At 36.3% G+C, this 48844-nt stretch carries 52 protein-coding genes and 2 pseudogenes; 23 read left to right on the forward strand and 31 right to left on the reverse strand.

The window, feature by feature from the left end; genetic code table 11:
* Positions 1-772: 772 nt before the first annotated feature.
* The 5 genes from AC5KOD_RS09230 (at position 773) to AC5KOD_RS09250 (ending at position 5985) form a co-directional block, all read left to right on the forward strand.
* Positions 773-1150, forward strand: a complete 378-nt coding sequence (locus AC5KOD_RS09230; RefSeq protein ID WP_496914262.1) for a DUF6608 family protein — start codon at positions 773-775, stop codon at positions 1148-1150.
* Positions 1151-1527: 377 nt separating this feature from the next.
* On the forward strand, positions 1528-1725 hold the full coding sequence (gene tnpB / locus AC5KOD_RS09235; RefSeq protein ID WP_496914312.1) for an IS66 family insertion sequence element accessory protein TnpB: 198 nt from the start codon (positions 1528-1530) through the stop codon (positions 1723-1725).
* Positions 1726-2406: 681 nt separating this feature from the next.
* Positions 2407-3735 carry a WxLIP family cell surface protein gene (locus tag AC5KOD_RS09240; protein WP_496914263.1) on the forward strand — a complete coding sequence of 443 codons (1329 nt, stop codon included), beginning with the start codon at positions 2407-2409 and terminating at the stop codon, positions 3733-3735.
* Positions 3725-4318: a hypothetical protein gene (locus AC5KOD_RS09245; RefSeq protein ID WP_496914264.1), complete on the forward strand. Its 594-nt coding sequence runs from the start codon at positions 3725-3727 to the stop codon at positions 4316-4318. The genes AC5KOD_RS09240 and AC5KOD_RS09245 overlap by 11 nt, the downstream gene beginning before the upstream one ends.
* A 17-nt stretch (positions 4319-4335) precedes the next feature.
* Entirely contained in the window at positions 4336-5985 is a 1650-nt protein-coding gene (locus AC5KOD_RS09250) for a leucine-rich repeat domain-containing protein (RefSeq protein ID WP_496914265.1), read from the forward strand.
* 338 nt (positions 5986-6323) lie between these two features.
* Here the strand turns inward: AC5KOD_RS09250 and AC5KOD_RS09255 are convergent, their stop codons facing one another.
* The 5 genes from AC5KOD_RS09255 to AC5KOD_RS09275 all read right to left on the reverse strand — a co-directional run bounded on the left by AC5KOD_RS09255 (position 6324) and on the right by AC5KOD_RS09275 (position 10532).
* Positions 6324-7892: an L-serine ammonia-lyase, iron-sulfur-dependent, subunit alpha gene (locus tag AC5KOD_RS09255; RefSeq protein WP_496914266.1), complete on the reverse strand. Its 1569-nt coding sequence runs from the start codon at positions 7890-7892 to the stop codon at positions 6324-6326.
* 18 nt (positions 7893-7910) lie between these two features.
* Positions 7911-8123, reverse strand: a complete 213-nt coding sequence (locus AC5KOD_RS09260) for a tautomerase family protein (protein WP_496914267.1) — start codon at positions 8121-8123, stop codon at positions 7911-7913.
* Positions 8124-8139: 16 nt separating this feature from the next.
* The gene (locus AC5KOD_RS09265; RefSeq protein ID WP_496914268.1) at positions 8140-9126 is read right to left on the reverse strand and encodes an ornithine cyclodeaminase family protein; all 987 of its coding nucleotides are present in this window, start codon (positions 9124-9126) and stop codon (positions 8140-8142) included.
* Positions 9127-9282: 156 nt separating this feature from the next.
* The gene (locus AC5KOD_RS09270) at positions 9283-9834 is read right to left on the reverse strand and encodes a helix-turn-helix domain-containing protein (protein WP_496914269.1); all 552 of its coding nucleotides are present in this window, start codon (positions 9832-9834) and stop codon (positions 9283-9285) included.
* Positions 9835-10322: 488 nt separating this feature from the next.
* Positions 10323-10532, reverse strand: a complete 210-nt coding sequence (locus AC5KOD_RS09275) for a hypothetical protein (RefSeq protein ID WP_496914270.1) — start codon at positions 10530-10532, stop codon at positions 10323-10325.
* A 546-nt stretch (positions 10533-11078) separates the two neighbouring features.
* Here AC5KOD_RS09275 and AC5KOD_RS09280 point away from each other — a divergent pair.
* Both AC5KOD_RS09280 and AC5KOD_RS09285 read left to right on the forward strand, forming a co-directional pair.
* Positions 11079-12686, forward strand: coding sequence for a DUF3239 domain-containing protein (locus AC5KOD_RS09280; RefSeq protein WP_496914271.1), 1608 nt, complete (start codon positions 11079-11081; stop codon positions 12684-12686).
* A 952-nt stretch (positions 12687-13638) separates the two neighbouring features.
* The gene (locus AC5KOD_RS09285) at positions 13639-14058 is read left to right on the forward strand and encodes a DJ-1/PfpI family protein (RefSeq protein ID WP_496914313.1); all 420 of its coding nucleotides are present in this window, start codon (positions 13639-13641) and stop codon (positions 14056-14058) included.
* Between the two features lie 249 nt (positions 14059-14307).
* Here the strand turns inward: AC5KOD_RS09285 and AC5KOD_RS09290 are convergent, their stop codons facing one another.
* The 3 genes and pseudogenes from AC5KOD_RS09290 to AC5KOD_RS09300 form a co-directional block, all read right to left on the reverse strand.
* The gene (locus AC5KOD_RS09290; RefSeq protein WP_496914272.1) at positions 14308-14520 is read right to left on the reverse strand and encodes a hypothetical protein; all 213 of its coding nucleotides are present in this window, start codon (positions 14518-14520) and stop codon (positions 14308-14310) included.
* Between the two features lie 38 nt (positions 14521-14558).
* Positions 14559-14894 (reverse strand): GNAT family N-acetyltransferase, encoded by a 336-nt coding sequence (locus AC5KOD_RS09295; protein WP_496914273.1) that lies wholly within the window; start codon positions 14892-14894, stop codon positions 14559-14561.
* A gap of 130 nt (positions 14895-15024) precedes the next feature.
* Positions 15025-15409 (reverse strand): annotated as a pseudogene (locus AC5KOD_RS09300) (transposase); the annotation flags it as partial.
* Positions 15410-16544: 1135 nt separating this feature from the next.
* Between AC5KOD_RS09300 and AC5KOD_RS09305 the strand changes: the two are divergent.
* Both AC5KOD_RS09305 and AC5KOD_RS09310 read left to right on the forward strand, forming a co-directional pair.
* The gene (locus AC5KOD_RS09305; RefSeq protein WP_496914274.1) at positions 16545-17009 is read left to right on the forward strand and encodes a GNAT family N-acetyltransferase; all 465 of its coding nucleotides are present in this window, start codon (positions 16545-16547) and stop codon (positions 17007-17009) included.
* A 108-nt stretch (positions 17010-17117) separates the two neighbouring features.
* Positions 17118-17297 carry a hypothetical protein gene (locus AC5KOD_RS09310; RefSeq protein ID WP_496914275.1) on the forward strand — a complete coding sequence of 60 codons (180 nt, stop codon included), beginning with the start codon at positions 17118-17120 and terminating at the stop codon, positions 17295-17297.
* A gap of 744 nt (positions 17298-18041) precedes the next feature.
* Here AC5KOD_RS09310 and AC5KOD_RS09315 read toward each other — a convergent pair.
* Positions 18042-18524: a DMP19 family protein gene (locus AC5KOD_RS09315; RefSeq protein WP_496914276.1), complete on the reverse strand. Its 483-nt coding sequence runs from the start codon at positions 18522-18524 to the stop codon at positions 18042-18044.
* Between the two features lie 143 nt (positions 18525-18667).
* Here AC5KOD_RS09315 and AC5KOD_RS09320 point away from each other — a divergent pair, with 143 nt between their 5' ends.
* On the forward strand, positions 18668-18952 hold the full coding sequence (locus AC5KOD_RS09320) for a hypothetical protein (protein ID WP_496914277.1): 285 nt from the start codon (positions 18668-18670) through the stop codon (positions 18950-18952).
* Positions 18953-19314: 362 nt separating this feature from the next.
* On the forward strand, positions 19315-19770 hold the full coding sequence (tnpA, locus tag AC5KOD_RS09325) for an IS200/IS605 family transposase (RefSeq protein ID WP_496914278.1): 456 nt from the start codon (positions 19315-19317) through the stop codon (positions 19768-19770).
* A gap of 184 nt (positions 19771-19954) precedes the next feature.
* Here the strand turns inward: tnpA and AC5KOD_RS09330 are convergent, their stop codons facing one another.
* The gene (locus AC5KOD_RS09330) at positions 19955-20602 is read right to left on the reverse strand and encodes an FMN-dependent NADH-azoreductase (protein ID WP_496914279.1); all 648 of its coding nucleotides are present in this window, start codon (positions 20600-20602) and stop codon (positions 19955-19957) included.
* Between the two features lie 80 nt (positions 20603-20682).
* Here AC5KOD_RS09330 and AC5KOD_RS09335 point away from each other — a divergent pair, with 80 nt between their 5' ends.
* From AC5KOD_RS09335 to AC5KOD_RS09345, 3 genes are all read left to right on the forward strand, one after another.
* Positions 20683-21618 carry a helix-turn-helix transcriptional regulator gene (locus tag AC5KOD_RS09335; RefSeq protein ID WP_496914280.1) on the forward strand — a complete coding sequence of 312 codons (936 nt, stop codon included), beginning with the start codon at positions 20683-20685 and terminating at the stop codon, positions 21616-21618.
* 125 nt (positions 21619-21743) lie between these two features.
* Positions 21744-21947, forward strand: coding sequence for a hypothetical protein (locus AC5KOD_RS09340; RefSeq protein WP_496914281.1), 204 nt, complete (start codon positions 21744-21746; stop codon positions 21945-21947).
* Positions 21948-22508: 561 nt separating this feature from the next.
* Positions 22509-23558, forward strand: coding sequence for a bifunctional transcriptional activator/DNA repair enzyme AdaA (locus tag AC5KOD_RS09345; protein ID WP_496914282.1), 1050 nt, complete (start codon positions 22509-22511; stop codon positions 23556-23558).
* A 95-nt stretch (positions 23559-23653) separates the two neighbouring features.
* On the opposite strand, the gene AC5KOD_RS09350 is transcribed toward AC5KOD_RS09345, so the two are convergent.
* The 10 genes from AC5KOD_RS09350 to AC5KOD_RS09395 form a co-directional block, all read right to left on the reverse strand.
* Positions 23654-24334 carry a fructose-6-phosphate aldolase gene (locus AC5KOD_RS09350; RefSeq protein WP_496914283.1) on the reverse strand — a complete coding sequence of 227 codons (681 nt, stop codon included), beginning with the start codon at positions 24332-24334 and terminating at the stop codon, positions 23654-23656.
* Between the two features lie 231 nt (positions 24335-24565).
* Entirely contained in the window at positions 24566-25519 is a 954-nt protein-coding gene (locus AC5KOD_RS09355) for a sugar-binding transcriptional regulator (RefSeq protein WP_496914284.1), read from the reverse strand.
* Positions 25520-25644: 125 nt separating this feature from the next.
* The gene (locus AC5KOD_RS09360) at positions 25645-26871 is read right to left on the reverse strand and encodes a zinc-binding dehydrogenase (RefSeq protein ID WP_496914285.1); all 1227 of its coding nucleotides are present in this window, start codon (positions 26869-26871) and stop codon (positions 25645-25647) included.
* Between the two features lie 31 nt (positions 26872-26902).
* Positions 26903-27751, reverse strand: a complete 849-nt coding sequence (locus AC5KOD_RS09365; protein WP_496914286.1) for a PTS system mannose/fructose/sorbose family transporter subunit IID — start codon at positions 27749-27751, stop codon at positions 26903-26905.
* Positions 27752-27761: 10 nt separating this feature from the next.
* Positions 27762-28571, reverse strand: a complete 810-nt coding sequence (locus AC5KOD_RS09370; protein ID WP_496914287.1) for a PTS mannose/fructose/sorbose transporter subunit IIC — start codon at positions 28569-28571, stop codon at positions 27762-27764.
* Between the two features lie 26 nt (positions 28572-28597).
* Positions 28598-29086, reverse strand: coding sequence for a PTS sugar transporter subunit IIB (locus AC5KOD_RS09375; RefSeq protein WP_496914288.1), 489 nt, complete (start codon positions 29084-29086; stop codon positions 28598-28600).
* Between the two features lies 1 nt (position 29087).
* Entirely contained in the window at positions 29088-29504 is a 417-nt protein-coding gene (locus AC5KOD_RS09380; RefSeq protein WP_496914289.1) for a PTS sugar transporter subunit IIA, read from the reverse strand.
* A 37-nt stretch (positions 29505-29541) separates the two neighbouring features.
* Positions 29542-30336 carry an SDR family oxidoreductase gene (locus AC5KOD_RS09385; protein ID WP_496914290.1) on the reverse strand — a complete coding sequence of 265 codons (795 nt, stop codon included), beginning with the start codon at positions 30334-30336 and terminating at the stop codon, positions 29542-29544.
* A 164-nt stretch (positions 30337-30500) separates the two neighbouring features.
* Positions 30501-31451, reverse strand: coding sequence for a sugar-binding transcriptional regulator (locus AC5KOD_RS09390; RefSeq protein ID WP_496914291.1), 951 nt, complete (start codon positions 31449-31451; stop codon positions 30501-30503).
* A gap of 117 nt (positions 31452-31568) precedes the next feature.
* On the reverse strand, positions 31569-32792 hold the full coding sequence (locus AC5KOD_RS09395) for a chloride channel protein (RefSeq protein ID WP_496914292.1): 1224 nt from the start codon (positions 32790-32792) through the stop codon (positions 31569-31571).
* 760 nt (positions 32793-33552) lie between these two features.
* Here AC5KOD_RS09395 and AC5KOD_RS09400 point away from each other — a divergent pair.
* From AC5KOD_RS09400 to AC5KOD_RS09410, 3 genes are all read left to right on the forward strand, one after another.
* Positions 33553-34155, forward strand: coding sequence for a TetR/AcrR family transcriptional regulator (locus tag AC5KOD_RS09400; protein ID WP_496914293.1), 603 nt, complete (start codon positions 33553-33555; stop codon positions 34153-34155).
* A gap of 36 nt (positions 34156-34191) precedes the next feature.
* A complete protein-coding gene (locus AC5KOD_RS09405; protein WP_496914294.1) occupies positions 34192-34599 on the forward strand; it encodes a DUF2871 domain-containing protein in 408 nt (135 codons plus the stop codon).
* Between the two features lie 99 nt (positions 34600-34698).
* Entirely contained in the window at positions 34699-35085 is a 387-nt protein-coding gene (locus tag AC5KOD_RS09410; RefSeq protein WP_496914295.1) for an HsmA family protein, read from the forward strand.
* Positions 35086-35146: 61 nt separating this feature from the next.
* On the opposite strand, the gene AC5KOD_RS09415 is transcribed toward AC5KOD_RS09410, so the two are convergent.
* Positions 35147-36031 carry a LysR family transcriptional regulator gene (locus AC5KOD_RS09415; protein ID WP_496914296.1) on the reverse strand — a complete coding sequence of 295 codons (885 nt, stop codon included), beginning with the start codon at positions 36029-36031 and terminating at the stop codon, positions 35147-35149.
* Between the two features lie 148 nt (positions 36032-36179).
* On the opposite strand from AC5KOD_RS09415, the pseudogene AC5KOD_RS09420 reads away from it, so the two are divergent.
* The 4 genes and pseudogenes from AC5KOD_RS09420 to AC5KOD_RS09435 form a co-directional block, all read left to right on the forward strand.
* Positions 36180-36566 (forward strand): annotated as a pseudogene (locus AC5KOD_RS09420) (DapH/DapD/GlmU-related protein); the annotation flags it as partial.
* Positions 36567-36728: 162 nt separating this feature from the next.
* Complete coding sequence (locus AC5KOD_RS09425) at positions 36729-37307, forward strand: recombinase family protein (RefSeq protein WP_496914297.1); 579 nt, start codon at positions 36729-36731, stop codon at positions 37305-37307.
* Between the two features lie 80 nt (positions 37308-37387).
* Positions 37388-38890 carry a helix-turn-helix domain-containing protein gene (locus AC5KOD_RS09430; protein WP_496914298.1) on the forward strand — a complete coding sequence of 501 codons (1503 nt, stop codon included), beginning with the start codon at positions 37388-37390 and terminating at the stop codon, positions 38888-38890.
* 194 nt (positions 38891-39084) lie between these two features.
* Positions 39085-39444, forward strand: a complete 360-nt coding sequence (locus tag AC5KOD_RS09435) for a hypothetical protein (RefSeq protein WP_496914299.1) — start codon at positions 39085-39087, stop codon at positions 39442-39444.
* A gap of 90 nt (positions 39445-39534) precedes the next feature.
* Here AC5KOD_RS09435 and AC5KOD_RS09440 read toward each other — a convergent pair whose 3' ends face one another.
* The 9 genes from AC5KOD_RS09440 to AC5KOD_RS09480 all read right to left on the reverse strand — a co-directional run bounded on the left by AC5KOD_RS09440 (position 39535) and on the right by AC5KOD_RS09480 (position 46400).
* Complete coding sequence (locus tag AC5KOD_RS09440) at positions 39535-39972, reverse strand: cupin domain-containing protein (protein ID WP_496914300.1); 438 nt, start codon at positions 39970-39972, stop codon at positions 39535-39537.
* A 149-nt stretch (positions 39973-40121) separates the two neighbouring features.
* A complete protein-coding gene (gene hxlB / locus AC5KOD_RS09445) occupies positions 40122-40682 on the reverse strand; it encodes a 6-phospho-3-hexuloisomerase (protein WP_496914301.1) in 561 nt (186 codons plus the stop codon).
* An 11-nt stretch (positions 40683-40693) separates the two neighbouring features.
* A complete protein-coding gene (locus tag AC5KOD_RS09450) occupies positions 40694-41446 on the reverse strand; it encodes an SDR family NAD(P)-dependent oxidoreductase (protein ID WP_496914302.1) in 753 nt (250 codons plus the stop codon).
* Positions 41447-41464: 18 nt separating this feature from the next.
* A complete protein-coding gene (gene rpe / locus AC5KOD_RS09455) occupies positions 41465-42109 on the reverse strand; it encodes a ribulose-phosphate 3-epimerase (protein ID WP_496914303.1) in 645 nt (214 codons plus the stop codon).
* Between the two features lie 15 nt (positions 42110-42124).
* A complete protein-coding gene (locus tag AC5KOD_RS09460; RefSeq protein ID WP_496914304.1) occupies positions 42125-43375 on the reverse strand; it encodes a PTS transporter subunit IIC in 1251 nt (416 codons plus the stop codon).
* A gap of 20 nt (positions 43376-43395) precedes the next feature.
* Entirely contained in the window at positions 43396-43692 is a 297-nt protein-coding gene (locus AC5KOD_RS09465) for a PTS sugar transporter subunit IIB (protein ID WP_496914305.1), read from the reverse strand.
* A gap of 15 nt (positions 43693-43707) precedes the next feature.
* Positions 43708-44169 carry a PTS sugar transporter subunit IIA gene (locus tag AC5KOD_RS09470; RefSeq protein ID WP_496914306.1) on the reverse strand — a complete coding sequence of 154 codons (462 nt, stop codon included), beginning with the start codon at positions 44167-44169 and terminating at the stop codon, positions 43708-43710.
* Between the two features lie 177 nt (positions 44170-44346).
* On the reverse strand, positions 44347-44874 hold the full coding sequence (locus AC5KOD_RS09475; protein ID WP_496914307.1) for a PTS sugar transporter subunit IIA: 528 nt from the start codon (positions 44872-44874) through the stop codon (positions 44347-44349).
* Positions 44871-46400, reverse strand: a complete 1530-nt coding sequence (locus tag AC5KOD_RS09480) for a BglG family transcription antiterminator (RefSeq protein ID WP_496914308.1) — start codon at positions 46398-46400, stop codon at positions 44871-44873. The genes AC5KOD_RS09475 and AC5KOD_RS09480 overlap by 4 nt, the downstream gene beginning before the upstream one ends.
* Before the next feature lie 272 nt (positions 46401-46672).
* On the opposite strand from AC5KOD_RS09480, the gene AC5KOD_RS09485 reads away from it, so the two are divergent.
* A complete protein-coding gene (locus AC5KOD_RS09485) occupies positions 46673-47503 on the forward strand; it encodes a MerR family transcriptional regulator (RefSeq protein ID WP_496914309.1) in 831 nt (276 codons plus the stop codon).
* 2 nt (positions 47504-47505) lie between these two features.
* Positions 47506-48474, forward strand: a complete 969-nt coding sequence (locus AC5KOD_RS09490) for a serine hydrolase domain-containing protein (RefSeq protein WP_496914310.1) — start codon at positions 47506-47508, stop codon at positions 48472-48474.
* A 128-nt stretch (positions 48475-48602) separates the two neighbouring features.
* Here the strand turns inward: AC5KOD_RS09490 and AC5KOD_RS09495 are convergent.
* A partial coding sequence (locus AC5KOD_RS09495) for a transketolase-like TK C-terminal-containing protein (RefSeq protein ID WP_496914311.1) occupies positions 48603-48844 on the reverse strand: 242 nt, incomplete at its 5' end.

Here is a 48844-nt window from a genome sequence, read left to right on the forward strand (position 1 = left end):
AGGCTTCATACTGCCTCTGGGGCGCCAACCCCGGAGATAGTAGCCAATGGTTTGTATGTAATTGTCTGGGTCGTTCCTAACGCCCACAGTGTACAATTAAACGAAAACGCTGTCAATACTTTTATTTATTAAATAACATCATTAATCCCCATCTTATTCGCTAGACTATGCTAATAGGATGGGGATTAAGAGCAACTATACAACTAAAGTCTTTCTCTGCTTCACTCAATCCTCTTGTCTCATACTGATCGATTAAACATTGCTAGCGCCTCTTTATAAATCACTTATCTAATGCACATCATTTACAACAATTTCTCTGTGTTATCTTATAGCTATATCAAGCACGTATCAATTATAAGAGTTCCTTATATTTTAGTAAATAATTAAACAAACACTAGTAATTATATAACACGCTCAGTTATCCCTGCTTGTTATAATAGCCATAGCTCTATTTTCTTATCACTATAATTGATCCTCTCTAATTATTTCTTATTCCTAGGTAGGGAAGCTAGTTGAATCAATTTCATAATTTCAATACCTTGTGTCATAAGGGCTTAAATTAGCCAAAAAATGAGAAGCTCCCCATTTTTGATACAATGTAAGTAATAACCTTGATGAAGGTACTGAATCAACTATTATATTTTCTCTAATACTTGCTATGACCTTCAACTATATCATTGAAGCGCAATAATATAGTTGAAGGTCATATTGTCGATTACAGATATCATATGTTACAATAAACTAAAAATAAATTATAAGGATATACATTCATATGACAAAAATTTATAGTACATTAAGTGTTTATTGTATCATTTTTACTTTTATCACATTGATAAGTAGTATTTGGCAGCTGTATCGAGGGGTTATTGAGGATACAAACTATCACATTTTGAACAGAGCTGTCATAACAGGGGTGGGAGTCTCCTTAATATATATTGAAAAATATGTGAAACTTGACTCTAAGATATTAAGTTTTTTTGTACAATATATTATTTCGTTATTAATTGTATTATTGTATGTTTGGTCAACTAGTTTTATTGAACCACTGCATCCTACAGCTTATCGAGATATTACATTAAATTATACTGCGTTGTATATCATCTTCACATTAATTATGACTATAAAAAAGAAAAAAAATAATACTAACTAAATGAATAAATTTCAATGCCTTGTGGCGTAAAGATATTAACTAAACAAGAAATTCTCCTCATTCATATCAAACAGAAATATAGGCGTATAATGAAAGACTGCCTATCACCGAAGACCATCTCCAATTTACTTAGACTATCAAGTAAATTGGTGGTGGTTTTAGTGACTAAACAAACATCAATCGTCCCAGTCCTCCTTTCAGATAAACTGACACATTATTCTTCAAATTCCCTGCAAAAACCAAACCTGACTCGTTAGTTAAAAATTGGTGAAACAGGAGTTCGTGTCTACAATGTTCGAACCAATACTTTCTAACCGCCATTCTGTAGGAGATTCAACACTATACTTGTTAATTACATTCATGCCAAGTACATTCTTATCGTCTGTGGCAAAACGGACATGTGTTATGGAATTAACAGTTTAGCGCTAATTGTTAAAGATACTTATGAGTTGAATGTCTTTGGTAATACTGTTTTTCTATTTTATGGCAATCGAAATGATCGCTATAAAGCTCTTTACTGGATCCAAGTTGGTTTTCTATTATTAACTAAGCGACTTGAGCCCACCGTTCGATAAACACCGTAAAAAAAATTGATTGTAGCTATACTTAATTTGAGCTGAATCAAGAACGTATCATAATTAACACTAGTAAAAAAATCGCTAAGGTAAAAATCAGTACTGGTTTAGCTATAAAATCCATTTAGTTGCTTCGGCTGGTAGTCAGTCTATTATGAGCAGCCTTCTTTCGTCCACCTATATTTCTGATTTATCCACAACTGTTCCACTACTAAAAAAATTATCAAACTTGGCAGTAAACTTACCATTTATTATGATGGATAAAAACTACGAGCTAGCAGGCATTTATTAAGAATATCATCGATTGTTCATTGCAATCAGCACCGTAAAAGATTAGGTAAAAAAATAGGCTACTTGTCTCCTAGAATATCCCTGCACTTTATAATAGTAAGAATAACTATTAAGAAAAATAGCTGTGCAAATTGAGATAGACAATTAAAAATGAGGATGTTACAATAGTTCGAGAGGGGTGGTATTTTTATACAATATAGAATAATGAAATGTCTATTATTGTTGATTCTTTTTTATTTAATATTACCCAACCAGGCTTATGAAGATGAGAGTTTTTAAGAAAAATGGACTGTTCGAATTAAGACAGATAATTTAAAATAAGCATGTTACATTCGTTCGAGAAAGGGGTGATTATTTATTCGTATTAAAAGAATAAAAAAGCTATTGTTGTTGGTTATTTTTTATTTCGTTCTGCCTAACCATGCTTATGCAGAGAATAACCAGGCTTCTTATTTCGTAAAATCACTCTTAACTGAAAACCAACGAAAAGAGGTGACAGACTATTTTGATGTTCAACTAATTCCAAGTGGAACACAAACATTGCAAATTGAAATTCACAATAACACAGATGATAAGATGACTTTTACAACGGTTATGGAGAACGCTATTACAAATGATCATGGTGTTATTGAGTATCAGCATAAGGTAAAGACATATGATAAGACCTTAAAACATAAGCTAACAGATGTGGCTAAGGTGGAACCGACAATCAAGGTGGATGCGGGTAGTATTGGGAAAGTTGAAGTAGCAATTACGATGCCGGAAGAAGCATTTGACGGTATTATCCTCGGTGGTATTCGGGTTTCAGAAAAGTTATCTGAGGAAAATCAAAAGCAGTCCGGGATTAGCAATGTCTTTTCATACGTGATTCCAATTAAACTTTGGCAGAATGATACCCCTATTCCAAATAAATTGAATTTTAAAGGTGTGACAATTGGTCAGCAAAGCTTTGAAAATGTCATTAAGACACGCCTACAAAATCCTCAAGCAATTATTTTGCGGGAGTTAACGCTTGAAGCAAAAGTATTTAAACCAAATGGCGAAACTGTTTATGAGGAAAAGCAAGACGCGATGAAGCTAGCGCCAAACTCGAGTTTTAACTATTCAATTTCATTAGGTACCAAGGAATTTAGGGCAGGTAAGTATCGATTAGAGATGACTGCTAAGGCTGAGGGTCTTGATGAAAAGTGGCAAGAAGAATTCGAGATTACAAGGAAAGAAGCAAAAGAATTAAATAATGACATGGTCTTTAAGAAACAATCCAATTGGGGTCTATATGCTCTCTTGGCGGCCTTTATAGCCGCTTTGTTCGTTATAGGAGGGTTGTTGTTCAGGCAAAAAAAATGGCAAGAAAAGTCAAAAGACACAATGGAGACGAAAAAAATGAAGAAAAGAAAACGAACTAAAAAAAAGTCAAGTAAGGTAATACTCTTTTTATTGGTTGCCTCTGGTCTTACTTTAGGACATCAGGTATCGGCTGAAACAAAAGCTAACAATGGTGTCAGTGACGCAACTATCCTCATTAAGCCAAAAGAATCTGATACAACGAAAACACAGGCATCATCATCTGAGGCTAAAACACTTAGTACGACCAAAAAAGTATTACCCTTAACGAATGAAAAGACGAACACACAGCTGGTATCACTTGGAAGTGTCATTTTATTAGGTGCCACAACCGTATTCATAAAAATAGAAAGAGGGAAAAAAGATGAAAAGTAGCAAAATAATTACAAGTTTAATAGTAGCAAGTACAGGCATGGTGCTAACTGCACCATTAGCTGTTAATGCAGCAGAATCAGGAACATCTGATGCATCAGTCATGATTAAAGAAGGCGAAGCTCCTGGACCGACTGGCGCCATTAGTTTTGTGGATGTAACAGCTAGTGCTAAAATCAACTTTGCGGATACAACATTGACTGGAGCGCTTCTAACGGCAGGGGAAAAAACACCAGGTGCCGCTAAAATTATGTTGAATGATACTCGCGAAAATTTAGGAGCAGGCAAAGAAGGCAAGTATACAGTGCAAGTAAAAGATGTGACACCAACAACTACTGCAAATGGTTTTCTGAAAAATGGCTTAAGTTTGAAATTGGCAAGTGCCAATGTTTCTGGTAAAGGAACTCATACTCATAATAGTCCAACTGTTGGTACTGGAAGTCAATTAGTGTTTAGTGGTAAATATGAAGCAGGTGTTAAAGAAAAAGAGGTTACTCTAAACCCTACCTTAGCAATCCCTGCAACATTGACGACAAGTGGCGAGTATTCAGCAAAACTAGAATGGACATTGACACCAGAAATTTAAGAATAAAGGAGAGCCTGATGAAAAGACAGATTAGTTTATTTAGTAGTATATTAGTTCTTGGTGTGGCTGGTTTAACGATTAATAGCTCTAAGGTCTGGGCTGAGGAAGCGATAGAAATAAAAACAGAATCTATCGCTGCTGTAGATGCTGATCCAGTTAAATTTAGTGTTGATGGTGTTGTATATACTATTTCAGATGAGATGGGCAAAAATGACGTTACCATTACCAGTCATTTTAAAGACACATTACCAGAAATTGTTACAATTAATGAAAAAGTAACCGATCCAGCGACTAACATCCAATATACAGTTACTGGGATTGGAACAGGTGCTTTAGGATTACAAGCTACTGAAACAGATACTGTAAAAGAAATTAATATCCCTAAGACAGTGAAGGAAATCGGTCAAACTGCATTTTACAAGCGTAAAAAATTAGAACGTGTCACACTTAGTGAAGGACTAGTTACTATTGGGCCTGGTGCATTCAGGGAAACTGGTATTCAATCAATTAATTTACCTAATACGTTAACCACACTCGGCAACCGTGCCTTTATGGATTGTACGTCTCTCGTCAGTATCAATATTCCTAAAACTATTAAAGTAATTGGGGATGTTACTTTCCAGGGATGTACCTCTTTAACACAAGTCGCAATTGCTGAAGGCGTTGAAACAATTGGTCAATTCGCGTTTAACAATGCAACGGCCTTAAAAACAATCGTTATACCAAATAGTGTGAAAACAATAGGTGATGCCAGCTTTATGGGGGCAACTTCTTTAAATAATGTGACACTGCCTAATGGTTTGACAGCACTAGCTAACTCTTTATTCAAAGATTGTCTCTCATTAAAGGATGTCAACATTCCCAATACAGTGAGTTCAATCTCATCCCATGTTTTTACTGGTTCGGGCTTAACAGCCCTTACGATGCCAACCTCTTTAGTTAGTAATGGGGAGCTTAAAGGACAAGCTTTCTATGGAGATTTTATCGAAAAGATTACCTTTACTTCACCTATTAAAGGCATTAGTACTATAACCGCAACAAGTTATTTTAAAGAACCGATTAAAGACAATGCTGAATTTTTAGAGTGGACTGATGGTGATGGTAACTCATATCAGCATAGTGAGCTAGGGGTATTGGGAGAAAAAGGCAACATCACCCTAACAGCAAAATGGAAGCAAGGATCTGTGACACCAAAGCCTTCTACTGGGACATCTGATGCCACGATCAAATTATTAGAAAAGCAAGAAGTAGGAGCCGTTAGCTTTGGTGCAATAGCGACAGATGCTAAGATGGTCTTTAAAGAAATCGTTTTAGATGGAACAAGTAAAACGACTGTTGAGGATGAAACAAAATCCAGCTCCACAGTAAAAGTAACTGATACGCGTACAAATAAAACGACTGGTTGGAAAGTTGGAGTCAATTACAAGGATGCTAATTATCTGGATAAAAAGATGAATGTAACCTTAAAAGGAACGTCAACTAATGCTTCTGTTGTTAACAATGTGTCACTAGACCAAACAAAGAAAAATCTGTTTACTGATGGAACAGCTAAAGCTGATACTTATGACGTAAAATTAAATCCAACGTTGACAATCCCTGCTAATTTTAATGCAACGGGAAATCAAACAACTCAAATCGAGTGGACATTGGAAATGGATGTAAATTAATTAGGCGATTGGGAGAGTAGCGCAAAAGAGACTCGGACTTAATTAACAACTCTCTCGCTTTTTAAAGAAATAGGAAAATAGAAATACCACCAAACCAAGGTTTTTATTACCGTGATTTGGTGGTATTTAACTTATTTACGCGTGTGTCCAAGCACTTATTTATTCGCCATTCAAGAAGTATGGCAGACTAACGCTTACCATTCATGTTTAAGCTATCATTATCCCGCTCACCTATTCTTAAGCTTCTTCAATGCTAGTAGAGTCGCTCTCTTTAATCATTTCTCTAACGTTTTTAGTATGTGTTGAGCTATTTCTAAAAAATAAACGTGACTTGGTCACTAGCAACATCCTAAGGAACAGCCTAAACTGTCTGCTATTTTTAACCCAGTTTTTGTTTGAGCAACTCCCGCTAATCCTGTGCACCTTAATTCTGGTGGAATCATTCTACCAACCTTATTAAAGCTATCAATCGTTTCATCCAACGGAATCACCGCATCGTACCCCGCTAACGCCATATTGGCCGCTCCCAGAGCGTTAAGTCCGCACATCACATTTTTCCCTAAGCAAGGCACTTCTACACGCATTGCGATTGGGTCGCATACCATTCCAAAAACATTTTGCAACGACATTGAAGCAGCATTGACAGCCTCTTCAATAGTACCACCCATTAATTGCACTAAAGCTCCGGCTGTCATTCCTGATCCAGCCCCACATTCAGCTTGACAACCAGCTACCTCAGCTGCAAAGGTAGCATATTCTGCTATGAATACGCCAATCATTCCAGCAGCCAAAAATGCTCGTACCAACTCATCTTTTGATTTATTATAAAAACTAGAAACAGCTATTGTCGTTCCTGGTAATGTTCCGCAAGAGCCCGCAGTTGGAGCGGCAACAAATACGTTCATCGAACTTTTTACTTCCATCATAGCGGAAATATAGCCGATGATCCGCGCTGTGATATCACCACCAATTAGTTTGTTATTGGCTTCAAACATTTTGTACGATTGATAGCCTAATATTCGGTCATCGTAGCTCGTTCCTTTGAGGCCAATCTCGATACCATTTGACATGATATCAACAATTTGAACAGCTTTGTTATACACTTCCTCTTCTTCAATATTGCCTCGAATACTTTCGTATCTTAGCGCCATATCCGCTAAATCCAATTGCTCTTTTTTGGCTTGTTCCAACATTTCTTCCGCTGTACTAAAAGGAATGTGTGGCGTTTTTTGTGACATGACTGGCAAGACTGGATCAAATGCAATCACATTTTCAATGGTTAGTTTATTGTTAAGCCTATTTAATTCCTCTTGATTGATTGGTTCAAGTGATTGAATGCTAATAACATGATAATTGCCGGTTTCTTGAATAGACAATGAACACGCCTCTGCTACTTCATTCACTAATTCATCTTCTTTAGCTTTTAAATTTTTGCCAAATATCAAGGTTTCATAGAAACCACCTTTTATAGACACTTTAGCCCCATTAATTTCTGTGAATTCAATCATTCCTCCACCAACAGATAAAGCGGTTGCTTTTACTAGCTCATTTAAGTCACTCTTGATTACCATTTTATAGGTATTTGGATGTGTCGCCTCATAAGGAACGATTCTAAAGTTTATATCCATGCCATCACTTTCTGCAATTTCAATAGAACGAAGTAAATCATTGTCTGTTGGCTCCATTCCAAGCAAGCCTGCTACAAGTCCGACATCAGAACATTGACCTATATAACTAGCAGCTAATGACCCTTCTGGATCAAAATCGGCTTGAAAATAGGTGATTTTCCCTTTAACCATTTGAGACAACGCTTTCCCAATTCGCACAGACGCTGCCGTATGTGAACTACTCGGCCCCACCATAATGGGGCCTAAAACATCATTAAAAATACTTGGATAATCATGCATATACATTCTCCTTTTTATTTAAAAGTCAGCTTCAATAATCATCTCTTCATGCCTTAATTCCGATTCTATTTCTTTCTTCCACTTATCTGCTTCTATTTCTTTGAATGAAACAGAGACAAAATTTGGTTCACAGCCTAATTCTTTCACAGTGAATTCTTGTAACTTTTTGGCAAACTCTTGCTTCATTCCAGAATTTTTTCCTGGATATAGCTTTACAGAAATATGTGGCATCATTTCTCTCCTTCTCTTAGGACCATGTTGTTCCAACATTTTGTTCACAAGCCTTGTCATATATTTGTTTGGCCGTTACTAAGTCTTGAGCGCCGATTCCGACTGTTTTAAAGACGATAATTTCTTGATCATTTTCTCGCCCAACCAAGTCTCCAAGCAACACTTCTCCAATATCACCAGTAAATTTTTCTTTCGTAATTATTCCTTTTTCAAGAGGAATTAAAATATCTCCCGCCTCAGATAGAACCGCCTCTTCAGAATCAAAATAGAGTTTAGATGCTCGCTCCAAAATAACTGGATCCATTTCCTGCATATGAGGTTGATAAGACCCTACACAACTAACCGTGGCACCTGCCTTTACCTTTGAGCCATCAAAAACAGGGGTCGTAGAAGGAGTGACTGTTATAATTAAATCTGCGTTAGCAATGGCTTCATCAGATGACTTAGACGGAATAATTTTAGTCCCATATTCAGCTAACTCTAGTGCCATTTGCTCTGAAAAAGCTTTTGTTCGTTCAAAATTCATGTCATAGACACGCACGACATCTAAATTTCTGGCACATATCATTGCTTCAAGCTGACTAGCTGCTTGTCCACCTGTTCCAATTAATGCGCCTTCTTTAGCATCTTCTCTTCCTAATACATCAAAGGCCACGCCAGATGCAGCACCTGTCCTAAGCTGTGTCACTGTATTTCCATCTAAAACGGAACTTACAATTCCTGTTTTACCATCCACTAACAATACTTGTGCAGGTGCAGAAGGCAATCCTTTATCAATGTTATTAGGAAAAATATTGATAATTTTGAGCGATGCCGCATTTAGTTCAGGCGCATAGGCAGGCATAAATAGAAATGTCCCACCCTCTTTTTCCGATACTATTTGCGTTCTTAACGGAACCTCTGTCCCTCCTTGAGTAAACATTTTAAAAGCGATTTTGTCAGCTTCAATCGCTTCTTTCATTGAAAATACTTTTTTGATGTCTTCTCTTGATAAAAGTAACATTTTCATCCTCCTAATGTGATTTTTTTAACAAATGAATCGATAAAAAAACGTTCCATTAAAATGAATTATACATCACTATAACGGGTTTTTCAATTAAAAAACCAACCTAAAACCGTTTCCTGATTCATTCTAGAGATTTTTTTTCATTATAATGAATTAAGAATAATCGTTAACTACTAGGAATTTAACTCTATTAGTAGTTTTATTAACCCAATTGTGAATTTTTTCCGAAGAGTAATACACAGAATCACCAGGATATAAACTATACTCTTCACTTTCTAAATACAGGTCTAATACCCCCTCTAAAACAAAAATAAATTCTTTTCCTTTATGTGAAAACAATTCTACCTCTTCAATAATCTCCTTATTAGGAAGTATTTCAATTAATCTTGGAAGAAAGGATTCTTGATCACTTGTTCGAGCTAGCATCTGAGATATAAATTGCTCATTAGTAATCTGAAGATTAACTTGTTCATAGCTTCTAATCACTGGGGATGTCGTTTCTTTGGCCTTTTCAAAAAAGTAAGACAATTCAACATTAAAAAAATTAGCAAGTTGCTCTAAGCTGTCAATTGCGATTGTTGTTTGCCCTCGTTCAAACTGAGATAAATAACCACTAGATAATCCGGTTTTTTTTCCTAATTCTTTCAAGGTTAAGTTTTGCTGCTGTCTTAGCTCTTTTACTTTTTTTCCTATCGTCCTATTCATAATCAACCTCACATTTTCTATCGTTTTAAACTAATTAAAGTATAGTGAACTATTGCCTATATATCAATAGAGGAGTCACAATCACTTTCAATTTAGCCTATGATTGTGGCATTATCAATTACCTTTTTCACCTATCCTTCCTCAAAAAGGTGATTTCTGTGTGGAAAGTCTCTAACTTCCTTCAGGGAAATTTTTTATTTCACTAACAATTAAACACTGATCGTTCAATTCTAGCCCTTTTTTGAGATTGAATTTTAATATTACTACCTTTAAAATTAACTCTTGTCATACATGAAAGTGACTTTTCTTTTGCTTTTAGAATTTCTAATTGAATTTATTTGTACATCTATTATTTGGAGGAAAAATCAGTTCTGTGGCAAAATTTCCTTTAAATGTCAATTTTGGGGGAGTCGGAAAAACAGCAGATGAGAATAAGATTCACGGTATTTTAAAGATAATTTTTAGTTACTTAAATGAGAAATAATTGTCTAGCTTAATTTAACAAAATAAATATATTTAGGATGGTGGGCAAATGGAGATTCAAATTTAACATCAAAAAAAGAAAGATATTCTTTTCTGTCAGTTGTCGTTTTCCAATTTTTAGGATTTGTTTTGATGCTTTGTATGCAAAAATTTTTATACCCTGCTCCTGATAGAGGTTTTACAACCCAAATAACAAATCTTGCCTTTCGTGCCATGATGGATTCCCAGGAAGTAATTAATTATAATGCTCAAATAACAATACAAAAAAACGTTAAGATTTTTTTTGTTTTATTAGTTCTAGTATATTCTATTTTTGTCGCTATAAAGAATATACGACTTAGGAGAGTCGGTACTACGCTATTTGTATATTTTTTTAAATTTTTTTTACTAGTTATTCTTTCTAGTTTTTACATTTTCATTTTGAGTCCATTTATAGCTTGGAATTGAATTAAGCTCATAAACGATATCTTAAGAAAAGAAAAATTATTTTACATATATTAACTCTAAGACCTAACTAAATTTACTATCGATTATCTAGATACTGACATAGTCGGCTATTTTAGTCTAACATTAGAAATTAATTAACAGACAATCCGGTCTAAGCAAGTACTACAATTGATTCTTTAAAACCATTGGAATGTCCCTTAGCTATATTTTTAGTTGTCACAATAATAATAATTCCTATAATTGATTATAGCGAACAATTTGTCCGTAATCATATTATAGAGACCAAAATGAAATGAAGAGGAGCCTATATCATAATGATTAAAAATAAGTATATGTTGTTGGAAAGTATCTATAAATTTTATAACAATGAAGTCTTTCTAACAGAGCCTTCAGAAGAAATTAACACGAAACTTACAACAACTAAGCCAATTACTGGGGCAATCAAGTCAGTGTTAAAGAAGTCTATCAAACAAAACTACGGTATCAAAGATGAAAATAGTTTGATTGAGATGCTTAAATACTACGATTCATGTATTTACGATCAAGTCGTACAAAGTTTGTTATTTGATTTATTTAGAGAAAATCAAGAAAAATTTCTTCACGTTACAGATAGAGAGATTAGTGAATTTTATTCAGATGATCGTTTACAAGAAAAAGTAAGAAAATTTACAATTATTTCTCAACAGGCAGACGATGCCGAACTCATTACAGAATTATATTACGCTACAAAAGAGTTATATTTTGAACAAAAAAGCTTTTTATATGATTTTTTTTTAGAAAACCAACAGTTAATAGTACTTAGTTCAAATCATATGGGCGTAGGGTTTAATTATCTAAGACAAATATCAATTATCCAAAACGCGTATGAATTGAACTATATTGAAGATAATCGTGCACTAGAACTTTTACAAAAAATCGGAACTGAGACAAAACATGCTTTTAATAACTGGCAAGAATATCTTGCGAGTGTGATGGTGGGAAAGATTTTTAGATCAGATTTTAATGGCATGGTAGGAACATTTGTTACGACAACAGAAGATTTTGCCAAATCAGTTTACCAAGTCATTGAATGTTTTCAACTGACAGATAGTTTCTCTAATATTTGGGCAGATACTGATTGTAATGAAATAGTGTGTTTCTTAAATGAAACATATCAATTTAATGAGGAAAACGATCAAAAAGACTCTTCTGAACCTGCTATTTTTCACTACAAGGATCAAGAAATTCCGGTTCAATATCCAGGTAACTATGCAAAATTGATTGAAGGAAAGAATGCGGAAGAAATTTTGCCAATTGATAGAACGCCAAAAAAGAAGAGAATATACCGCTATGATAAAGAGTTAAAGTCTTTTATAAACTGGAAAAAAATTCTTTTATTGGTTTTTTTTACAATTAATACGGTACGCTTTTTCATGACGGATTCAAAAATTTTAGGCTGGATAATGCTAATTATTACACTCGTTTATTGCTTTTACTTATTTGTAATCGGTACACCAAGTAACTTGTATAAAAAAGGAACGCTAACTCCAGCTGTAGTGATTAATTTAACACCAGTTGAAGTTGTGGTTCTTGCTCCGCTCTCTATGGGGGTTGAAAGAAAACAACGCTGGGGCTTGCGAACAGTTTTGCTGAATCAAATGACTGATTCAGTTAAATTGGGAGACAAATTAATTTGTGTTGCGAGCTATGGTGATTATCATGATTGGTATTATGATAGTTTCTATCCACGTCCTTTATCCTATGGATTTGATGATGAAACGATTATAAAAGAAGCCTATGAATTGTTAAATCGTTCAAAAGTATACCCTGAAAATGTTTGGGAATTATTGCCCATGATTTATGAGAGATATTCCAGCTATGCACTACAAGAAACAGTCGTCTTGGATGAATCTTTTGAGGTAATTGAATCAGATAAAGGTTGATCCGTAACTAGTTAATAGATGCATGACTTGTTAACAGAGATACTTTTACATTGAATATGGAAAGTTCAAAATTTAGATCTAGGCCAATATCTTGAACACCTTTTAATAGAAACAATTAAGCTGATTTTACTTTTTTCTAATTTTTAAACTCTTTCGATGTGAGTAAACACAGCATGATGCGGTTCATCAAAATCTGCCTATGAAGTCGTATCCCCTCTTCTTTTATTTACAGTGTAAGACGTTCCTTTTCATCTCTAGGAATGTCTTATTCTATTTGTATGTGCACAAATGTCTCACCTTCCAATTGTTTCACTAATATATATGATAAACTTGCTCCAAAATTCTGCTAACTTCTAAATACTAAAGCTTTAAGAGTTGAAAGCTCGGAACAAAATGACTTTACATCCTCGTATATTTTGAATCCTAATATAATCACCTTTGCTAGTGTCTCTATGACTTATTACAAAATATTGTGATTTGTCTATGGTATAATAAGAAAATAGAAAGTTAAGTAGAGATGGCTGTCTTTTAGAAATGGTGGTGCTTATGGTCGTCGTAAGTACTAAAACCTTACGAAAGGAAATTCCCTTTTGTCTGCATATGAAACAATTCAACTTGTATTAAATTTTTCTACCATCTTAAGCAGCTCTAAGGTGTATTGACAGCATGTCTTTTACATTTTTATTCTAGCTTAAAAATACCTACATTCTTTTGTTTTCCTATTAACCGAATCAAATTTGAGCAAGACAACGGGTACAATGCCTAAGTAACTACTATTTCGATCCACCTTTCATAAAATAGAGTTGCAAACGGTTCACGAATTCACATTCCAAACATTATCATGACAGTTAGAATATTTGGAAAAATCAAAAAAAGCTTACCTGTCTCTGCTTAAAATATATCCAAGATAATAACTTAGAGCCAGTTTCAGAATACAAGAAGGAGAATTCCTATAAAGAGTTGTAAAGTATTATTATTTGATGACTTTGAAACATTAGACGTTTTTGGAGCCGTGGAAATTTTGGGCCATGTAAATGATATAAAAATTGAATTGTGTTCTGTAAAAGACGGATTAATTTCTTCACGGCAAGGATACAAAGTTAATACCTCCAAGTTCGAAAGTCAACCGATAGATATCTTATTAATCCCTGGAGGTAAAGGAACGAGAGACCTTACTAAAGATGAACTATTTATAAACAAGTTAGAAGAAATGCTTAGACAAAGTTCAGTAATTTTAAGTGTTTGTACAGGTTCTGCTTTATTACCAAAAACGAACTATCTGAATAATATAAAGGCAACCACTAATAAGCGCGCTTTCAACTGGGTAGTCTCACTTAACCAAAACGTTGATTGGCAAAAAAGCGCACGTTGAGTTTCAAGCGGTTTAATCTATACTTCCTCAGGAGTCTCTGCTGGAATTGATATGACTTTAAGTTTTATCTCTGACCAATATAGCCAAGTAATTGCGGAAGAAATAGCTAATAAAATAGAATATAATTGGAACAAAAATCCATATAACGACCCCTTTTCTATTGAGTAGAATTTATATTCATCATTTGCCAACCAATCATAATTTTGTAATAAATGCTATAACAACATTCGGGGATTTATTCACCTTCCGTTATAACTCATTGTTAAAATTGATTTCTGTGCTCCATCGATAGCTATCGACTAGGAAATGTTTTAAATAAGCAAATGACACACCTTTAAATGATCTGTCAGCCAGTTCTTCCCATATCAATGATTGATCAATAAGCTGATTTCCTTCAATCTTCTTTATTTCAAAATCTGGGCAAACACTTAACCACTCTCTAATCGTCAGTTCATTACTCACGAATTAACCCCCTTTCTGATCATTTTTGAAAATAAGCTTTAGTCAATTGTTTGGCTCAAAACAACCAACTCTCCATAGTCAGTTTTAATTCTTCTCTTAGTATCTATAAATCCACTTTTATTGTATAGGCCTATAGCAGAAATATTAACTGAATTGACAGCTAGTACGAGTTCATTTATCTCGTCAAAATGATTTTTTATATATTCAAGAAGTAATTTTAATGCCCGTTTGCCGTACTCTTTTCCCTGATATCTCAAATCTGTGGAGAAACTTCTTAGTAAAATTGCTTGCTCATTATCAGAATATGCTCTTACACCAATCTTTTCATGCAAAATAAAAAAAGTTACCAAAATGTTATCTTCTGTTAGTAACATTATCGGGTATCTATTTTTATCTTTAGAGTCTTCCATGATAGATTCTTTAGGAAAACCCGAGAATATTGCTTGATCTTTCGGCAAGTGATAGAGCTCGATCTGTTCTTTCCATTTATTTTGTCCCTTGTATTCAAATGACCATACATTTTTTCAATTAGATCAGAGATTTCGGACATAGTAATTCCTTTTTGAAATAGCTGAATAATAGTCGTTTCCAAAGAGTCATTCGTTCTTTTGTAAGCAGGTAAGGTTTGTTGAGAAAAGTCTCCATTCCTATCTCTAGGTATTACTAAATTCAATTCACCGTACTCTGTTCTAAAAGAACGCGAATAATTCCCATTACGGGAATTACCTGAATTAAATCCAGCTCTATCATACTTTTCGTAGTCAAGAAATGCCGTTAATTCAGCTTGTAATAAAGCGTTAATAGCCAATTCTAGATGACGACGAAATAAATCATCCAAATTACCTTTATTGATTAGTGTTTCCATTATTTCTGTAGTAAAATTAGTCATGAGAAAGTCCTCCTATAAAATTTCGGTTGTGGTAACTTTAATTTTACAGAATGGACTTTCTTTTTTTCTATCCTAAACTTCTATTTACACAAAATATTTTACGCTATCGACTATTTTCTTAATGCTTATTTGTAATTTGATTAACTATATAATTCTTTTTAAAATGAACGTTAGGATTAAATTTATAATTTTACCTATGGTGATTTTAATTCCTTTATCTTTTATTTGGGCTATAACTTTGGGCGTTTTAGGTGTTGAATCAACGCGTGCTCTGTGAGAAATGGGCATTTCACTAATGATGTCCTTTGGGGTATTTCCAGCTACGCTACTAGTCAAATTTTTCTTAAAGAGGCTATTAAATGGTCTTCTTAATTTCCATAATACATTCAACCCAAAAAACAAAGACCGTTTTCCTTTATCTTTCTTTTTTAGATATAGAATACAAAAAATTGATGTCTGTTATATTCTTTACTTTTTAATCGGAGCAATGATCTATATGGGATTTTTTGGGGACGATTCAACTAATTTTTCTCTCAGCTAGTCTTTCTTTTCCATATGCCCATACCACTAACTATTTTAATAGTATCGCCAATAAATCATCAATAGGCAGTTACCTTCTCCTGGTATATTTCCCAATATAATGATAAGAATTACATTATTCTCGATTCATTTAATGTGCTTTTTATAATGATACATGTTACTATGAATTAAAGGGAAGGACTGAGGTAGATATGGAACAAGCTAAATTAAAGCACGCATCTGCAACTGTATATCTCAACCCATATAATTTTATGCCTAAGTCAATGAGCAAGGATTGGCGTAACTACAGAAATACCCAATAATAACCATTTAACACTAGCACCTATTAACTTAGGTGCTTTTTGTTTTCTGTGAGATTACAACTTATTCATTAAATATGCAGCATTTTACAATGAAATTGTGATACGCTTATAGTGGTTATCAAACTTTCCCACAATGTGCTGTGGTTTTATTGATAACCGCTAGCCAAGTAGTTCAATCTGCTTGGCTAGTTTAATCTCGTAAAGAATCACACTGTTCATACTAATTTAGAAAGAATTGTACTTGCTTCACCAATTTTGATAAAATTAATCTGTTATGTCTAAGGAGTGATTAAATGGAACTACTACTGGCAACTAAAGAACATATTCCTCAAATAGAGTCTCTTTACGCTTCATTATTTACTGCGCTTTCTAGCTTGGAGCCCTATTTTTTAAGAGCTACCAAACAAGATGTTACTTTTTTAGAAACGACTATCGAAAGTGATGAATCAGATATCATAATCGCCTTAATCAATAACGAGATAGTTGGCTTTGCACTTATACAATTGCAAGAAACGCCCCCTTACAATGTGTTGGAGAAACACAAATTTGCATATTTAATTGATATAATCACTAAATCAGAGCACAGAGGTCAAGGCATTGCTTCGGCTATAATAACAGAATGCGAAAACTGGTCTAAGCTCAAAGAAGCTGACTATTTAGAATTAAGCGTTCTGAACAAAAATTCTAATGCCTATGAATTATATTTAAAGAAAGGCTTCGCCGAGAAAGCGACCACTCTTTATAAACTTATTGACTAATTTAATGGATGCTTATAACAGATTATTTTGAAGCATTAACAAAGTAGTCTGTTTTCGATTATTCTACTATCAAATGTGTTAAAATATTTTTATATAGGAGGGATATTCATGAAAAAACTTGATTTTGGTCATCGCTTTATGTTTATCGCAATTTCGTTAATGCTAATTAATACCGTCCTTGATTTTTTCAAAGGCTCGTTAACTCTAATATCTTTTATTGGAACAGCAGCCATACTATTTCTGCTATATCTGTCATGGCCGAAAACTGATAACTCAGGTAACAACTAACAATTGTTAGTTGTTTTTATTTTAAGAAATAATAACTATGCTATAATACGTTTTAAACTTCCTATGAAACGGAGCAATCCCATTGCCAAATATACTTGCTGATATTATTCTTTTTATTCTCCCTCTTATTATTCTTTTCCCATGTTTAGCATTCATTATAAAAGGGATTAAACATAGACGCCTTTCTTTTTTTATTACTGGAATAATTTTATTAATTCCTACGACTTTCGCTGCATATATAGTGTTCGTTTTGACCCTACTTGCAACACGTAACTTTAGCAATTAAGTACTTGTTAATTCAATTACTATCCGGGGCTTATCTCCGATTCGCTCTATACCATGTGAACTTCAAGTGAAAAAGTCCAAGATACCTAGCTCCTTAATCCATAGTAACTTTCTTTCGAGTCTATTTAATAGTTCGTTATTTGCAACTCAAATCAATGGTTAAATGCTCATAAAGTCTTTGCAATTTCATTTGCTGTCATCATATCTTCAAGAATTTAGTGATTTATGATTGAGTCACCATCATAATTAGTAGTAAAAGTTTATTTAAGCAAAGCCCATACTGACTAACTTCATTTTATATCACCATTTCAACCGTTAAGGTTTGTTTTGCCTCTTTAAAATTTGTCAGCGTCGTAAAGTCTTCGCAATCTAATCCTCCCCGCTCTTCTCTGGTATGTAGCTCACGTATTAGCTCTGTGCTATTGCTGCTGTAGTGTGGATAAAACCATGCAATTTCTTTTATTTTATAAAGTAAAATGAAGTGCGATTTCTATTAATAAAATTCACTATTTTTTCATCCAATTGAACCTCTTCATAAAAACGATTATCCAGTTCTTCAAAGTCAAAATCTTTTTCTGCGATTTTATCCAGTTGTCTATGCCTCTCTTGTTCAATGAGACTAGGAGAACTGTTCTCAAATAATTTCAAGGCTTCTAGAAAAATAGAAGCTGCTTCTTTGTCACCTAACAATCTCAAAGCTTCTAAGGTCTCTTTCCAAACTATGCCTGTAGAATTAAAAAAAAATTGATCATGCCCACCATTATAAACTTCAGCTTGATAACAATCTAGCGCGAACATAAGCTGTTGCTCTTTTGTAAAACCGTTCATTGTACTTTGGTAAATTGATTCTGAATCAAAAGAAACATGCTTGTATAGTGGCGCTAGTATTTCAATAATATTTCCTGAATCAATAACACTATCATTAATAATTAATTGTTCCATAAGACAATCCCTCTTTCATGTTAGCTATAATTTAATTGCTTGTAAACGTTATTCTGACACATAGAAGTTGAAAGAGAGCGTTAGATTATTATTATCTTATTTTCAGGCGTATACTGATGGTGCACCTGAAAGGAGCAATTTCTATGAATGAATTAAGCAAAGCAATCCGTTTACTATTATCAAATGTAAAAGTTTCTAACTCATTTACCTCTTTTCCTTTTGACGGAAAAATTCATAATACGCTTAATAATCAAAGCGTTGTAACAGAAGCAAAAGAATTTATTTTCAAGTATAATTTAATCAAATTTAAAACTGGCTATGTTGAAGGAAAACCAACAGAAGAAGTCTCAATAACAAATGCTGGATTAAGATTATTAAGTTGGTTGAATGACGGATTTAATAGCTCCACCTCACAAAACAGCTTATAAAAATTTTTTTAATTTATTAGTCACCAATAGTGACCTAAGTTCAATGAGATGTTGTTCGACACACGCTTACGTTCATTGCAAGCAGTTGAGTCAGGTAACCCACTCTCTTCCGAAATCCGGTACATAGCTAACGTTAAATTGACAGTAAGTCGTCAATTATTTCACAACAACCTATAAGACATAGACGGTCTTATAGGTTGTTGTAATTCTTAATGACTTTAGTCGGTTGAGCACGAAAAGTGCGAAATAAAAAACCACGCGTACTGCGCGTGGAGAAAATAGCTTTAGCGTTAAGAAACTCCTTTCGATATACTAAATAGTGGCTACCAACCGCTATAAAGAGAATCGAAAGGAGTTTCTTTATGTCTAATGATGATAAAAGTTTAGCACATACAAGATGGAATTGTAAGTATCATTTGGTGTTTACTCCCAAATATAGAAGAAAGGTTATCTATGGTCAACTTAGGAAAGATATTGGAAAGATCTTAAGGAAATTGTGTGAGATGAAAGAAGTAGAAATAATTGAGGCTCATGCTATGCCAGATCATATCCATATGTTAGTGAGAATTCCGCCCAAAGAATCAGTTTCTGGATTTATGGGATTTTTGAAAGGAAGAAGTGCCGTTCTTATCCACGATCAGCATGCTAATTTAAAGTATAAGTATGGGAATAGAAGTTTTTGGTCTAAAGGTTACTATGTCAGTACGGTTGGATTAAATCAGAAGACTATTCAAAAATATATTCGAGAACAAGAGACAGATGATCGATTAAGGGATAGTATCAGTAAACGAGAGTATTTGGATCCATTTAAAAAATAGAAAGTATCTCGAATAGCGAGTGGTAGTCTTTTAAAAGCCCTCTTTAGGGGGCCTGCCAGTAATGAGCCCTTCTAGGGCTGTTAAAAAGCCACCCGTTTTACGGGTGGATATTTACTCGGAGCAAAACAACTTTATGTTCCAACTTCTCTAATTTTTATGTGATTCCCTTCAATCCCCTTTTCTTTTAATACTCTGAGGAATAAAACTGCTCAAGGATTTGAGCCATCTCATCTGGAATGGTTCGCCAGACCTCTTCCGGTGTTAAAACAGAAGTACCCTGAGCTCTCAAAATGTAAAATTTATTGAAGCCCATTATTTCTTCGAACATTTCTTTTAAGAAAAAATGAGAAAATTCGAGCGGCGTATAGCGGTCGTCATTGGTATATATTGTGCCACTTGCCTGTAACAATAAAACCTTATAATCATCAATCATAAGACCAATCGATCCATCCTCAGTGTATCTAAAGGTTTCTCGAGCAACGAGAACATTGTCAATGTAATCTTTCAAGCGAGAGGTCACATTAAAATTATGAAGCGGTGAGACAATAACAATCCGATGATGCTTTTTAAACTGGGCTAATAAATTTGCCGACACTTGGGCAATTTTTTCTTCTGACTTTGATAATGTTTCTCCCGCCTCTTGTTTGTCCCACATAGTTAACAGCCCATTAGTTTCAATTCGCGGAATGTTACTATCATACAAGTTTAATAGTGTCGGCTGTTCGTTTGGAAAAACCTCTTTAAATTGTGTCAGAAATAATTCTTGTAATTTTGCAGAAAAATGAGTTGGATTTGAGAAATCTGGGTGGGCATTGATGATTAATGTTTGCATATACATACTCCTTCGTTTTTGATAAGATTAGTATATAATGGAAAGGTGCCAAAATACGGCACCTTTTGAAGGAGATATCGATGAAAAAATCAGAACGATTAAATCAGGAACTTATTTTTCTTAGGGATAAGTTTTCTTTTCAACTAAAAGATCTTATGGAGGCCTTTTCTATCTCTAAACGAACGGCTCTTAGAGACATAAAAGAATTGGAATCGATGGGGTTAGCAGTCTATGTAGAGAATGGCAGACATGGTGGCTATAAATTAATCAATCAAACGCCATTAATTCCCCTCTACTTCAATAATGAGGAGATTCAGGCTATTTTTTTTGCCTTAAAGGCTTTGAAGCTGGTTTCAAGCACACCATTCAACAAGTCTTATTCAAACATTCAACAAAAGTTATTTTCAACCCTATCTTCTCGTCATCAAGAGAGCATTGCCAACATGTTGGCTGCTGTTGATTATTATAATGTCACACCAGTTACTCAATTAGACAACCTTGAACTAATTTTATCCGCCATACTCGATGAGAAGTTCGTTAACGTTACCTACACTCAATACGACGACATAAAAACTCAGCTACAAATTTACGAATTATTCTACAGAAACGGAATTTGGTTTGTGAGCGCCTATGATATCAAGGCTCAACAATGGGGAACTTACCGTTGTGACTACATGAATGACGTGACTATTAGTGAGGAAAACGTGGAGACGTTTACAAAAAAAGAATTAGCTGTCTTACAACTGGAGCATGAGCGCTCTTATCATAACATTCCTTTCAGATGCCGCTTAACTACTTTTGGTAAAGAACTGTTCCTTAAAAATAATTACCCAAATATGTCCTTGGAAATCATTGAGGATGTTCCTTATATAACTGGTGGCTATAATCAAGAAGAGTTAGCTTACATGACTCATTATCTGATTTCACTTGGAAAACACGTTACAATCGAGTTTCCTGATCAACTAAAAGAGAATTATTTACGCCAATTGGAGGAAATGAAAGGTTTCTATTCTTAGAGACTGCATACTGAGCTGCGATCACTTGATCTCCTCACCTTACAAAAGCGTTAGTCGCCGTCACTTGAATCTATGGTTAAATTAGCAATTCAATTCTATACTGATGTAAGAAAGGTGGTTTTATTATGACTAATCAACTATTATTATCTATTTCACTTATCGTTTTATTTGTCGGCTTTCTTTTTCTGGGTCTATCAGGCGCTAGTTTTCGTTGGAGAGCATTTACTAATAAACCCGCTTGGAATGGGTTAACCAAACCCTTTTTATTCATTGGCTTGTTGGCATTTATTATCGGATTAATCCTCGTTTACATTTTTTATCCTAAATAGCCTTACAGAATAAACGAAAGTTCTACTCATACAACACTCAAAAATTATCTGCTCTATTTTACTACATGTAAAGAGGATAATTTTTGAGTTTTTTTATTCCTACCTCATGACTCATATAAAGCGTCTATCCGCCTTACATCCCAGTAGAAAAGCTTTCTTTTAGAATGTATTTCGTGAAACTCGCTTAAAACTATCACAATAATAAAATTGATGTTCATTTTTCGGCAGAACCTTCTAAAAAATAGCAGTAAATTAAAGATAGAACTGAAGGGATTGGTGACAAATAAATCAAAAGAACAAAGAAATATTCCGACACGCGCATAAACAAAGCTACTCCCTCGTATTATTAAATAGTTGGCAGCCTATAAATACACATGCCTCACTAACCTCACTTGAACTAGTAGCTATATTCTGTCAGATTTTTATGGGCCGCAAAATGGGGAAAAGAGGCCATGTGATGATATACTGAAAGTCATCACAGAGCTATTAGCAACATTCACACCATATCACGAACGTAACCAACTTGAATTAGGCAAAATAACCTAGAAAGGACTACCCCCAATGATTAGTGAAAAAGAGAAGAAAAATTATTATAAGGCTCTAATAGCAAAAGATTCAACCTATGACGGTATTTTTTTTGTTGGCATCAAATCAACAGGTGTTTTCTGCCACGCGACTTGTCCTGCTAGAAAACCAAAATACGAAAATTGCACCTTCTACGAAACGGCAGAAGAGGCTCTTTTATCTGGTTATCGTCCTTGTAAACGATGTAAACCACTGTCTTTCCCAAGAGAAATTCCCCTCTTAGTACAACAAATGGTGGAGCTTGTGGAGGAAAATCCCGAAAAACGTTGGAAAGATCGAGATTTTGCCGAGTTAGGGATTCACTCGATCACTGCTAGAAGGCAATTTAAAAAAGTTTATGGCATGACGTTTGTCCAATATGCACGTTCAAGACGAATGGGAATGGCACTCAAATCAATTAAAAATGGGGAAAAGCGGATCGATACACAATTGGATGTTGGCTATGATTCTGCTAGTGGCTTTTATGATGCTTTTTCTAAAATAATGGGTAGAAATCCGAAGCAATCAAAAGAAATTAAGGTGCTCTCTTCCGATTGGATCGACACCATTCTTGGACCAATGATCAGCATTGCAGACGATGACTTTTTATACTTGCTAGAGTTTGTTGATCGTCGCGGGTTAGAAAGAGAAATTGAGCGATTACGCAATCGGTTGAACGCCTCCATCGTTCCAGGTAAAACAGTGATCACGGAACAAATTAAAGAAGAATTAGCGTTATATTTTGATAAAAAATTAGACACATTTAACACGCCTTATAACTGTCTGGGGTCTGAATTTCAGCAACGGGTTTGGCAGGCCTTAACCCAAATTAAGCGAGGCGAGACCTCTTCTTATAAAGAGCTGGCAGCAGCGATTGGCAATCCTAAAGGCATGCGTGCGGTTGGTAACGCCAATGGTGCTAATCAACTTGCCATTATCATTCCTTGCCATCGCGTGATTCAGATAGATGGTAGCTTAGGTGGCTATGGTGGTGGGCTTGAGCGGAAAAAATGGTTACTGAAACATGAGCAGGAATATGAGAAGTAGGATTAGAAATGAGAAAATAATAAAAAAAAGCTGAGTGAGGTCAACTAATGACGCTCACTCAGCTTTTTCCGTAATTATCCCTCCAGAATTTTTAATTAAAGTGAGGCGATCGTCGTTCCTTCACCAAACACCGCTTCCCAATCAGCAGTGAAATCTACTACTGCCTTTTCAATAGACGGCATAGAAAAGGCCTGCTTGATGATGTCTACTCCCATCGTTGCCGCTTGTGCGCCACTTTCAAGTGCACCATTGACTTGGCCAACATTTTTAAAACTAGCTGCCAAAATTTTAGTATTGCTTTGTGTCCGTGAGATTTCCTTAGCCATCTCATCAATCGCTTCTCTTGGATCTATGTTAAGGTTTTCCATCCGATTAAAGTATGGTGCAATATAATCCGCTCCCGCTGCGATTGCTAAATAAGCTTGGAATTTAGTATAAATAGCTGTTGCTGTTACATTGACTCCTCTGCGCTTCAACTCTTTAATGACTTTCATGCCTTCTTCACTGACCGGCACCTTGATATATACTTCTTTATCAATTTTTTGTAAAATAGTCTCGGCATCTTTAAGCATTCCCTCATAAGTTGTCGCTACAACCTGAACATGTAAGCTCGCATCCATGCCAATAATCGCTCTGATTTTTTTCATGTGATCGAAAAAATCAATCGCTCCTTCGTTTTTTACTATCGAGGGATTTGATGTTACCCCCGCCACAGGAATACTCTCATTAAATTGTTTGATTTCCTCAATATTAGCTGTATCAAGCATAAACTCCATCAGTCATTCTCCCTCTATCCTTTAGTAGTCACTCTTCTACCATAAGAATACCACCCTTTTAAAAGGCTTTCTGCCATTCAATTTAGGTATTTTGAAAAACGCTGTCATACCACCAAATCTTCTATTAAACAATGAAGCAAAAGCACATATGTGCAGGATAATTAATTACGCAACATTAAAAGACTAGAAAATGGATTGCTGTCTCCATTTTCTAGCCATCTAATTACTAACTCAGTTCCCCCTATCAATTCGCAAAAGCTCTAACACTGTTTCTTGATCCGTCATCAAGGTATTGATGTAGCCCTTTTTCAAAACAGCCAAAATCGATCGAGCCTTCACTTTTCCTCTAGCAATACCAATTGAGCAAGGTATTGTTGGCAATTCTTCTAAAGACAAACCAATACGCCTCTCATAAAGTTTTCCTTTTGAGATTTTGCCTTCTCGATCAAAAAAACAGCAACAACAATCACCGATTGCCTCTCTAAGCTTTAAATCTTCAAAATCCTCGTCAGTCAATAAATCACGCCATTTACTTTTTTTGTAGCTTAATGGCCCGCCTATCCCAACAATCACTGTATCTAGACGCTTCCAGTAGCTTTTCAATTCTTCAAAATAATTAGAATTTAGAATTCCCTCAGCCAACGCTTTAGATTCTTGAATGACTGACGCATTGACAAAAATACTTTCACCATGAAATTTTTTAGCGAGCTCGTAGACCAATGTATTGACGTGATACTTAGAATTGATATGACTTGGTCCCCCTACAATAGGCAAAAAAGTCGTATGTTCCAAATGTTTTTTTTCGATTTTATTAACAGCATCGCCAACACTCGTTCCCCAAGACACCCCCACTATACTGTCATTTTCTATTTGCTTTCTAATGAAGTTAGCGGCTGTTTTTGACAGCTTTTCTTCTTTTTCATAAATAGAATCTGTCTCGTCCGTCGGAACAATTTCAATTTTCTTCAGGCCATATTTCTCTTTCATTTTTGTTTCTAACTCATAAATTTCAGAATCAAAGCTGTTTATTTTGATCTCTACAATATTCTCTTCCTTAGCTTGCGTCAGCATACGGCTCACTGATGTCCGGTAAATTCCCAATTCCTTTGAAATTTCTGATTGGTTCATGCCTTCTACATAATACATATACGCCACTTTAGCTAATAATTTCTTTTTTTCGTCCACTTATCCCCCTCCTACCGTTTTCACTATATGACTATAAGTCTATCATAAAAGTTGACTGGATAGTTATAGTCTTGCGCTAAAGGTAGAGGGGAATTTCATGACTATTCTTCCACGTTCACTAACCTTTAGATTTCTGGCATTGTCGCTAATAAAAAGTCTTCGGCTTCTTTGCTCCAGATACCATTCGTCTTATTCAAGATATCTGACAACTCGCTCGACAACTTGCCAACAGAGTCTAAAGCAGTCAGTGGAATATTTTTATGCGTGTAAACCAGTTTTTTCCCACCGCCAATTTCGGGTTGATGCAAGGTTGTTTCAGCTACATCATTCAAACCTAAAATATGTGTTACTATATTTGCCACGCTAACTTTTCCTGCTTCAATCAATTCAACTGCTTTACGCATATCTTCTGTGTTACCGCCAGAGGTTCCCACATAATGAGTAAAGGCATAGTGAACGTCATAAAAGTTGATGGCTGCTGAGAATTCTTTATCCTGTGGACCTGCAAAAAAGTTCAAACAACCGTCTGCATTTAATAACTTCGATGCGTCGGTCACTACATCTGCGACTGGTACAAAGACAAAGATATCGTCAAAGCCTGATGCTTGTTCCTTTAACAAGGAGACTTGATCCTCCGTCTGAGCAACGTTCACATAACTTACTTCAATGCCGTTTTTACTCTGATACAAACTAGCCGCTCGCGCTATTTTTTCAGCACTACGATCTGTCACGACAATTCGTTTAGGGTTAATCGGCCCATTAAGAGCGTAATCAATAGCCAACAACCCCATTGGCCCCGTTCCTCCCATAATCAGCAAGTCCCCATCTTTTTTTATGCCCATCTGATGTTCATAGGACCCCTCCACTAAATGATAATTCGCCTCAAATGCGCCAATAACACAAGAAAGAGGTTCAATCAAAGAGCCTTCAAAATATGTATCACCTTGATATGGTAATAAACAATCTTGATTCATCACATCCTCTGAAAGAATGATGTATGTCGCGTCTCCTCCTGTATAAGGATAAGAATAACCTGGACAATCTGGTCTATCAGGTAACTGTAAATTGGCTTGTACCACATATTTTTGCCCCTTTTGATACTTTCCTTGCCATTTACTACCAATTTCTAACAATTCACCACAAAACTCATGTCCAACAATAATCGGATTTTCTGCCAAATCGACGGGTGCCTTTTTATGCTTAGCCCCTTGATTAGCTAGCTTCCATGTAGACATGCAAATACTATCAGTCACCACTGAAGCCAAGATTTCATTCTCTTTAATTGCTGGTAATTCAACTTCCTCTAATCGTAAATCCTTCTCTCCATATAATCGAACTGCTTTTGTTAACATCTCATCGTCTCCTTTAACTAGTCACTCAAATTTAAGCTAAAATCCCTAACCCGTATCCAATAATGCCGACTGCAAATAGAATAAAAATCAACATGATTGGGCTTACTTTTTTCTTTAATAGACGCATCATTAATAATGTTAAACCAAGAGCTAATAACCCTGGTACTAAGTCATCTAAAATAGTTTGTACAGTTGTTACCACTGTCTCCCCATCGACACCTGGCGTTTCTGACACAACTATCGGTACATTGATGGTCGTCCATTTTGTAACCAGCACTCCCATGATAAATAACCCTAAGATACTGGCTCCTTCTGTTAGCTTTTGCAGCAAATTTCCGGACAAATCTTTGACAATATCCAACCCTTTTCTCAGTCCGTAAGTCAACCCAAACCACTTCATTGCAAGTCGAGCAAGATTGAAAGCAAAAAAGAACACCACAGGGCCCAAGATACTGCCCGTCAAAGCAAGCGAAGCACCTATTGCTGCGACAATCGGACGCAACGTTCCCCACACCAAAGGATCTCCAACACCAGCTAAAGGTCCCATCAACCCCACTTTTAAACTATTAATAGTTCCGTCATCAATATCTGCCCCATTAGCTTTCGCTTCCTCCATGGCAATTGTCACCCCAAGAACAGGCCCAACAACTGCTGGTGTGGTATTAAAAAAAGTCAGATGGCGTTTTAATGCTTCTGCTTGCTCTTCCTTCGTATGATAGACTCGCTTAATAGTCGGAATCATATCAACACAGAAGGCTAAGGCATGAATTCGCTCATAATTGAAAGAAGCTTGTTGAAAATTAGAAAATAAAAAAGTAGTCACTAAATCTTTTCGTGTTAAACTCGTTGTCATTTCGTTACTTGCATTATTTTTACTCATCATACTCCTCCTAGTCTTCTAACTCATCGTCAGCTATATCAGTCCTTGATGCTAATACACCAGCTCCCGCTAGCGATCGATTAGCAAAATTAGGGTTGAGCTGAACGTATACTAACGCGATGATCAATCCTACGATCCCAAAGGATAATAAACTAAAATCTAAGTAACCACCTAGAATAAATCCTAAGAAAAAGAAGGGCATCAAATACTTAACACTCATCATATTAAGAACCATTGCATACCCCACTACAACGATAAATCCTCCAGCAACAGCCAATCCTCCTGTTACCACATCAGGGATGAAATCCAACATGTTATTAACCATTTCCGCGTTAACAAAGGTTGCGACAACCGTTGCGGGAATTGCGACTCTCATAGCTTGAACAAGTAACGCGCTAAAATGTAGCAAGATTATTTTATTAAAGTTTGCTTGCTCTGCTTCTTTATCCGCCGCATGTTGAAACGCAACTGTGATTGTTCGAGCAATCACGGTCAAAACCTGTCCCGCCGCGGCCACTGGTAAGGCAATAGCTATTCCTGCTTGAATATCCTGTTTGCCTACAACAACAAGAATAGTCGCAATAATACTTGCCAATGCCGAATCTGGTGATTGAGCGGCCCCGATATTCATCCAGCCTAAAGCGATTAATTCCAGCGTACCGCCTAAAATAATTCCTGTTGTCATATCCCCTAAAATCAATCCCACTACCGTACATGCTATCAGTGGTCGATGGGTCTGAAATTCATCCAAAACACTGCCCATACCTGCAATACATGAAAATAAAAAGATTAGTATTAATTGAATCATTGATACATCCATTTTACGTCCTCCTTAATCTCTAATAACTAACTGACGGCTTCTTTTAGCTTGGCTTCAAAGTCTACCTTGGGATCACTTACAACTACTCGATAATCCAACTTAACATTGAGCGCTTTCAATTCCTCAAACGCCTTTATATCCTTTTGACTAACTGACACAGCTTTTGTAATTTGAGTACGACCCTCTTTAAATTGCATCCCGCCAATATTAATTGTCTCCAACGGAACACCACCCTTAACTAGCTCTAAAACCTCTGTAGGATTGGTAAATAGATAAAAAACAGTTTCCTTTTCATACTTAGGGTTGTTAAATACTTTGATGGCTTTTTCAACTGTCACGATGTTAACTTTTATGCCAGGAGGCGCCGCCTGCTTTACCAAAGTTTTACGAATCTCATCTTGATAAACCTCTTCACTTACCACAATAATCCGCTGAGCTCCTGCTTCTTTCGCCCAAACCGTTGACACTTGCCCATGAATTAATCTATCGTCGATTCTTGCTAAATTAATCTTCATCTCAAAAATCCTCCTCCTCTTCAACTTGCTGTTCTCTAAACGAACGACACGCCTCGCTTGCGGCCTGCTTCATCACCGCCACTAACTCCAATATAGGGCGCTCACAACTACCAAGTCCTTCCAATAACATCGGTAAGGACATTCCCGATAGTACTTCAATTTGTCTATTCTCTTCCTCCATCGCAACTTTACAACTTGCATTGTACGGAGTACCACAAAATAAATCGGTGAGAATAAGTAACTCTTCATTGAGGTACCGATCAGAGACCTCTTTGATCTTAACAGATAGACTATCAAGCCCCTCTTCTTTTAAAAATTCAACAGCTGACACCCCTGGTAGCTGACCATAAATCATCTCTCCTGAGCGTTTCATTTCAGGTCCTAAGCTACCATGAGCTACTAATAAAATATGCGTCACTTTTTTCCCTCCTCATATTGAGGATATGGCAAATGCCTTATCCTCTTGTTTTACCGCCAGCTACATTTAGCGTGACACCGCTCACATAACTTGCCCGATCTGACATGAAGTAGGCTACTACATCAGCCACCTCAACTAATTTTCCACTACGGCCTAATGGGATTGTACTTGTTTGGCTGTATCCCTGACGTAATTCTTCGACAGTTTTATCCCGCGTATACGCCAGAGCTGTCTCGTACTCAATTGTCCTTAACCCTGTTTCTTCCATAATACCCGGGGCAATTCCGACAACCCTAATGCCTTGTTTGCCAAGCTCTTTCGCCCACGAACGGGTAAAGCTGTTCACAGCTGCTTTGGTTGCCGCATAACAACTTTGTCCTTCTGAACCTTCTAAGCCGCTTTCGGATGACATATTAATAATGACCCCTTCGCCTTGTGCAACCATAATCCGCCCGCACAACTGACTCATCAGATAAACACCTTTCTGATTAACATCAATCATCTTGTCAAAAATACGATCGCTTAATTCATAATGGCTATTTCCCTTTTTATCTGTTAATAAAGCAGGAATATTAATACCAGCATTGTTGACTAAACAATCAATTTTGCCATAAACTCCCTTAACTCGATTAACAGTCTCCTCTACAGACTCCCGAAGCGAAACATTGGTTTCTAAGAACAATAAATTCTCATGACGAAAATGCCCCTCATTCAAATCTGCATTAATCACCTTCACCCCTAATTGACAGAGCTCTTTGATGACTGTCTCTCCAATCCCCGATGAGCCACCTGTGACGATGGCAACCTTATCTTTTATGTTTAACCATTCCAAATTAATCTCTCCTTAACTTTTGTGATTTAACCACAACATTTGTGATAACTACATAATATACTGCTTATATTAGATTGTCAATCATTTTTCACATTTTATACATTTTTTCACATTTGTGATAAAAAATAAAACTACCGTTAACTTTTTCAAGTTAACGGTAGTGTCTATTCATCTATTAAGGCTAAGATAGCTTTAGCCGTTTCCTCCGTTGTAACCAGTGTTGTTAGATAACCACCGTTTAAAGCACCTAGTATTCCTCGCGCTTTTTCAGCAGATTCAGCAATACCAATTCTAATACTAGCATTTTTTAATTGAGCCAGTTCAATACCAATAATCTTCTGATCTAATTGACTCGTAACTGGTTGTCCTTGATTATCGTAAAATCGAGAAACGACGTCGCCTGCTACTTCCTTTTCTTCTAATTCGTTTAATAAATTCTTGCCATAGAAAGCTTGCCAAATCTCCCGCTTACTCAGATGCGGACTCCCAATACCAAAAATAGCTATATCCAACTTATTCCATAAAGCCAGCAGCTCTTGATTAAAACCATTAGCCATCAGAGCTTCCCTCAACTCACTGGTCTCTGGAATTGCTGGTGCGTCAATCATCAATGCTCGCCCATCAATCTTTTTAGCCGCTTCATACGTAATCGTATTAACATGGTACTCACTTGGTAATTTGCCAGAAGGGCCTCCAATCATAGGCAAACAGGTAATATCCTTAGTTTGAATGGGACGTAATTCCTCCATCATGGCCGCCATCGATTGGCCCCACGACACTCCAATATTCATTGAATCCCCCAGTACACTAGCTAGATAATCAGCAGCAGCCTTTCCGATTTGCTTTTCTTTATTCTCACGACTTACCTCATTTCCAACTGGCACAATAATCGCTTTGGTTAATGAAAACATTGTTTCAATAGTTTTTTCTAACGAATATGTTCCTGCTAAATCATAGTTAATGCTAATATTAACTATTCCTTCTTTTCTGGAACGCTTTAATAAGCGACTGATTGTTGTCCGATGAATATTTAAGGCCTTTGCTATCTCGCTTTGATTTTTATCTTCTTGGTAGTACATTTCAGCAATTCTGACTAATAATTTATCTTCATCCATACCTTGTTCCTCCATCCCTAGCTAATCAAAATATAGCATAAATAACTCTCACATTCAATTGTTATACAAAATTCACAAATGTGAAAAAGAATAAAATTCAAGCTTATCCTGACCAATTCACTTCATTTCTTCCCTTTTCACCAACCACTTTTTCCCCGCCATAATAATAAGCATCGTCAAAAGAATCACCGGACTGATAATTAACGGGAAAAACAGCATCACAAAGACGCCTGCTAGTAAGGGCGATCCGATAATAGTCATTGAGATACTGGCACTAACTACGCTAACAATCAATAAGCGATCCATTTCTGGAAATAATTGAGCCATTGCGAAACCTTGAATAATGGCTGAAAAAACAACTGGAAAAATATCGCCACCTATCCAACCAGTATTCAAACATACTTGAAGAAACACTAGCTTAATTAGCGCCATCACTGTCAAAAATAGAAAAGAGGCCTGACTCCCAATAAAGGGCACTAATGAAAGAGATAACTGGCCAGAAAAAAGAAGCTTGGGCACAAAACTAGCGATCAAGAAAATAGCAACTGACCCTACTAAAGCTTTCCGAACCGGTCGATCTTGCCAAAAATCGAATCCCTTCGCCATGACCTGTTGTAACACATGATAGGCTTTACCGTATAAAACACCAAAAATGAGCAAGGGAACAATCACCCATAGCTCTGTCCACTGCCAATGTGACACTCCCATTTTTGAAATGAATGACGGTTGCCCCGTCAGCTTCATTAACAGGATAAAACTAACTAACCCATTCACCACAAAAACACCGTAAAATCGTTTCTTTTTACGCTTTGTTCCTGCTTTAGTCGCTCGCTCTTCGTCATAGCTAAGTAAGTATGAAACAGGATTGATTAAGCGTCTCAGCCTTTGACTAAAGGGTAATGTTCTTAACTCTTGATAATTAAAATAGTAATAACGCAATTTATCCGCTTGCCAAACTGAACACGCAATCACCGCACTTAATAAGCCCGCCTCTGGCCCAACCCCTGCTCCAAAAATTAGAACAATTAATGCAACTAATAAGCTTTTAAATACAGGTCGATAATCAACTGTTTTAGTTGTCTTTAACTCCGTCATCGACTCGTGAGCCGTAGAAGGCAAACTTCCCCAATATTTCCGACAAATCCCCAGTAAACAGCCTCCAACTAGAGTAATTCCCGCAATATAAATAAAACGAAAAGGCTGGCTTGAATCTAATATCTGCCACAGTAACTCCGAACCTAGTCCTTCAATTCGTAAAAAAATAAACGCGACAATGCTAATGGCCGTGCTCAATACAAGCCCATATCCCAATAACTTAATTTCTTTTACGTCTAATTTCATCTAATGGCTCACTTCTTTCACTTATCTTTAATGGTTGTCCTTCGTCTCTCACTTTATCATAAAAAGACGTTCCTGAATATCTAGCTACTCTATTCTCACAAAAGTAAGGTTTATCTCTGTTATCAAACCTATCGTGGCATCTGCTTAACTACCTATTCTACTACTATCTTACTCTTTCTCTACTCTTTTTACTCAGTCGTTTGGTTATAACGAGTCTAAAAGCTCTTCCTTACGCCATTCTGACAGTCGACGCCTCCTAACCTAGTGACGTTTAAGTCATTTTCAATCCTTTTAGCTCCATTTATGACTTATTCTCGATTAGACAAGTCACGTCTGTCTATGATATAACTAGGCTGAGGTCTCATCTTGCGACACTACTTTTTAACCTCACAAACTCCCCTAATTCCCATGTACGCTTTCAGCGGACATGAATCAATCGAGTTTTTTCCATTTAATAACAGACTCTCTCCTTTGATTTATCTTTAAAAGACTGATATCGGTTGGTTCAGCTGTGTCAATCTACTTTTTAACCTCACATATCTCCTCACCCCCTATGTACGCTTTTAACGGACAAGAACCAATCGAGTTTTTTTCATAAAATAACCTCCTATCAACATTAAACAGAGGCCATTGAACCATTGACAAGCCACTCTTTTGATATTATACTACTTTAAAGTGACACTTTGTCACTACTTGATACGATAACGCTAGGATAAACCATTAGGATCAGTCTTACCACAAACAGAAGGGATGTTAGCATATGCCTAATTCAACATTTATAAATTTAGATTCGACCAAGAAAGACGTAATGAATCAGATTTTACTTCATTCCTTCTACGACCGACACATCAGTCAGGTCACAGTTTCTGACATTGTCACAGCAATGGGCATGTCACGTGGGGCTTTTTACAAGTACTTTACTGATTTAGAAGACGCTTATACCTATATTTTATCAACTCAAGCCACACTCATTCACCAAACCATCTTACAGGCGATCGACGCGAATCACAATAATTATTTTGCAGGAATTAAAGACTATTTAATCTGGTGTGCTTCTCTAGATAGGACTAGCAATGAGTGGAAAGGATTATCACTCTTTATTTTAAGTGGCGATTCTTCTGCTAATAAACGCGTGCCATTACCTGTAGACTCTCCTTTGATTAAACAGTGGCTCGATCTCTTAGAAGACAATCAATTCGTCATGCATTCGGTAGAAGAAGCTATTAGTTTTCTATACTTTAGTATGAGTCTTGTTATGGAAACTCTTGCCGATTACCTCGTGAACGACTGGGATCTTGCACAACTATTGACGGATTACGACTTCAAAGTTCGGTGGCTAACGGATGGATTGAGCAAAAAATGAGTCACATAATGACAATGAGAAAGGGATTTAATTAACATGAAAAAATTAGTACGAACGAGCATGACTTACATGATTGCTGGCTTAGTAGCAGGTGTATTTTATCGAGAATTCACCAAATTTAACAACTTTGACGGAACAAGTCAACTAGGAACGCTTCACACGCATCTATTGGTATTAGGAATGTTTTTCTTCTTGATTGTCTTACTATTAGAAAATGCCTTTCAGTTAAGCGAACACAAACGTTATAAAGCTTTTTATGCCACATACAATAGTGGACTCGGCTTAACCTTATTAATGATGCTCATTCATGGCTGCCAAACAGTTCTTGGTTATGCTGATTCGCCAATGATTTCTGGGATCGCTGGATTAGGACATATTATCATGACTGTTGGACTCAGTTTCTTTTTTGTGGTGCTAACGAGTCAAGTTGCCAAAAAAAGCTAATCTACAACCAACAAGTAACCGTTGACTATTATAGTTTCTTTACGCAGTAAAAGTGACACTTTGTCACTTTTATCCTATTAAACGAAAAGAGGAAAACCAATGAGTACAGATTTGATCTTAGCAAGTGGCGCTATGGTGATTGCCCTTGTCTCTTACAGTATAGGTGTTTTTGGTGAAAAATTAAGTGGAACCATTAAACTAAAGCATCTCTTATTTTTTGTTATTGGCTTAGTTTTTGATACTACTGGAACAACTTTAATGAGTAAAATGACGAATGAACAAGCTAGCTCGGGTTTAGGCTTGCATCAATTAACAGGCGGAGCTGCGTTACTTTTTATGGGTCTTCATCTTGTTTGGGCCGTTTGGGTCTATAAAAAAGGCTCGGAGCAAGCTAAAGTTAAGTTTCATCGATTCAGCATTGGCGTATGGACTTTATGGGTCATTTCATTTATTTTAGGTATGCTTGTTGGAATGGGCATCATTTAAATCAAACAACTTCTTGTCCATCCTGTTGAAACATTCAGTGCTTAACAGGATGGGCAATTTTTTAACGATCGCTACGCGACAGTTCTTCTACGAGTCTCTTCAAAAAATGTGTAGCAGCACTTGAAAATTGTTGATTCTTTTTCCAAATAATATTGGTCGCAACCTTTAGCGGTGGCGCCAATGGAATAAATGTCAGACCACTTCCAACAGTATTAATAATGCCATCTATACACAACGCCACTCTGTCTCCGCCCTTAACTAAAAGAGACAAATTGTATAGAAGATTATAAGTCCCCACAATATTGAACTCCTCCAAACTACCTCCTAACCAATCTGCTAGCTGATTGTCTACCGAAGTCTGGCTAGAAATAATCAGCCGTTCAGTCACCAAATCACGAGAAGTGATGGTTTTCTTTTCTGCTAATTTATGCGTCTCACTTACTAATATTCCCCAAGAATCGACTAAAGGTAGCTGAAGATAGTCGTATTTTCTTTTATCAACAGGATTAATAACCAAACCAAAATCCAGAACGCCTGTATCAATTTTCTCCTTCACATCATCGGCATTTCCACTATATAAATGAACATTAATCTCAGGGTATGTCACCATCAACTCATTTAAAAGAGTAGCGACTGATTGAAACGCTTGCGTCTCACCACCGCCAATCATAATATCCCCACCAATCACTTGATTTTTTTGTAAATTAGAGGTCGTAGTGGTGACTAATGAAACAATTTCTTTGCCACGGTTTTGTAAATAAATCCCCTCTTCTGTTAACGTAATTTCACGATTTCCCCGAACAAAAAGCTGAACACCTAAGTCATCCTCTAAGTCCTTCAACTGCTTTGATAACGTTGGCTGTGACAAATGAAGAACTTCCGCTGCCTTACTTATGGTCTTTTCACGCGCCACAGTTAAAAAGTAATTTAGTACTCTTAGCTCCATATCCATCCTCCTATAACTTTTTTATATACTTGTCTATTGATTATACGTATTAGTTATCCCTATTATAACCAAGTATACTTAATTCATCCATTAAGAAAGCGGTGATACCATGAATAATCACTCATTACTAGACAAACTATCAGGAAAAGAGATTGACCCTTCTGTGACGATTTCATTGCCTTTTTATTCTGATTTCGGCAAACATATCTCCTTTGGAAAACATATCTTTATCAACCAAAATGTCACTTTTGTCGATTTAGGCGGAATTACCATTGAAGATAACGTCTTAATCGGTCCGATGAGCCGAATTATCACTGTCAATCATCTGTTAGATTCTCAAAAAAGGCGAGATATTATTGTTCAACCTGTTACTATCAAACAAAATGCTTGGATTGGTGCAAATGTGACCCTTTTGCCTGGAGTCATTATTGGAGAAAATTCAGTTGTTGCGGCTGATTCTACTGTCACAAAAGAAGTTCCTAAAAATGTGATTATGGCAGGCACACCAGCTAAAATAGTCTGGCACTTAACCTAATCTTAATGTAGAAACAATTGAAAATTAGCACTCATGTCCCCCTTACAAACCTACAAATCGCACAGTTTTCTCTAATTGTGAATCGATAACGGCTCACAAAACGAGAATTTTAGTCAGCCATTTAAGTTATACTGTTAACTATCATATAAGGGGGACTTAACGATGGCTATTATTGGATACGCACGTGTTAGCACCACTCAGCAAAAATTAGATTCACAAATCGAGGCTCTTACAGAATATGGTGTTCATAAAATTTACACAGAATACGAAAGCGGTCGAAAAGCAGACCGGGCTGTACTTGATGACATGTTAGCATCCTTAAAATCTGGCGACACGCTCGTAATTTTTAAATTGGATCGTTTGGCCAGAGGTTCCAAGCAACTGATACTTTTGCTCGAAGAATTTAATCAACGACAGATTAATTTTGTCAGCATTCAAAATCATATCGATACCTCAACCCCTGTGGGACGAATGATTTTCACCATCATGGGGGCTTTTGCAGAGATGGAGGCAGAATTAATTAAAGAACGGGTTATTGCTGGCTTGAAAGTCGCTAAAAAAAATGGTGTTCAACTAGGTCGACCACCGTTGGATAATAAACAATTAGAGAAAGCTCTTCGACTTTACTCTCATTCAAGCAAATCTGTCTCTGAAATAGCCGATATCTGTCAATTATCAACAGCCACTATTTACCGTCATATCCGCCTACGCAATATTGCGCACCGTGATGAATCAGCCTAACTATCACTTATTCTTTTCTCGAGGTATATCTGTGGACAATTTTCGACGTCCCACTTTATACTAGGGGAAAGGAGCTGGTTATGGTCATGTTGTTTCTTGATTCTCCCTCAAAAAATAAATTGAAACTGTTTCGTTATTTATTATTTCATCACAATATTTCCGAATTTAATACTCTGTTACGTCATTTACATGTTTCTAAAAATACCCTCAATCGTTACATCAAAGAGCTGCAATGTGAGTTGGATTCAACTTTTGGTGACAATCAGTTTGAGTTAATAAAAAAGAAAAGCGATATTTTATTGATTACTCATAATTCATTGCCCTTTTCTTTCTTCATCGATTCCTTACATTTGGCTTACATCAAAAATTCTATTGAATTTACACTTATTAAGCTACTATTAGTTCAAAAATTCACGACTGTTACTCAACTCGCCGACTATCTTTATTTAGGTCAGTCAACTGTTTATAAATATCTTCAGCGGGTTCAAGTCATTCTTAGAAAATTTAACATCACGCTAAATTTTACTAGTGGGGTCGAGCAAGTCAATTTCGTCTTTGAAGAAAAAGATTTTCGCGCATTTCTGTATTATTTTCATTGGTATACCTACAAGGGCCTAGAATGGCCTTTTATTAAGTTAACAGAGGAAAACTACCAACTTCTAATTGTTCATACTCATCCATTGATTAAATCTGATGCCCTTTTATCCAAAAAGAAGCAGTTCGATTACTTGGTGAGTCTGACTTTATTGAGAACACTAGTAAGGAAACACACGATTAAAATGGACGCAAATATTCAAGCAATTATTACCATTTTTCAAAATCAAAATGATTTAAGTATCGTTTTTGATTCCTTCGAGTCAAAACTCGAACCCGATGCTATTTTAAATGAGAAGTTATTTCTTAATTTCTTTTTGCGAGTTAATTTGTCTGGACAAGATTCAGCTCAAGATATTAATCAGATTGCAGAGACTCTTCAAACCATCGATGACCCCATTATCAACCATAGTAAAGCAATACTTTCGGAAACTATTAAACATTTCAACCTAATTCTGTCAGATGAACAAAAAGCCTTTTGCTTTTATCACTATATCTTATTTTATGTCTATATTTATTATTTAAAAATTGACCTTCCTTCTGTCTTTACCACCTATTCAAATCATGGTCTTTTTGATCATACTGACCAACAACAGGAAGGCATTCTTATTAAGGAATTAGATGACTTTTTGGCACAGTTTCGCAAAAAGTTCCCTATCCCTGCTCAATATCAAGAAATAGAAAAATCACTGACAAGCCTCGTGATCAATAAAAGAATGAAATCATCGCTCATTATTTGTTGTCATTTTTCAATTAATGCCATAGGAGAAAGTTTAATTCAGGATCGTTTAACAGCCTTATTTAATCCTGAGCTACTCACGTTTATTGACGAGCCTGATCAGGCTGATTTAATTATTTCAGATTGTTTTGAACCTTGTCATGCGCATATTGACTTCTTTTATTTGGAACGTGTGACTGATATAGACTCTTGGAAAGAGCTTGTCGATTATATCCAAAATAAATTGTTTAAAATTACTTTTTCGTTGTAGTAAAAAGCTTAGAAATATGCCAACATCTATCAGCAGATTTCTAAGCTTTTTTAGTTTATCAAACGAGAAATTCTACTATTCAAAAAGTTACATTTGCCACCTTGAACGATTTGTGATAAAATTAACAAATAAAGAGACATAACATGAAAACACAATAATTTGTCTGAAAAAAAAAGAGAAAGAAGGCATATCAAATGAAAATTTTATTAAATCTAAATTTAACAGACGAGGGCTATCTAGCAAAAATTGATGAGTTACCAGAATTCAGTACTCGCTTCCCACAAGATGATCACACACTTGCTTCTCTTCCAACTGCTCTAAAGAAATTTACTGCTGATTGGGAATTAAATACTGAGGCCAAAACAGCGAAATATCAAGAAGAATTCCCGATTATCCAACGGATTAAGTCACGTAGTTTTTATCAAGCAACACTCTATCGTATTCAAGAAATGGTTGACAATAAACACCCTAAACAAATAGATTTAGAATTAATTCACTCTATTAATCAAACAGCTTTTGCCTCAATGTCAGCTAATATGGATGACAATAAATAAGTCTGGCGTTATCACATCATCATTGTAAGAGTTCGCTTTAACAAGTGAAAACAATCACATTTCAATCTATTTTTTAGAAGGAATGATCGCTCATTCCTTCTTTTTTAACGTTTCAATCTCTTCGTTAGAGTAGATTATCTTATCATTTTTTATTCGCTTAGATTGATTTTCATCAGGGGAAACAAATCTGACAATCGTGCACTCGGCAGTTTCCTCACTCTTGTTTGATAGACGATGAATGCTATTATTCATCCTAATCATTTCCCCTCTGAAGATTTGCTGAGTCTGGAGGCCTTTGTCAATCCATTCCAGATACAGTGATCCTTTAGTAAGGATTATCATTTCTTCTATTACTTGATGAGCGTGCCAGTCTTGGACGCAATCACTTGGAATAACATTCGTATGAATTTCAAAGGCATCAAATAAATAGTAATCCACTTCTGTTCCATTGGGTTTTATTACTGAAATAGCGTCGTTTTTCTTTATTACGCTGGGCTCTTTGTTTATACTTCGACTCGGATTTGTCATCTCATTATCTCCTTTTTAGATAATGATGGCATCTTTTTTGTAATTACACAAGTGGGTGTAGGTAACAAAATAAGTAATTAACTAAATTTAATTTGTTAGCTCCTAAGTAAATAAGACTGGAATGAAAATTCCAGCCTTCAACTTAATGACTATTCAAAATCTGCATGTCGTGCAAACATTGTCTCTGAATTCTCGCCGAGATCCACCATCAGTGACACTACCATACTATCAAATGTTAAAAAGGCTAACTGTTCGAAAGCCGAGCCCATTGGTTGAGAAAAAGTTGTCGTTTCAAAGCTGTTATCGTTTTTAGTCTTCCCAGGCAGTACTAATACAGACTGAGCCAACTTGCCAATTGTTGACTCTTCTTTCATTGTAATTAAAGCAACCGTCACGCCATTATGGACGGCCTTTTTAGTAATAGTTTTCAAGCTGCCTGTCTCACCTGACCCTGAGCATACAATGACTAAATCCCCCTCTCTAGAATGCGGTGAGCTAATTTCACCAATCACACTGACTGAAAAACCTAAGTGTAATAATCGATTAGCAAATGCCCGGATAGCAATTCCAGATCTACCCGCTCCTGCTAGAAAAATATGCTTTGCTATTTTTATTTGTTGAATAATCGCTTGAGACTCTTCCTCACTAATTTGACTTGTCGCGGTTGCTAGCTCTTGTAAAATTGCTAATATATTTTCTTTTACTGTCATTCTCTATCTCCTTATGCGATTGTACGACCACCATCCATCAGGATTGTTTGCCCCTGAATATATGAGTTGGCTGGATCTGCTAAAAATAAAGTCAGATTCGCCACATCTGACACCGTGCCAAAACGACGAACAGGAATTTTTTCCAACACTGCATTTAAACTCTCCTCTGTTGGATAATTGACACGCATCATTTTACCTGAATCAATCAAACGAGGGGCAATCGCGTTCACATTGACCCCTTTAAGTCCTAGCTCTTTTGCCAGACCTCTAATAAGCCCTTCTCCTCCTGCTTTAGATGCTGGATAAGAGACACCTCCGCCAGTTCCACTTAATGCCGATCCTGAACTAATATAAACAATAGCGCCTCGATTAGTTAAAAAGTCTTGATAAAAACTTTTAACTGTATTGAACAATCCCGTCAAATTAATACTCAACGTCTTATTCCATTCTTCAAATGAAATATCGGCTACTTTATTCGCAAAGGCTATACCTGCATTTAAAACAAGAATGTCAATCTGACCAAATTCCGCAAATACGGCCTCACGAACTGCCTCTAGGTCCTCTGGTTTAGAGTCATCAGCCTGAACAAACAATGATTTTGAATAATCTCGACTAATTTCCGCCGCTGTCTCGGCCCCTTTTTCTTCATCAAAATCAACAATCACCGTACTAGCTCCTGCTTTAGCAAACTGTTGTGCAATTCCTTTGCCAATCCCGTTGGCGGCTCCTGTTACTAAAGCTACTTTCCCTTCGAAGTTTCCCATCTCTATCTCAATTCCCTTCTATTTAATTGCTTGACGTAACCGTTCATACTGTTCGTCTGGTCGATCTGAAAATAGTGCCCCTCCAACTACGATTAAGTCAGCTCCTGCTTCTTTGCATTTTTTTGCCAGTTCACTATCTACTCCACCATCCACTTCAATTAGAATCTGACCGTCACCAATTAATTGCTTCGTCTGCCGAATTTTTTCTAAACTCTTCTGAATAAATGTTTGCCCTGGCTGACCAGGGTTAATCGTCATGATAAGGATATAATCAATCTCATCCAATAGATAGGTCAAGGCTGTTTCTGGAGTTCCAGGATTAATCACGACTCCTGCCTTTCTGCCTGCTTCTCTAATTTGCTGAAGTACTGAATGAATATGCGGCGTTGATTCATAATGAACTGAAATCATCTCTGCCCCTGTTTCAATAACTGCCTCTAGATGCTCTTTTGGGTGATCAACCATCAGATGAACATCAAAAATCATCGTAGTGGCTTCTTTCATAGCTGCAATCTGATTGGGCCCAAAAGCAATATTAGATACAAAATTGCCATCCATCATATCCACATGTAAAATGGTCGTATTTTCTTGTTCTAAAAATTGAATCGCCTCTTGTAATTGTAGTATATTTGCTGCAAAAATTGAGGGTAAGATAGTTGTCATGATTTTTCCTTCTTCCTAAAAAATAGTACTAATCCAATACATTAAAACACTCCAGGGCCCTGTTAGAACAAAATCTGTTCCCTGACCTTTTAGTCCAACACCTGCACCATTTAACATTTCTGTTGCTCCTGGCGCAACATAACCGCCCAAGTACATCACCAATACGCAGAATAAGACCGTCGAAATAATTGATCGCAAAAGATTTCCTTTACTCGTCATGACCGTCATAACCGACATATACGTTACAGACATTAGAATACCAATCGGAAACATTTTAATTCCCGGCAAAGCCAACGCACACAGCATCACTAGAGGGATTGAGACAACTGTTGTCGTAATAGTAGCTGGATCACCCAACCCTAAAGCAACATCCATCCCAATATTTAGGTCTGCATCCTCTCCCATTTGTTTAGTCATAAATGTTTTTGCAGATTTTCCAATTGGTGATAAACCATCCATCAAGACACTCACTACTCGTGGCATTAGAACCATCACACCAGCAATTCCCATGCCCATAGGAACAATGGTCGTCACCTCTTGACGAGTTAACGCCCCTAAAAGTAAACCTACTAATGCGCCAATAATAACCGGTTCCCCCAAAACACCGATACGTTTATTAACTTTCTCCAAACTAATATCCAATTTATTTAAGCCTGGAATGAAATCAATCAATTTGTTCACTAATAATCCTACTACTAAGGTCCAGCCAGTGTGAACGATTGTAGTACAAGTCGTTCCTTCTAATCCATAATATTTTTGCCACATTGGGACAATCCAATCCCCAACAAATAAAGCTAATACAGATAAAACAATCGTGACAGCTAACCCAATAAAAAAGTTATCAAAAATGAAGTAAGCTAACGCCCCTGGTACTAAAAAATGCATATAATTCCAAATATCCACATTCAACGTTTTCGTCACCTTCAAACGAACCAACAAAATATTGATAACCAGACCGATAGGAATAGCCAAGCCAGCAAATGGTGCCATCCATGAAGCCGCTCCAACAGCAGGCCAGCCAATATCTGCAATTGTAAACCCTGAGCCTATTTCCGAGTAATAATTAACTGCTGACTCCAAGGAATCATTTAGCAAATTGACCACTAGCGTCAAACCTATGAATCCTACTCCTACCGTCAGACCTGCCTTAATCGCATCTCCTAATTTCATCCGAAATACTAAGCCTAAAATAGTGATAATAATAGGCAAAATTGCTGATGCACCCATCCCTGTTATTGTCTGAACAATACTAACTAATGTCTCCATCCTTTTCCCCTTTCTACTGCCTAAGAATTTTGAATTTCAAGAAGTTTCGCAACTAATTCTTTTTTTAGTTTTTCCTCATTAATTCCTGTCACAAACCCCATAATGCTCATAACCGGTACTGTCAACTCACCCTTAAAATTATTCGTTGTTAAGACGATATCTGCTTGTCCACTCATCGTTGGCAGCTCAGTCATGCTACATTTATTCAGCCCAATATTAATTTGATGCTCTTTACACAATGCTTTGACCTCATCTGCCGCAATAGTTGAGGTTGCCACTCCACTTCCACATGCCACTAAAATATTAATTTTTCTCATTGTCTTTTCCTCCTATTAATCAGCACTTGCTGTCATTATTTCCATTACTTCTGCTTTTGTTACTGCTTTTGTTAGAGCCTTGATAAACTCTTCTTGTTGAATCTTACCAATAATCGTTTTTAGTAACCTCAAATGACCACTCCCATCATTTAATCCTAAAACAAACAAAAGACCTACATCAATTACTATTTCTGAATCGTCCATCTTGTTCATACGGATTGGCCTTTTTAATGAAACAATCGACACAAATGGTTGCTTAATATACTCTGGATTGCCATGAGGGATTGCCACAGTATAGTCACCCAAATCCAATCCAGTTGGATAACTTTCTTCACGTTCGGTAAGGAATTGACAAAATCCTTCCGTCACATACCCTTTCTCTAATAATATGTCAGATAATTTACTAAATAGATCATTCTTATCAGACACATCTAGATTAAGAAAAATTAAGTCTTCTTTTATATACTCTTTTAACATGCACCTGCTCCTTTATTATTTAATGAGGCAACTAGCTCCATATCTAAATCATACGGTATAATAACCCAAATAACTATTTCCGTTATTCACAAAAAATGTTGATTTTAACTGTTCCATTGGGATGAAAAAAAAAGCGCCTATCCCATCTAATCGAGAGGATAGACACACTAAAATCACTTAATCCCTTGCCTTATTAACCGCCTGAAAAATGGTCGCATATGCTTCAGAAGATGTCCCAACTTGCTTCAGGCTCTCAATACAATCGCTATTTTTTGCCAAACGATTGACATCATATAGACACGTTAAATGGCTTGTTTTATCTGGTGTTGTCAATAAAATGACCACAAAAATCCGTTCACTATTATATTCAATCCCTGATTTAACCACAGCGACACTAACACCTAATTTTTGAGTAATTAATTGTGGATCTAAATGAGGCAAAAGAACTCGTTGTCGCAACATAATATAACTTGGTTCCTCCCGATATTCAGACAGCAGACGGTCTTGATACGCCTTTGAAACAACGTCTTGTTGAATTAAACGGTTACTTGTTCGTCTAAGAACCTCTTCCCAAGAAAGCTCCTCTTCAATCACTTGAATAGAATTCTCAGTCAATAATTGTTCGAGAGTTAAATTTGTGTCATTAAACGCTTCTTGAGTAACTGATCGCTCTCCTAACAATAGCGATGCTAATTCTTCGCTCATTTTTCTTCAGTACGTTTGTCTATTTTTGCGTATTTTTTTATTACCTCAGTTATTTCAGCTACTTTAATCCCTTCAAAATCCAATTGAAAAATATCCTTAATCACATGTTGTCTCAAGTTTAATTGCTCGCTCTTACTCAATATTTCATTAATCACATAAACCTTTTTTGGCGATTGAACAGGCACTGTAGAAAAAACAATATCATGTGGTAACATAAAATTAGCATATTCACGAATCGAATTTGCTGGATAAAAAAGAAATTCTGGAAAGATATCCTTTAGCTTTTTTTCTAACAATTTTGACATTGACATTCCATTTGGACATAAAATTACTGCTCGCGTTATTTTCGCCTCAATCTCTTGATTATCACTGTCAACTAAATGACCACCAACAAACAACGTAATGTACGCAATTTCTTCATCTGACAATTTTGTTTTAAAAAAAACTTCTAAAGGAGTAATTGATTGCCGGACAAAATCATGTAATACCTTATATTCTAAGCTGATTTTTTGATACAACACGTTTTCGACTGGTAAATGATACTTAATCCAATAATAAGCTGGTTTAAAATGATTAATCAATTTTGTCAATAAGTTCTTTTTATCTGCCAAAACCAATAAAGTATTAGCTTCAAATTCAATCAAAAATTCCCATAATGAATTAGCTAATAGAGGTAAATCTCTCTCTGAAACCATTCCCTTATTCCTAACGTTAGAGCTTAGTAATTGTAAGGTAATAAATAATTTTTCACTCTCTGGTAACTCAGGAAAATCAGTCGCTAAATAAGACAATGACTGATATTCTTTAGTAAATTCAATCTCCTCATAACTGTCAAATTGACTTCTATCTATTAATTGATTACGTTCGATTCGAATAAAAAGAGCTGAAATGAAATAAATAAGTGGATAAAAATCATCATCCGTATACTTTGCACCGAGATACTTCTCTATCTTTAAAAGATCAGCTTGAACTATCATTAAGTATTTTGTTGAACCTTCTAGTAATAGTTCCGTTATATTTCCACCATAATTTCGGTAAATTTTTGTAATAGCCTGAAAAAGAACCAATCGTTTATTCCATTCTTGTCCAACGATCGTATAGCCATTTTTACGCGAAAAAGTGATGGTTAGATCGTGTTTTGCTACAATTTTTTTTACTTGCTTCAAATCTGATAATGCTGTATTTTTACTAATTTGAAGATCAATACAAAAATGATCTAACGATAATTCTTCCACTCTCGTCAGAATCAGTATCACCATTAGATAAAGACGGTCCTCTTTTGAATAACTAATATCTTTTGCAGATTGATGAATACTTAAGTAATCCGCAGCTTGGTTTTTAGCGTAATAATACCCATTTTTCTTTTCTATTATCGGTAAGTGTTTTTCCGTTAGCTTCTCATTAATAGCTTCCACACTATAAGATAATTGGCGGGAGGTTAAGGCCAATTTTGTCATTAAATCACTCTCTTTGACACTTCTTTGTTTGATTAATTGTTTCAATAACTCTTGCTGTCGATCACCCATATCATAACCTCCTCTCTTAAATAATAAGCGCTCTCTTCATAGAAAGCCACTTTCTTTTTACCCAAAAAGTGTAATTTTTTCTTTCCTAGTTGTGATGACTGGCAGACATCACAAAAAAGGACAGGATGATTGCCCTCTCCTTACTAATTTTATTAGCACCATATGATAATTCCGCTCCAAAAGTTTGCCCACTTAACCATGTAAAAACCAGCTTGACTTTCACCTTGGGATAAGGTGTAAGATAAAGAGACAGAACACAAGGAGGACGTTCAATGCTAACTATTGGAGAATTTTCAACTATCTGCAAGGTCTCAACCAAAACACTTCGTTATTACGCGGATATTGGTTTAATACTACCTAAAAAAATAAACCCAGAGACTGGCTATCGGTATTATGCCATCGATCAGTTAGAAACCATGTTATTAATCAATCGGCTGAAAGATTATTACTTTTCATTGGAAGATATTAAGGCTATTCTCCACTCTGACGAACTATTAGATGAGTTGCTTTATGTCGCTCTAAACAAAAAGAAAAAAGAAATCGACAAACAGCTCAGACAAACACACAAAAAGTTAGACCAACTGACAACTGATTTAACCCAATTAGCACAAGGAAAATCTATCATGTCCTATTTAGATGATTTCGATGTTCAGCTTGTCGAGGTGCCAACAATGACCCTTTTAACTGTTAGAAAAATGATACAAGAGCATGACTTTGCAGAAAATTATGGCGCAGGATTCGCACAACTAACCCAAATAATTCAAATGGAAAAATTAACGCCACTTGCACCACCGATGGTTCTTTTTCATAGTGCGGAGTTTAGCCCAAGTGGTTTAGACACGGAGTTCGCAATTCCAATCAAAGAAGTTGTGACTGGTACCAGAGATTTTGCTCCAGGACTCTGCTTAAAAACACAATTAGTTGGCTCTTATTCCGCTCTTCCTTCTGTCTATACAAAGCAAAGAGAATGGGCTGAAAAAGAAGGCTTTGAAAGTAGCCATGCCCTATATGAGGTCTACATCACTGACCCGAGTCAAGTTTCTGAGGAATCCGAGTTAGTCACTGATGTCTACTTTCCTGTAAAAAAAGCTAGGAGGACATGAACATGCTCAGAGAACCTCTGAATCACTTAGAAAGCAAAATAAAGCAGGACTATCCAACCATTGCTGGAATTGTTGTATTAAACGACGGGGAGCCTTATTATGAGCGCTACTTCAATGACTGCTCTGCTTCTAGTCGTATTCACGTATATTCCGTCACGAAAAGTATTCTCTCCATTTTGATTGGGATAGCCATAGATAGCGGTTACATCAAAACAATCGATCAAAAGATTGTGGAGTTTTTTCCGCACCATTCTATTAAAAAGAACGAAAAAATTTTTCAACAGGTGACACTTAAAGACTTATTGACGATGACAGTCCCTTATAGATACTGGATTCCTCCCTACTTAAAATATTTTACCAGTAGCGATTGGGTGGCTTTTACACTTGATTTATTAGGTGGCCGAGGGACAATAGGCTCGTTCAGATATACTCCGCTGATTGGTCCAGATATTTTATCAGGGATTCTCACGGCGACAACGGGTAAATCAGCGCTTGATTTTGCCACGACAGAGTTGTTCACTCCTCTAGGGATTGAGGTTGAGCGCTCTCTTGTTTTCCAGTCCAAAGAAGAACAACTGGCGTTCAATCAATCAACTACTATTAGTGGCTGGGCCGCAGATGCTAGCGGACATAATGCGGGTGGTTGGGGATTAACTCTCTCTCCAATGGATATGGCTAAAATTGGTCAGCTCTACTTAAATCACGGATTATGGGACAACGTTCAACTAGTCTCAACGGCATGGGTAGACGATAGTACAACCGAACATAGTCGTTGGAAAAAATTTGATTTGTCCTATGGTTACCTATGGTGGCTTGATCAAGAATGCGGTTATGCCGCTATGGGAGATGGCGGCAATGTTATTTATGTCAATCCTAACAAAAAAATTGTTGTGGCTATCACCTCACTTTTTTCTCAAAAGGTTCCTGATCGCCTCGAATTTATTAAGACTCAAATAGAACCTTTTGTTTAATCAGCCTCGTCTATGTTACTTTTGTGTAATAGTTATTAGGCCTTCCCACTGCCATACTCCAAACAGGAGCTCACGGTTTTTGAATCAATTAGAGGGTGAGACACATGTCTCACCCTCTAATTTTTATCTTATAACTCATTGAATGTCTTTACCACATTTTCAGTCGTAAAGCCATACTCAGCTAAAACAGTTGGAGCAGGAGCACTTGCACCGAAGCGATCAACGGTCACTGTTGCGCCTTCGTTTCCTATATAGCGTTCCCAACCAAAGCTTGCACCCATTTCAACTGCGACACGTTTAGTCACTGCTTTTGGTAGTACACTTTCTTTATAGGCTGCATCCTGTTTGTCAAACAAATCTGTACTTGGCA

The organism is Vagococcus sp. WN80Y, from assembly GCF_059621045.1.

What these genes read in the sequence shown, in the direction of transcription:
- AC5KOD_RS09230 (WP_496914262.1), top strand. Translation starts at nt 773, where the DNA reads ATGACAAAAATTTATAGTACATTAAGTGTTTATTGTATCATTTTTACT.
- AC5KOD_RS09245 (WP_496914264.1), top strand. Translation starts at nt 3,725, where the DNA reads ATGAAAAGTAGCAAAATAATTACAAGTTTAATAGTAGCAAGTACAGGC.
- AC5KOD_RS09250 (WP_496914265.1), top strand. Translation starts at nt 4,336, where the DNA reads ATGAAAAGACAGATTAGTTTATTTAGTAGTATATTAGTTCTTGGTGTG.
- AC5KOD_RS09255 (WP_496914266.1), bottom strand. Translation starts at nt 7,892, where the DNA reads ATGCATGATTATCCAAGTATTTTTAATGATGTTTTAGGCCCCATTATG.
- AC5KOD_RS09260 (WP_496914267.1), bottom strand. Translation starts at nt 8,123, where the DNA reads ATGCCACATATTTCTGTAAAGCTATATCCAGGAAAAAATTCTGGAATG.
- AC5KOD_RS09265 (WP_496914268.1), bottom strand. Translation starts at nt 9,126, where the DNA reads ATGTTACTTTTATCAAGAGAAGACATCAAAAAAGTATTTTCAATGAAA.
- AC5KOD_RS09270 (WP_496914269.1), bottom strand. Translation starts at nt 9,834, where the DNA reads ATGAATAGGACGATAGGAAAAAAAGTAAAAGAGCTAAGACAGCAGCAA.
- AC5KOD_RS09275 (WP_496914270.1), bottom strand. Translation starts at nt 10,532, where the DNA reads ATGGCACGAAAGGCAAGATTTGTTATTTGGGTTGTAAAACCTCTATCA.
- AC5KOD_RS09280 (WP_496914271.1), top strand. Translation starts at nt 11,079, where the DNA reads ATGATTAAAAATAAGTATATGTTGTTGGAAAGTATCTATAAATTTTAT.
- AC5KOD_RS09295 (WP_496914273.1), bottom strand. Translation starts at nt 14,894, where the DNA reads ATGTTACTAACAGAAGATAACATTTTGGTAACTTTTTTTATTTTGCAT.
- AC5KOD_RS09305 (WP_496914274.1), top strand. Translation starts at nt 16,545, where the DNA reads ATGGAACTACTACTGGCAACTAAAGAACATATTCCTCAAATAGAGTCT.
- AC5KOD_RS09310 (WP_496914275.1), top strand. Translation starts at nt 17,118, where the DNA reads ATGAAAAAACTTGATTTTGGTCATCGCTTTATGTTTATCGCAATTTCG.
- AC5KOD_RS09315 (WP_496914276.1), bottom strand. Translation starts at nt 18,524, where the DNA reads ATGGAACAATTAATTATTAATGATAGTGTTATTGATTCAGGAAATATT.
- AC5KOD_RS09320 (WP_496914277.1), top strand. Translation starts at nt 18,668, where the DNA reads ATGAATGAATTAAGCAAAGCAATCCGTTTACTATTATCAAATGTAAAA.
- tnpA (WP_496914278.1), top strand. Translation starts at nt 19,315, where the DNA reads ATGTCTAATGATGATAAAAGTTTAGCACATACAAGATGGAATTGTAAG.
- AC5KOD_RS09330 (WP_496914279.1), bottom strand. Translation starts at nt 20,602, where the DNA reads ATGCAAACATTAATCATCAATGCCCACCCAGATTTCTCAAATCCAACT.
- AC5KOD_RS09335 (WP_496914280.1), top strand. Translation starts at nt 20,683, where the DNA reads ATGAAAAAATCAGAACGATTAAATCAGGAACTTATTTTTCTTAGGGAT.
- AC5KOD_RS09340 (WP_496914281.1), top strand. Translation starts at nt 21,744, where the DNA reads ATGACTAATCAACTATTATTATCTATTTCACTTATCGTTTTATTTGTC.
- AC5KOD_RS09345 (WP_496914282.1), top strand. Translation starts at nt 22,509, where the DNA reads ATGATTAGTGAAAAAGAGAAGAAAAATTATTATAAGGCTCTAATAGCA.
- AC5KOD_RS09350 (WP_496914283.1), bottom strand. Translation starts at nt 24,334, where the DNA reads ATGGAGTTTATGCTTGATACAGCTAATATTGAGGAAATCAAACAATTT.
- AC5KOD_RS09360 (WP_496914285.1), bottom strand. Translation starts at nt 26,871, where the DNA reads ATGTTAACAAAAGCAGTTCGATTATATGGAGAGAAGGATTTACGATTA.
- AC5KOD_RS09365 (WP_496914286.1), bottom strand. Translation starts at nt 27,751, where the DNA reads ATGAGTAAAAATAATGCAAGTAACGAAATGACAACGAGTTTAACACGA.
- AC5KOD_RS09370 (WP_496914287.1), bottom strand. Translation starts at nt 28,571, where the DNA reads ATGGATGTATCAATGATTCAATTAATACTAATCTTTTTATTTTCATGT.
- AC5KOD_RS09375 (WP_496914288.1), bottom strand. Translation starts at nt 29,086, where the DNA reads ATGAAGATTAATTTAGCAAGAATCGACGATAGATTAATTCATGGGCAA.
- AC5KOD_RS09390 (WP_496914291.1), bottom strand. Translation starts at nt 31,451, where the DNA reads ATGGATGAAGATAAATTATTAGTCAGAATTGCTGAAATGTACTACCAA.
- AC5KOD_RS09395 (WP_496914292.1), bottom strand. Translation starts at nt 32,792, where the DNA reads ATGAAATTAGACGTAAAAGAAATTAAGTTATTGGGATATGGGCTTGTA.
- AC5KOD_RS09400 (WP_496914293.1), top strand. Translation starts at nt 33,553, where the DNA reads ATGCCTAATTCAACATTTATAAATTTAGATTCGACCAAGAAAGACGTA.
- AC5KOD_RS09405 (WP_496914294.1), top strand. Translation starts at nt 34,192, where the DNA reads ATGAAAAAATTAGTACGAACGAGCATGACTTACATGATTGCTGGCTTA.
- AC5KOD_RS09410 (WP_496914295.1), top strand. Translation starts at nt 34,699, where the DNA reads ATGAGTACAGATTTGATCTTAGCAAGTGGCGCTATGGTGATTGCCCTT.
- AC5KOD_RS09415 (WP_496914296.1), bottom strand. Translation starts at nt 36,031, where the DNA reads ATGGAGCTAAGAGTACTAAATTACTTTTTAACTGTGGCGCGTGAAAAG.
- AC5KOD_RS09425 (WP_496914297.1), top strand. Translation starts at nt 36,729, where the DNA reads ATGGCTATTATTGGATACGCACGTGTTAGCACCACTCAGCAAAAATTA.
- AC5KOD_RS09430 (WP_496914298.1), top strand. Translation starts at nt 37,388, where the DNA reads ATGGTCATGTTGTTTCTTGATTCTCCCTCAAAAAATAAATTGAAACTG.
- AC5KOD_RS09435 (WP_496914299.1), top strand. Translation starts at nt 39,085, where the DNA reads ATGAAAATTTTATTAAATCTAAATTTAACAGACGAGGGCTATCTAGCA.
- AC5KOD_RS09440 (WP_496914300.1), bottom strand. Translation starts at nt 39,972, where the DNA reads ATGACAAATCCGAGTCGAAGTATAAACAAAGAGCCCAGCGTAATAAAG.
- hxlB (WP_496914301.1), bottom strand. Translation starts at nt 40,682, where the DNA reads ATGACAGTAAAAGAAAATATATTAGCAATTTTACAAGAGCTAGCAACC.
- AC5KOD_RS09450 (WP_496914302.1), bottom strand. Translation starts at nt 41,446, where the DNA reads ATGGGAAACTTCGAAGGGAAAGTAGCTTTAGTAACAGGAGCCGCCAAC.
- rpe (WP_496914303.1), bottom strand. Translation starts at nt 42,109, where the DNA reads ATGACAACTATCTTACCCTCAATTTTTGCAGCAAATATACTACAATTA.
- AC5KOD_RS09460 (WP_496914304.1), bottom strand. Translation starts at nt 43,375, where the DNA reads ATGGAGACATTAGTTAGTATTGTTCAGACAATAACAGGGATGGGTGCA.
- AC5KOD_RS09465 (WP_496914305.1), bottom strand. Translation starts at nt 43,692, where the DNA reads ATGAGAAAAATTAATATTTTAGTGGCATGTGGAAGTGGAGTGGCAACC.
- AC5KOD_RS09470 (WP_496914306.1), bottom strand. Translation starts at nt 44,169, where the DNA reads ATGTTAAAAGAGTATATAAAAGAAGACTTAATTTTTCTTAATCTAGAT.
- AC5KOD_RS09475 (WP_496914307.1), bottom strand. Translation starts at nt 44,874, where the DNA reads ATGAGCGAAGAATTAGCATCGCTATTGTTAGGAGAGCGATCAGTTACT.
- AC5KOD_RS09480 (WP_496914308.1), bottom strand. Translation starts at nt 46,400, where the DNA reads ATGGGTGATCGACAGCAAGAGTTATTGAAACAATTAATCAAACAAAGA.
- AC5KOD_RS09485 (WP_496914309.1), top strand. Translation starts at nt 46,673, where the DNA reads ATGCTAACTATTGGAGAATTTTCAACTATCTGCAAGGTCTCAACCAAA.
- AC5KOD_RS09490 (WP_496914310.1), top strand. Translation starts at nt 47,506, where the DNA reads ATGCTCAGAGAACCTCTGAATCACTTAGAAAGCAAAATAAAGCAGGAC.